This window comes from Corynebacterium freneyi, assembly GCF_030408835.1.
GTDB lineage: Bacteria > Actinomycetota > Actinomycetes > Mycobacteriales > Mycobacteriaceae > Corynebacterium > Corynebacterium freneyi.
On record NZ_CP047357.1, the window covers coordinates 2,351,425 to 2,409,095 of the forward strand.

Below are 57,671 nucleotides of genomic sequence, written 5' to 3' on the forward strand. Positions count from 1 at the left end.
CGCGGAGTTCCCGACGATGGACTCGGTCGAGGCGAGGCGCCAACTGCAGGAACTGGTCAGATTCGGACTCGCCAAGACGCGGGGAGAGCGGGGCTCGACCGTATACGTCCGGCCCGACGCACCGGATCCGGCGCCATCGGGCATGCCACGGTACCCCGGAGGGCCCTCCGCCCAACGGACCCGGATTTCCTCGGAAGCCAAGAGGGAGTTGATCGTCTCGGCCCTGGCGAAATCACCATCGCCCCGATCCAGGGCGGAAATCCGGGACCTGACGGGACTCAGCGAAGGCCAGTTGAATCCCATGATCACCCAGTTGCAACGCGAGGGCGTGCTGGAGCCCACCGAACCACTGCAATCGCCAAATCAGCGATACAGATTGGCCGGGGAATCCGCCGCGAACGGATGAACGCCGTCAGGTCATCCGGTTGACCATCTTCGCCACCTTGCGGGCGGAGGGGACGTCGCGGATGGCCATCGGCGGCCCGAAGGGCGACACGCGCACCTGCAGGACGTTGCCTCGCCGCTCGACTCCGCGCACCGAGCGCAGGTCGACGGTGACCACGCGCGGCCGCAGCAATCCACGCCGCAGGATGATCCGCCGGTCGGTCAGGACGAACCGCTCCCCCAGCCATTCCAGGCCGGGCTTGGCGACGCGCCACGCCACGAGAATCGGCCACATGATCAGCAGGAAGTCCCGCAGGCCGGCGAGGTCGCCCGGCGCGATGCGGGGCGAGTCGATGAACCCGATGAGCAGCCAAATCACGCCGGTGATCAGCGCCAGTTCCACCAGCGGCCAGGTCAGGCGCGCGAAGGCGGGGTTGACGTCGAGAAGCACGTCCTCGTCGTCGTCCATCTCGTCCCAGGGGAAGGCCATGCCTACTTCGCGGCCTCCCCGGCGTATCCGCCTTCGGCCGCACGCAAGTGGCGGACGTCGCCCGCGGTGACGGTGCGGCGGGCGCCGGAGTCGTCGCGCACGACCAGTTCGCCGTCGTCGAGGATGTCCGCGGCGTCGCCGACCAGTTCCCCGCCGCCGGGCAGTTCCACCCGCACGCGGGTGCCCAGGGTCAGGCAGGTGGCGCGATAGTCGGCCATCATCGCCGCCCGGTCGAATCGCCATTGGCGTTCGCGGCGGTCGAGGGCGTCGAGCAGGCCGACGGCCAGTTCCGTGCGGTTGAGGTTTTCCGCTCCCGCCAGGGCGAGCGACGTGGCGTGCGGGACGGGCAGTTCGTCCTCGCGCAGGTCGACGTTGACGCCGATGCCCACGACCAGGGCCGGGGGCGCGATCGATGCGGCTTCGACGAGGATGCCGCACAGTTTGCGGCCGCCGAGCAGCACGTCGTTGGGCCATTTCAGGCCGAGTTCGGGGGGCTTTGCGACGGCGTCTCCGGGCGCAGCGGCCTGCGGAAGTTTCGCGACGTCGCGGACCATGTCCACCACCGCCAGGCCGGCGACGAGCGGAAGGAGCCCAAGGTCTTCGGTGGGCACGCCTTCGGGACGGAACAGCGCGGACAGCGCGATGGATGCGCCGGCCGGGGCGGTCCAGGAGCGGGACAGTCGGCCGCGGCCGGCGGTCTGCTCGGAGGCGACGAGCGCGACGCGGTCCGGGGCCCCTTCCGACGCCATGCGGGTGACGTCGATGTTCGTGGACCCCGTGGTCTCCACGGCGTCCACGGCGTGCCATCGGGGCAGGGCGGCGCGCAGCGCGGCGGCATCCAACGGGGATCGGGGGTCATGGCTCATGGCATCGGAGTCTAGCGGGGGATGCGGATGCCCCGCGTCCGCCCATGGGACGAGAAATCGTCGCGAATTCACGCCCGCCGTTACCGTCGCGTTACCTTGCCGTGACCTGGGCGCATTGGAACAGTGTTCGCCACCCTGCGAGTTACGGTTTTTGCAAGTGACATTTGTCACAGACAACTAACTTCACCTTTTCGCCCCCAAACGCTATCTTCCTCAAACATGACCTTCTCCTCACGTTTGCTCCACGCTGATCCGGATGCCGTCGCCACGTCCGTGGCCGAGTCCGCCGACGAGTTCGGCGACGACCGTCCGCCGCAGACCACCGCGGCGAAGAACGAGGACCTGCTGCGCCGCCGCGCCGAGGCGACCATGCCCGTCGGCCCCGCCGCGCTCCAGAAGGTCCGCGACAAGGGGCGCATGACCGCCCGCGACCGCATCGCCCACCTCCTCGACGAGGGCTCCTTCGTCGAGACCGACGCACTGGCCCGTCACCGCACCCGCGACTTCGGCATGGACGCCAAGCGCCCGGCCACCGACGGCATCGTCACCGGCTGGGGCACCGTCGACGGCCGCGAGGTGTGCGTCTTCTCGCAGGACGGCACGGTCTTCGGCGGCGCCCTCGGCGAGGTGTACGGAGAGAAGATGGTGAAGCTGCAGCAGCTCGCCATCAAGACCGGCCGCCCGATCGTCGGTCTGTACGAAGGCGCCGGCGCCCGCATCCAGGACGGCGCCGTGTCCCTGGACTACATCGCCCAGACGTTCCACTACAACGTCAAGGCCTCGGGCGTCGTCCCCCAGATCTCCGTCATCTTCGGCGCCTGCGCCGGCGGCAACGCCTACTCCCCCGCGCTCACCGACTTCGTCGTCATGGTCGAGAACTCCTCGCGCATGTTCGTCACCGGCCCCGACGTGATCACGACCGTCACCGGCGAAGAGATCACCCAGGAAGAGCTGGGCGGGGCGACCACCCACATGGAACTGGCCGGCAACACGCATTACACCGCCACCGACGACGAGGACGCCCTCGACTGGGTCCGCGACCTGCTCGACCACCTCCCGGACAACAACCGCTCCATTCCCGAGATCATCGAGGACGACTTCGACGCCGACATCACCGAAGACGACCTCGCGCTCGACTCGATCATCCCGGACAACCCGTCGCAGCCGTACGACGTCCGCGACGTCGTCGCCGCCATCGCCGACGACGGCGACTACCTGGAGATCCAGGAGGGCCGCGCCGACAACGTCGTCATCGCCTTCGGCCGCATCGAGGGCCGCGTCGTCGGCTTCGTGGCCAACCAGCCGCTGCAATTCGCCGGCTGCCTGGACATCGACGCCTCCGAAAAGGCCGCCCGTTTCGTCCGCACCTGCGACGCCTTCAACATTCCGCTGGTCCTGCTCGTCGACGTTCCGGGGTTCCTGCCCGGCTCGGACCAGGAGCACCAGGGCATCCTGCGCCGCGGGGCGAAGCTGCTCTACGCCTACGCCGAGGCCTCGGTGCCGAAGATCACGGTGACCATGCGCAAGGCCTACGGCGGCGCGTACTGCGTCATGGGCTCCAAGGGCCTGGGCGCCGACCTGAACCTCGCGTGGCCGACCGCGCAGATCGCCGTCATGGGCGCCGCCGGCGCCGTCGGTTTCCTGCACCGCCGCGAGATCAAGGCGGCCCTGGACCGCGACGGCGACGCGTCGGCGCTGATCGAAGGCTTCGAGCGGGCCTACGAAGATCACATGCTCAACCCGTACCTCGCCGCCGAACGGGGGCTCATCGACGAAGTCATTCTTCCGTCGGAGACGCGCACCCGCATCGCCCGCAACCTCCGCCTGCTGCGCGACAAGAAGGTCGCCTGGCCTGCGCGCAAGCACGGAAACATGCCGCTGTAGGCGATCTCGCCCCGCACTCGGCGGGGTGACCCCGCACCCCGGCGGCGTCGCCCCGTCCCCCCGCAAGCGAACGCCGGTTGCCCCCGTTTCCCGGCCCGAACTTTCCTGTACGTAGACTCGTGAACATGACGACTGCCGCACACACCCCCACCGGCACCGAGCCGGACAAGTCCACCACCGCCGGCAAGCTCGCGGATCTGCGAGCGCGCCTCGCCGAGACCCAGGCCCCCATGGGCCAGGCCTCCATCGACCGCGTCCACGACAAGGGCAAGCTCACGGCCCGTGAACGCATCGAGTACCTCCTCGACGACGGTTCCTTCGTCGAGATCGACGCCCTGGTCCGCCACCGTTCCAAGAACTTCGGCCTGGACGCCCGCCGTCCGGTCACCGACGGCGTGGTCACCGGGTACGGCACCATCGACGGCCGCAAGGTCTGCGTCTTCTCGCAGGACGGCGCCATCTTCGGTGGCGCGCTCGGCGAGGTCTACGGCGAGAAGATCGTCAAGATCATGGATCTGGCGATCAAGACCGGTGTTCCGATCATCGGCATCAACGAAGGCGCCGGCGCACGCATCCAGGAGGGCGTCGTCTCGCTGGGCCTGTACTCGCAGATCTTCTTCCGCAACACCCAGGCGTCGGGCGTCATCCCGCAGATCTCCCTGATCATGGGCGCCTGCGCCGGCGGCCACGTGTACTCGCCGGCCCTGACCGACTTCATCATCATGGTCGACGGCACGTCGAAGATGTTCATCACCGGCCCGGACGTCATCAAGACGGTCACCGGCGAGGAGGTCACCCAGGAGGAGCTCGGCGGCGCCGGCACCCACATGTCCACCTCGGGCACCTCGCACTACACCGCCTCCGACGACGAGGACGCCCTGTCCTTCGTCCAGGAGCTGATCGGCTACCTGCCGTCGAACAACCGCGCCGAGGCCCCGCGCATGGAGGCCGAGCCGTTCGAGGGTTCCATCGCCGACAACATCACCGAGACGGACCTCGAGCTCGACACGCTGATCCCGGATTCCCCGAACCTGCCGTACGACATCAAGGAGGTCATCACCCGCCTGGTCGACGACGGCGATTTCCTGGAGATCCAGGAGGACTACGCGCAGAACGTGGTCATCGGCTTCGGCCGCGTGGAGGGCCGTTCGGTCGGTTTCGTCGCCAACCAGCCGATCCAGTTCGCCGGCTGCCTGGACATCAAGGCGTCGGAGAAGGCCGCCCGTTTCGTCCGCACCTGCGACGCCTTCAACATTCCGATCATCATGCTGGTCGACGTGCCGGGCTTCCTGCCGGGCACGAACCAGGAGTTCGACGGCATCATCCGCCGTGGCGCGAAGCTGCTGTACGCCTACGCCGAGGCGACCGTCGGCAAGATCACGGTCATCACCCGCAAGGCGTACGGCGGCGCGTACTGCGTCATGGGTTCGAAGGACATGGGCGCGGACATCAACCTCGCCTGGCCGACCGCGCAGATCGCCGTGATGGGCGCCTCCGGTGCCGTGGGCTTCATCTACCGCAAGGAGCTGAAGCAGGCCGCCGCCGAGGGCAAGGACGTCGCGGCGGTGCAGAAGGAGTACGAGGCCGAGTACGAGGAGACCCTGGTCAACCCGTACATGGCGGCCGAGCGCGGCTTCATCGACGCGGTCATCCCGCCGTCGGAGACCCGCGGCCAGATCATCGAGGGCCTGCGTCTGCTCGACCGCAAGGTCGTCAACGTGCCCGCCAAGAAGCATGGGAACATTCCGCTGTGACCGACAACGCCACCGACACCACCGCCGCCGACAACGCCGAGGCGCAGGAGGCCCCCAAGGCCCCGTTCCTCAAGGTTCTCAAGGGCAACCCGACCGACGCGCAGGTCGCGACGCTGGCCGTGCTGTTCGCGGGCATGGCCAACGCCGCCGCCGACACCGGCCCGAAGGGTCCCCGCAATCAGTGGGGCAGCCTGGACGAGCGCCTGCAGAAACCGATGAGCTACAACCCGGGCAGCTTCCAGAACGTCCAGTTCTACTAGGGCGCCTGCGGGACGCGCCCGCTTGCTTTGCGACGACGCCGTCGCCTCCCCTTTCACCGGGAGGCGGCGGCGTCGCCGTTTCCGGCCACCGCCCGAGTCGCCGGCCCGTTCGCCCGCTACCGTGGTGTGCCATGAGCACCGTGTCCGCCGCAAACCCCCGGCCAGCCCATCGCGTGGTGTTGGCGTCCAGTTCCCCGTCCCGTCTGATGGTCCTGCGTTCGGCGGGAGTCGATCCGGTGGTGTCGCCCCCGGAGGTCGACGAAGACGCCATTCTCGAGGCTCTTGCGGCGGAGGGCGCGGAGGCGGGCACCGTCGTCAAGCGTCTGGCGGAGGCGAAGGCGGCGGCGGTGACCGGCGCGCTGGCCCGGGAGGGCGCGGACGCGGGGGTCACGGTGGTCATCGCGTGCGATTCGATGCTGTTGATGGACGGGAAACTGTCCGGCAAGCCGCACACGGTGGGCGAAACCGTCCGGCGGTGGAAGGCGCAGCGCGGGCGCGACGCGGAGCTGGTGACCGGACATTCGATCACGGCGACTCTGCCCGGCGGGGAGGTCCGCACGGCGACGGAGGCGGTGTCGACCGTGGTGCGCTTCGGCGAGCCGTCCGACGCCGACATCGTGGCCTACGCCGAGTCGGGCGAGCCGCTGGGCTGCGCCGGGGCGTTCACCCTGGAGGCGCTGGGCGGCTGGTTCATCGACGGCATCGACGGCGACCCGTCCAGCGTGCTCGGCCTGTCGCTGCCGCTGATCCGCCGCACCTTGGCCGGGTGGGGCCTGGACGTGTCGGACTTCTGGAACCGGGAACGCCGAACCCCCGGCGCATGAGCACCGGGGGCGCGAGCGAAAACCGGGCGGCGCCGGATCGGGGCGGCACCTAATCGACGACGGTGCCGAAGACTAGGCGTCGCCGAACTTCTCGACGACCCGCTTGATGGCCTCCTGGGCGACAAGCTCCTGGATGCCCATGTCCAGCTCAGACGTGAAGCCGACGCAGGAGCAGTTGATCTCGCCGAGGACGTAGGTGTCCCCGCCGTCCTCGCCGTCGGCCAGCATGAAGTCGGCGGTCCAGATCAGCGGGATGTTGTCGCCGCCGAGGTTCTCGGCGATGACCGGGCGGGCCTCGGCGAACATGTCGATGAGGTCCTGCCACTCCTCCGGCTTGTTGTAGGTGTACTTCGCGCCGGAGAACAGGGTCGCGGAGAAGGCGTCGCCGCCCTCGGCCGGCTTCTTGTGCACCACGAACACCGGGTGCGGGCCGACCAGCAGGATGCGGATCTCGCCCTCGGTGATGCGCGGCATGAAACGCATGTCCACGAGCATGCCGTTGTCGCCGATGATGTACTGGTCGCAGAAGTCCATGAACTCGCCGAGCTCGCGGGTCTCGGTGTGGTTGTCCACGGCCTCGGTGCACTTCAGCTTGGTGTCCAGCGGCAGCGGGGTGCCCGGAACGACGTTGGCGGCGACCTCTTCGTCGGCGATGCGCACGCGCCAGATGCCGGAGCCGGTGGAGCCGCGGTTCTGCTTGAGCACGCGCTCGCCGTAGGACAGGGACGTCGGGAACGTGCCGTGGAACGCCTCGACGTCGTAGTAGGCGGCGGTGTCGGAGGGGACCAGGTCGGTGTCCTTGAGCTTGACCAGCGCGTCCTTGGCGCCGTAGGCCATCATCTCGCCCGGGGTGGACATGCCGACCAGGCCGGCGACCGACAGGCTGGTCAGGAGCTCGAAGTAGCCCCTCTCGCCGCCCGGGATGTTGCCCGGGTTGACGCGGGAGATGTAGCCGTCGAAGTTCTCGGAGACGTACGTGTACAGGTCGTCCTTCCACTCCGGACGGTAGTAGACGACCTCGGCGGACCAGCCGGCTTCGCGGATGGCGTTGACGATCGGCATGGTGTCGCGGCGGTGCCCGTCGAAGTACTTGTCGGATCCGCCCTCGACCTCGAAGACGACGATGCTCTTGTGCATTTGCTCTCCTTGAATGCATGGGCCGGGATCGCCGGCGCCATATCCCCGTGCAGGTCGGGGCCCCGGAACCTGCGGGGTCGATGCACGTTCCACAGAGAATTTTAAAGCCGCCGTGAGAATTTATTAGGGTAACGTCCGTCACCTCCACCCCCATTAGTGGAGCGCCGCATTCCCGCAGGTCGGAAGCGACATTCGGGCGGGTGTGAGGTGACCAGAGGCAATGGCCGTAAGGTGGGGGTACCGGAAAGCGCCGTCCGCGCCGGCGCCGCACCCCATGAAGGAGCAAAGATGGCGGTCCCGCACGACCCGCACCCGCAGTTCCAGCAGTACGCGCACCCCGAGCGCCTGGTGTCCAGCAATTGGCTGGCCGCCCGCCTCGGGTCGCCCGGCCTGCGCGTCGTCGAGTCGGACGAGGACATGCTGCTGTATGACATCGGGCACATTCCGGGTGCCGTGCGCATCGACTGGCACTCCGACCTCAACGATCCGACGGTGCGCGATTACGTCGACGCCGAGGCGTTCGCGGAGCTGATGCGGTCCAAGGGCATTTCCCGCGATGACACCGTGGTCATCTACGGCGACAAGTCGAATTGGTGGGCCGCGTACACGCTGTGGGTGTTCGAGCTGTTCGGCCATCCGGACGTGCGGTTGCTCAACGGTGGCCGCGATGCGTGGATGACGGAGGAGCGCGACACGAGTTTCGAGGTGCCGGAGTATCCGCGCACCGATTACCCCGTCGTCGAGCGTGACGACGAGACGCTGCGCGCCTACGCCGCCGAGACCCGTGCGCTGATGGGCCGCGGCAATCTCATCGACGTGCGCACTCCCGAGGAGTACTCGGGCAATCGCACGCACATGGTCGATTATCCGCAGGAGGGCGTGCTGCGCGGCGGGCACATTCCGACTGCGGTCAACGTGCCGTGGAATCAGTCGGTGCACCCGAATTCCCGCTTCCGTTCGCGCGAGGAGCTGGAGGCCATTTACGCCGACGTCGACGCGGACGAGGACACGATCGTCTACTGCCGCATCGGCGAGCGTTCCGCCCACACCTGGTTCGTGCTGCGTTATCTGCTGGGCCGGGACAACGTGCGCAACTACGACGGTTCGTGGGTGGAGTGGGGCAACATGATCCGGATGCCGATCGCCCGCGGCACGGAACCGGGAGAGGCCCCCGAGGCGTAGGCGGCGGTTGCCGCGCGGGTCGTGTCGTTTGCTTGACGACGCCATCGGGGAGCATCCCGGCCTTCCGTTGAGGTGTCTCATTCACCCCCGGCGCGATCCCCCCGAAACCGGGCGAATACGGCATCCGGTCGCTCCGTCGGAGGCACCGCCATGGGGAGTCTCCGCCGACTCCGCAGGCGGTGTAATGGGGACTTTGCACGGGAAAACCATCCGGGCGAAATCGCCGACCAGATCGAACATAGTTCAAGTTCAGCGACGGTCCCCTTGGCGGGGTAGGCCGGAAAATGGCGAAACCGCCACCTGTGACAGAATGGCCGTATTGGGTTGGACGGTGTTAGCCCGTGCATGTCCAGGAGAGCATGCGGCGCGCAGGACCGTCGAACCTCGATGACTGTCGTACCTACGCCGGTCGGACCAACCGTCCGGTGCCCGCGAAAACAGGAGGGTTTCGTGTCCGAGCAGACCACCGAGAAGATCACGAAGGTTCTCGTCGCCAACCGTGGCGAGATCGCCGTTCGCGTCATCCGCGCCGCGAAGGACGCCGGCATTCCGTCGGTCGCCGTTTACGCCGAGCCGGACGCCGACGCTCCCTTCGTGACCATGGCCGACGAGGCGTTCGCGCTGGGCGGTCAGACGTCCGCGGAGTCCTACCTCGTCTTCGACAAGATCCTCGACGCCGCCAAGAAGTCGGGCGCCAACGCCATCCACCCGGGCTACGGCTTCCTGTCGGAAAACGGCGACTTCGCCGAGGCCGTGGAGAACGCCGGCCTGATCTGGATCGGCCCGTCGCCGGAGTCCATCCGTGCGCTGGGCGACAAGGTCACCGCCCGTCACATCGCCCTGAAGGCCGACGCGCCGATGGCCCCGGGCACCAAGGAGCCGGTCAAGGACGCCGACGAGGTCGTGGCGTTCGCCGAGGAGTACGGCCTGCCGATCGCCATCAAGGCGGCCTTCGGCGGCGGTGGCCGCGGCATGAAGGTGGCCTACGAGATGTCCGAGGTCAAGGACCTGTTCGAGTCCGCCACCCGTGAGGCCGTCGCGGCGTTCGGTCGCGGCGAGTGCTTCGTCGAGCGGTACCTGGACAAGGCCCGCCACGTGGAGTGTCAGGTCCTGGCCGACAAGCACGGCAACGTCATCGTCGCCTCCACCCGCGACTGCTCCCTGCAGCGCCGGTTCCAGAAGCTCGTCGAGGAGGCCCCGGCCCCGTTCCTGACCGAGGACCAGGACCGCCGTCTGCGCGAGTCGGCGAAGGCCATTTGCAAGGAGGCCGGCTACTACGGCGCCGGCACCGTCGAGTACCTGGTCGGCTCCGACGGCCTGATCTCCTTCCTCGAGGTCAACACCCGCCTGCAGGTCGAGCACCCCGTCACCGAGGAGGTCACCGGCCTCGACCTGGTCCGCGAGCAGTTCAACATCGCCGAGGGCCGCGAGCTGAGCCTCAAGGAGGACCCGGAGCTGCGCGGTCACGCCTTCGAGTTCCGCATCAACGGCGAGGACGCGGGCACCAACTTCATGCCGGCTCCGGGCACCATCACCAAGTACGTCGAGCCGGCCGGCCCGGGCGTCCGCATGGACACCGGCATCAAGGAGGGCGACGTCATCGGCGGTCAGTTCGACTCGATGCTGGCCAAGCTGATCGTCTGGGGCGAAAACCGCGAGGAGGCCCTGCGCCGCTCGGCCCGCGCCCTGGCCGAGTACGAGGTCGAGGGTCTGGCCACGGTGATCCCGTTCCACCGCCACATCGTCGAGAACCCGGCGTTCGTCGGCGACGGCGAGAAGTTCGACGTCTACACCAAGTGGATCGAGGAGGAGTGGGACAACCCCATCGAGCCGTACGCCGGCGACTCCGACGTCGACGAGGACGAGGCCGTGCCGTCGCAGAAGGTCGTCGTCGAGATCGACGGTCGCCGCGTCGAGGTCGCCCTGCCGGGCGATCTGGCCCTGGGCGGCGGTGCGGGCGGTGCCCGCAAGAAGGCCAAGAAGCGTCGTTCCGGTGGCGCCAAGAAGGCCGCTTCCGGTGACGCCGTGGTCGCGCCGATGCAGGGCACCGTCATCAAGGTCGAGGTCGAGGAGGGCCAGGAGGTCTCCGAGGGCGACACCGTGGTCGTGCTCGAGGCCATGAAGATGGAGAACCCGGTCAAGGCCCACAAGGACGGCACCGTCACCGGCCTGACCGCCGAGGCGGGCTCGGGCGTCGGCAAGGGCGATGTCCTGATGGAGCTGAAGTAGGCTCCTCCCCCGGTTCCCCCGAGGCGGGAACCGATTGACGGCGATCCCCGTCGCACGGTCCGGTGCGGCGGGGATCGCCGTTTTCGCGTACCGCGCCCGCCGGGCCGTTGCCGCGGCAGCCGATTCCGTCAACCGATTCCACTACCCTGGAGGGCAGTGACATCGCCTCTTTCGGGCGGTTCGATTCGCGGTGCGCCCTCCCTGAACGCACCGCCGCATGAGAGGAATGCCCCCATGGAACCCATGGAACTCAATGCCGGTCGTTTCCATCTCCGGCCGTTGCGCCAGGATGGCCGCGTCGACGACGCCCCCGCGTTGGCCCTCGCCCACGGCCGCGCGGTGTACCCGGAGTATTTCGAGGATGCGGCGGCGGATTGGGCCGCCGACCGCGTGTACCGGTGGGCGGTCGCCGAGCAGACGAACATCGATTTGCTGGCCGAAGTCGCGGTGACCCTGGTGGGCGACGACGGTGCCGAGGTGGTCATCCACGTCGCCGGTGATCCGGACCGGGTCGTGGAGGTCGACGATCCGACGCTCGCGCCGGTCACGGTCTCCGATGCCGCCGATGCGGCGAAGCAGGTCGTGGGCCGGTGGATCGAGGGGTACCTGGGGCGTAAACCCATGGCGCCGCGCCCGTTCCCCGGGCACCAGGGCCAAACGCGCCCCGTCGACGAGCGGTAGGCACCGCCCCGCCGGGTCGACGAGCGGACGAGCGGCAGGCACCCCCGCTGGGGCCACGATCGGCAGGCGCTACTCCGCCGGGGCCACCACGAGCAGGAGGTCGCCGCCCTCGACGCGCGTCGGGCCGGTGAGGGCCACTCGCTCGACGACGCCGTCGCAGGGCGCGGAGATCGCGCCCTCCATCTTCATCGCCTCGATTCCGCCGACCTGGTCGCCCTTGGACACCCGGGTGCCCGGTTCGGCGGTGACGGTGACGACACCCGCGAACGGCGCCGCGACGTGGCCCGGATTCGACTCATCCGCGCGCTCGCGCTGGGGAGTGGCCGTCTCCACGGAGCGGTCCCGGACCGTGACGGGCCGCAGCTGGCCGTTGACCGTGCACATCGCGGTGCGCAGGCCTTTCCCATCCGGGCCGGACAACGATTCCAGCCGGACGATGAGGTCCACGCCGCCATCGAGGTGGACGACGGTTTCCTCACCTTCCCGGAGCCCGTAGAAGAACTGCGTGGCGGTGAGCACCGACACGTCCCCGTAGGCGTCCCGGTGCTCCCGGAATTCCTTCGCCGGTCCGGGGAAGAGGATCCGGTCGAGTGTGCCGCGCAATTCGGCGCGGCCCTCTCCCCCGGCGCCGGCGCCCGCCGCCAGGATCCGCTCATCGCCCGGATCCACGTCGATCGCCGGCTCCGGCGGCACGGTGCGGCCGTCGAGGATGCGGCCGCGCAGTGGCTCCGGCCATCCGCCCGGCGGCACGCCGAGATCGCCGCGGAGGAACCCGAGGACGGAATCCGGCAGGTCGATGATGCCGGGGTCGTCCGCGAACTCCTCGGCTCCGACGCCCGCCGCGACGAGCTGGAGGGCCAGGTCGCCGACGACCTTCGACGACGGCGTCACTTTCGGCGGGCGGCCGAGGATCCGGTTCACGCCCGCGTAGGCGTCCTCCACTTGCTCGAACCTGTCCGCGAGGCCGAGTGCGCCGGATTGGGTGCGCAAGTTGGACAGCTGCCCGCCGGGGATCTCATGGTCGTAAACGCGGCCGGTGGGTCCGGGGATTCCGGATTCGAACGGCGCGTAGATGGCGCGCACCGCCTCCCAGTACGGCTCCATGGACTGCACGGCGGCCAGGTCGATGCCGGTGTCGCGGCCCGTGTGCGCCAGCGCCGCCACCAACGCCGCCATGGAAGGCTGGCTGGTGGTGCCCGCCAGCGGCGACGCGGCCACGTCGACGGCGTCCGCTCCGGCTTCGATGGCCGCCAGATAGGTGGCCAGCTGCCCACCGGCGGTGTCATGGGTGTGGACGTGGACCGGCAGGTCGAACTCCGAGCGCAGCGAACGCACGAGGGTGGCGGCCGCCGACGGCCGCAGCAGACCGGCCATGTCCTTGATGGCCAGCACGTGGGCGCCCGCGTCGACCGCCTTCTCCGCGAGGCGGAGATAGTAGTCCAACGTGTAGAGGTCCTCGGCCGGGTCGGACAGGTCCCCGGTGTACGCGAGCGCGACCTCGGCGACCGACGTGCCGGTGGCCCGCACCGCATCGATCGCGGGGCGCATCCGCTCGACGTCGTTGAGGGCGTCGAAGATGCGGAACACGTCGATGCCCGATTCGGCGGCTTCGGCGACGAAGGCGTCGACCACCGGGGCCGGGTACGGCGCGTAGCCGACGGTGTTGCGGCCGCGGATGAGCATCTGCAGGCACGTGTCCGGCATGGCCGCGCGGATGCGGTCGAGCCGCTCCCACGGGTCCTCGTGCAGGAAGCGCAGCGCGACGTCGTAGGTGGCGCCGCCCCACACCTCGGCCGACCAGATCCCCGGCAGCAGGCGCGCCGAATGCGCGGCGGCCCGCTCCAGACCCGACGTGCGCAGACGTGTCGCGAGCAACGATTGGTGCGCATCGCGGTAGGTGGTGTCCGTGACCGCGACGGCATCGCTCCGCCTGAGCCTGCGGGCGAACCCCTCGGGCCCCAGTTCGCGGAGCAGCCGGCGCGACCCCGGCGGCGGGGGCTGCGACAAATCTACGGCGGGGAGTTTCGTGGAGGGCCGCACGGCGTCCGGGCGCGGGCCGTTGGGCTGGTTGACGGTGACGTCTACGAGGTAGTTGAGCAGCTTCGACGCCCGGTCGGCCGACGGCCGGCCCGCGAGCAGGGCCGGGTGGTCGGCGATGAAGGAGGTGCTGACCCGCCCGCCGAGGAAATCGGGTTCCTCCAGCAGCGCCCGCAGGAAACCGAGGTTCGTGGCGACGCCGCGGATGCGGAACTCGGCGAGCGCCCGGCGCGCCCGGGCCACTGCGGCGGGCAGGTCCTTGCCGCGGCAGGTGAGCTTCACCAGCATCGAGTCGAAGTGCGGGGACACCTCTCCGCCGAGCTGCGCCGCGGAATCCAGGCGCACGCCCGCGCCGCCGGGCGACCGGTAGACGGTGATGCGGCCGGTGTCCGGGCGGAAATCGTTGGCCGGATCCTCCGTGGTGATGCGGCACTGCAGGGCGGCGCCGCGGATCCGGATCCCGTCCTGCGCGAGACCGAGGTCCGCGAGGGTCTCCCCCGCCGCGATGCGCAGCTGCGCGGCGACGAGGTCGACGTCGGTGATCTCCTCGGTGACGGTGTGCTCGACCTGGATGCGCGGGTTCATCTCGATGAACACGTGGCGCCCGGAGGCATCGACGAGGAATTCGACGGTGCCGGCCCCGCAGTAGCCTATGTCGCGCGCGAACGCGACTGCGTCCGCGCAGATGCGATCGCGCAAATCGGGGTCGAGGCCCGGGGCCGGGGCGATCTCCACGACCTTCTGGTGCCGGCGCTGCACGGAACAATCGCGCTCGTAAAGATGGATGACCTCGCCGGTGGCATCGCCGAGGATCTGCACCTCGATGTGGCGCGGCTCGATGACCGCCTCCTCCAGGTACACGGTGCCGTCGCCGAACGCCGCCAGCGCCTCGCGGGAGGCCGCGGCCACGGCGGAGGCCAGTTCATCCGGGCCGCCCACGAACCGCATGCCGCGCCCGCCGCCGCCGGCGACGGCCTTGACGAACAGCGGGAACGTCATCCCCCGCGCGGCGTCCGCGAGCCCATCGAGGTCGTCGGTGGGCTCGGACGACGCGAGCGTCGGCAAGCCCGCCGCCCGGGCCGCCGCGACGGCCGCCGCCTTGTCCCCCGTGAGATCGAGGACCTCCGGGTCCGGGCCGATGAACGTCAGCCCGGCCCCGGCGCACGCCCTGGCGAAATCGGCGTTCTCGCTGAGGAAACCGTAACCGGGGTACACGGCGTCGGCGCCCGCGCCGCGGGCCGCCTCCACGATGGCCCCGACGTCCAGGTAAGCGCGGACGGCATGGCCCTCCTCGCCGATCTGGTGCGATTCGTCGGCCTTCGCGCGGTGCACCGCATTGCGGTCCTCCCACGGATACACCGCCACCGTGCCGATGCCGATCTCCGCGGCCGCCCGAAACGCACGGACGGCGATTTCACCGCGATTGGCCACCAACATTTTTCGGATGGGGCGATGCACCGGAGGCGCGCCCGTACCCTGATTCACTGTCCACAAACTCCTTTTCGTCTGATGGTCGCCGCGCCGGCGGCTGTGGAGGGCCGACGGCGCGGGGCCGGGAACGTCGGCCCTACGCCGCCGGCGGGCTTCCGATCTCGCGCTGCTCCGGGCCGTTGTAGGCGCTCAGCGGGCGGATCAGCGAGTTGTCGCGGTACTGCTCCACGATGTGCGCCGTCCACCCGGCGACGCGGGCGATGACGAACAGCGGGGTGAAGAAGTCCACCGGGAAACCGAGCAGGTGGTAGGCCGGGCCGGCGGGGAAATCGAGGTTGGGCTTGATGCCCGTCCGCTCGTCCATGGCGTCGCGCATGTTCTCGTACATGGCCACCCACTTCGCCCCGTCGTGGCGCTCGGCCAGGGCCCGGAAGGAGGCCTCCATCGACGGCACGCGGGAATCGCCCTTCTTGTACACGCGGTGCCCGAAGCCCATGATCAGGTCCTTGTTGTCCAGTGCATCGTTGACCCACTGCGCGGCCTTGTCCGGGTCGTCGATCTCGAGCATCGTGTGCATGACGAACTCGTTGGCGCCGCCGTGGAGCGGCCCCTTCAGCGCGCCGATGGCGCCGGTGATGGCCGAGTACACGTCAGAGCGGGTCGAGGTGATCACGCGGCCGGTGAACGTCGACGCGTTGAAGGAGTGCTCGGCGTAGAGGATCAGCGACTTCTCGAAATCGCGGACGTCGTCGACGTTCGACGCCGGGGAGTCGGAGCCGTTGCCGAAGACCATCGACAGGAGGTTCTCGGCGACGGACTTCGACGGGTCGGGGGCGACGATGTCCTTGCCCTCGCGGCGGCGGATGTCCATGGCCAGGACCATCGGCAACTGGGCCAGCAGGCGGTGGCCGACCTCGGTGATGTGCTCGGCGTCCGGCGTGAAGTGATCTTGGTCCTTGGTACCCATGTAGGACACGGCGGTGCGCATGACGTCCATCGGGTGGCAGTCCCGCGGCAGCGAGTGGATGAGGGCGATCAGGCCCGGATCGAGGCTGCGGTAGGAGCGGCCCTTCTCGTTGAACTCGCGCAGCTGCTCGGCGGTGGGCAGCTCGCCGTTCCACAGGAGGTAGAAGACCTCCTCGAAACTGCAGTTGGCGACGAGATCCTGGACCGCGTAGCCGCGGTAGGTCAGGGAGTTGGTCTCGGGCATGACCTTCGAGACGGCGGTGTAGTCGGCGATGACGCCGTTGAGGCCCTTGCGGACGTCGGGGGTGTGATCAGTCATTGGAGGCTCCGTACGTGAAGAGGGTGGAATCGAAGGAATTGAAATCGGCGTAGCCGTTGAGCTCGTAGAGCCGGCTGCGGTGCTGCATCCGGTCGAGCCAGGCGGCCTGGGTGCCGTCGGCGGCGAGGTCCCGAAGGGCCTCCTCCACCGCGCCCATGGCGACGCGGAGAGTGGTCACCGGGTAGATGACGGCCTCGTACCCGATGCGCTCGAGGGTTCCGGCGTCGATGAGCTCGGACTTCCCGAACTCCGTCATGTTGGCCAGCAGGGGCACGTCGACGGCTTCGCGGAACGCCTCGAACTCGGACTCGTCGGCGAGGGCCTCGGTGAAGATGAGGTCGGCGCCCGCGTCGGCGTAGGCGCGCGCCCGGTCGATCGCGGAGTCGAGGCCCTCCACTCCGCGGGCGTCGGTGCGGGCGCAGATGACGAAGTCCGGGTCCCTGCGCGCGGCCGCGGCCGCCCCGATGCGCCGCACCATCTCGGCGGCCGGAACAACGTCCTTTCCGTCGAGATGGCCGCAGCGCTTCGGGTTGACCTGGTCCTCCAGGTGGAGGCCTGCGATGCCGGCATCCTCCATCTCGACGACCGCGCGCGCCGCGGACATGGGCTCGCCGAACCCGGTGTCGGCGTCGATGAGCACCGGCAGCCCGGTGACCCGGGCGACCTGGCGGCCGCGGTGGGCCACCTCGGTCAGCGTGGTCAGCCCGATGTCCGGCAGCGCCATGTCGGCGGCGACGACCGCCCCGGAAACGTAGACGCCCTCGAAGCCGATGTCCTCGATGAGGCGCGCCGTCAGCGGGTTCATCGCCCCGACGAAACGCTGGATGCGCCCGGAGGCCAGCCCGTCGCGGAACGCCCGGCGGCGATCTGCCGGGCACGCCGCGGGACTGAACGGCGAACCGGCGCCGGAGGCTGCGGCAGAAGTTGCGTCGGCGGCCATCAGAAGATGCCCCCGGGAATCTGCGGGGCGCGGGCGAGCACGTCGTCGGAAAGCACGAAGCCGAGCCGGCCGAGCTCGCCCGGTGCCAGGTCGGCCGCGTTGCGGGCAGCCTCCAGGAAGCGGTCCTGCTCCGCGTCGTCGACGATGCCCTCGGCGAGGACGCGGAACTTGTTCTCGTACTGCTCGCGGGCGAAGGGGCGGTCGCCGAGCGGATGGGCGTCGGCGATGGCCAGCTCGTCGGCGATGACCGTGCCGTCCTTCAGCGTGACCTCCGCGCGGCAGCCGAAGGCCTTCTCGTTCGGATCCTGCGAGTGGTAGCGGCGGGTCCACTCGGGATCCTCGACGGTGGAGATCTTGTTCCACAGCTCGATGGTCGACGGGCGGGCGGCGCGCTCCGGGGCGTAGCTGTCCTCGTGGTGCCAGCCGCCGTCCTCCAGCGCGACGGCGAAGATGTACATGACCGAGTGGTCGAGGGTCTCGCGCGAGGCCTTCGGGTCGAACTTCTGCGGGTCGTTCGAGCCGGTGCCAATGACCACGTGGGTGTGGTGTGACGTGTGGAGCACGATGGACTCCACCTGCGACAGATCGCCGATCCGGTCGCGCATGCGCCGGGCGAGGTCGATGGGCGCCTGCGACTGGTACTCCGCGGAATGCTCCTTGGTGTAGGTGTCCAGGATGGCCCGCTTCTCCTCGCCCGCGGCGGGCAGCGGCACCGTGTACTCCTTCTCCGGGCCGCCGAGCAGCCAGGCGATGACGCCGTCCTCGCCCTCCCAGATCGGGGACGGGGCGCCCTCGCCGCGCATCGCGCGGTCCACGGCCTCGACGGCCATCTTGCCCGCGAAGGCCGGGGCGAATGCCTTCCAGGAGCTGATCTCGCCCTTCCGCGACTGGCGCGTCGCGGTGGTCGTGTGCAGCGCCTGGCCGACGGCCTGGTAGATCGTTTCGGCGTCGAGGCCCAGCAGGGTGCCGATGCCGGCGGCGGCCGACGGGCCGAGGTGGGCGACGTGGTCGATCTTGTGCTCGTGGAGGCAGATGCCGCGCACCAGGTTGACCTGGATCTCGTAGCCGGTGGCGATGCCGCGGATCAGGTCGGCGCCGCCGAGGCCCTTGTGCTGGGCGACGGCGAGGATCGACGGGATGTTGTCGCCCGGGTGCGAGTACTCGGCGGCCAGGAAGGTGTCGTGGAAGTCGAGTTCGCGCACGGCGACTCCGTTCGCCCAGGCCGCCCACTCGGGCGAGACCGTGTCGCCGACCCCGAAGACGGTCGCGCCAGGCTCCGCCGGGTGGGCCAGGGCCTGCGCGCGGGCGGTGGACACCGGGCGGCGCAGGACCGACGCCGCGGCGACGGCCGCGTTGTCGATGATGCGGTTGACGATCATCTCTTCGACGTCGCCGGGGACCGCCACCGGATCCACCGCGACCTCGGCGATCTTCCACGCGAGGTGTTCGCCGCGCGGGAACTCCTCGGCGGAACGGCGGGTGCGGACGATGTGGTTCTCCATGGTGCTGGTGATGCTCCTAGGTCTGGTCGATCCCCCACCCATCCGGGGAGATCTGCGTCACAACCGAACCTAAGCAGTGACTTTCGACACCGATAGAGTTTCCCATGGCGTATTTTTGTTTCCACAGGAGAGCGAAATTGCGAAACTTGCGTAATTGCCTGGTGAGAAGGCATTTCGGCATCGCGCGGTGCCGGGGAAGGAGGATACATGTCACGGGTTTTCGCGGGTGCGCGCATCCGCGCAATGCGAAAGGAGCGCGGGCTGACGCAGGTCGAGATGGCACGGAAGCTCGGCTTTTCGACGAGCTACCTCAATCAGCTGGAGAACGATCACCGGCCGCTGACGGTGACGACGCTGATGCGCCTGACGTCCGTGTTCGACGTGCCGGCCGAGTATTTCTCCGGCGAACGCGCCTCCCGCACCGCCACCGCCCTGCAGCAGTCGCTGTCCGACGCCCTGGGGCGCACGCCGGCGCTCGGGGAGCTGTCGGACTTCGCCACGCGGTTCCCCGATCTCGCGCAGGACATGCTGACCATGTCCCGGCTCGCGTCGGCGCGGTCGGCGGCACCGGAACCGGGCGGCCCGCCGGCGGCGCAGGAGCCCTCCGCTCCCCCGCATGAGCTGGTCAGGGACTTCTTCCACGCCAACGCCAACTACTTCGACGCCGTCGACCGGGAAGCCGAGGCGCTGTCCGAGCGCCTGCCCATGCCCCGCGGCGAACGGGCCGACGCGCTCCGGCGCATCCTCGAATCCGAGCACGGCATCACGGTCACCAGAACGCCCGTCGCCTACGACTCGGGCGACGGGCACCTGCTGCCGCGCCGCGTGTACGACGCCACCGCCCGGAACCTGCGCCTGCGGGGCGATCTGACCCGCACCCAGGCGACGTTCGAGATGGCCATGCAGCTGGCGTTCCTGCGCCACGGGGAGCTGCTGCGCGGGCAGCTGGACCCGGGCGCGCTGCCGACCGCCGACTCCATGGAGCTGGCCACCTTCGGGCTGGCCCAGTACTTCGCGGCGGCGGTCGTCCTGCCGTACGCCCCCTTCATCCGGGAGGCCGAGAAACTCGCGTACGACATCGACCAGCTCAAGATCCGGTTCGGCGCCGGCTTCGAAACCATCGCCCAGCGCCTGTCCACGCTGCAGCGACCCGGGATGTCGGGGGTGCCGCTGTTTTTGCTGCGGTCCGACCGCGCCGGCAACATATCCAAGCGCCAGTCGGCCACCGCGTTCCACTTTTCGCGCCACGGCGGGTCGTGCCCGCTGTGGGTCCTGCACCGCGCGTTCGATCAGCGGCAGACGATCGTGCGGCAGGTGTCGAGCATGCCCGACGGCCGCGCCTACCTGTGGATAGCCCGCACCGTCGCGCACCCGCGCGGGGGTTTCGGCGTCGACCCCACCGAGTACTCCATCGGCCTGGGCTGCGATCTCGACGACGCCCACCGGCTGGTGTATTCGCGGGGCCTGGAGCTCAATCCGGACCGGGCGGTGCCCATCGGCCCCGGCTGCGCGACGTGCCCGCGGACGGCCTGCATGCAGCGGGCTTTCCCGCCGGCGGGCACGGCGGTGCTCATCGACGAGAACGTCTCGCCGTCCGTCCCGTACGGGCACGCCGAGCCCGGCACGGGGATTGGCACCTGATGCGCGGCGCCCGGCCCGTAGACTCATGGGCGTGAGAATCCCCGGGCAGTTCAAAACCGAGTTCGACGCGCAGGCCCGCGCGCTGTTCCAGCCGGGCGGCGGAGCCGTCGTCGCGGCAATCGACCAGGGCACGACGTCGACGCGGTGCATCCTGTTCGACAGGGAGGGTCGGTGCCGCGGCACCAGCCAAATGGAGCACCGGCAGATCATGCCGCGGCCGGGGTGGGTCGAGCATGATCCGGAGGAGATCTGGCGCAACACCCGCCGCGTCATCGCGGACGTCATGGCGGACGAGGAGTGGACGGCCGCCGACGTCGCCGCCGTCGGCATCACCAACCAGCGCGAGACCACCATCGTGTGGGACCGGCACACCGGCCGCGCCATCTACAACGCCATCGTCTGGCAGGACACCCGCACCGAGGAAATGTGCAGGAAGCTTCGCGACGAGGTCGGCGAGGAGAGGGTCCGCCGCATCACCGGTCTTCCGGTCTCGACGTATTTCTCCGGGCCGAAGATCGCCTGGATCCTGGACAACGTGGAGGGCGCCCGCCGGCGGGCGGAGGCCGGCGACCTGCTGTTCGGCACCGTCGACACGTGGCTGACGTGGAACCTCACCCGCCGCGAGGGCCGGGCGCTGCACGTCACCGACGTCACGAACGCGTCGCGGACGATGCTCATGAACCTGGAGACCCTCGAGTGGGACCAGGGCCTGTGCGAGGCCATGGGCATCCCCATGGAGATGCTGCCGGCCATCGCGAGCTCGTCGCAGTACCTGGGCAAGGTGCGGTGGAACGGGCCGCTGCACGGCGCGGCCATCGGCGGCATCCTCGGCGACCAGCAGGCCGCCACGTTCGGCCAGGCCTGCCTGGAACCCGGCGAGGCGAAGAACACGTACGGCACGGGCAATTTCCTGCTGCTCAACACCGGCACGGTCGCGCAGCGCTCCGACCACGGGTTGATCACGACGGTCGCCTACCGCATCGGCGACGACCTGCCCGTCTACGCGCTCGAAGGGTCGATCGCCGTGACCGGTTCGCTCATCCAGTGGCTCCGGGACAATCTCGGCCTCATCCCCGATGCGCCGGCCGTCGAAAAGCTCGCGGAAACCGTCGACGACAACGGCGGCTGCTACATCGTGCCCGCCTTTTCCGGGCTGCTGGCGCCGCATTGGCGGCCGGACGCGCGCGGCGTCATCGCGGGGTTGACGCGGTACATCAACAAGGGCCACATCGCCCGCGCCGCCCTCGAGGCCACCGCGTACCAGACCCGCGAGGTCGTGGAGGCCATGAACCGAGACTCCGGCGTCAGCCTGACCACCCTGCGCGTCGACGGCGGCATGGTGCCCAACAACCTGCTCATGCAGTTCCAGGCGGACATCCTCGGAGTGCCCGTGACGCGGCCGGTGATCACCGAAACCACGGCTCTCGGCGCCGCCTACGCCGCCGGCCTGACCGTGGGTTTCTGGGAATCGACCGACGAGATCCGGGCGATGTGGCGCGAGGACCGGACCTTCGTGCCCGACATGGAAGCCGACCGCCGCGACGCCCTTTACTCCGAGTGGGGCAAAGCCGTCGAACGCACCCTGGACTGGGTGGAGGACTGACGTCCGGGCCCCTACTCCCCCGCGTCGGTCGTGCCCGCCGGACGCAGCAAGTAGATGTCCATGATCCAACCGTGCTCGGCGCGCAGCTCGGCCTTCAGCGTCGCCAGTTCCCCGCCGATCTCCCCGACCCGGCCGCGGCGCAGCACCTCCATCGGGGTGCCCAGGTAGGCGCCCCACAGGATCTCCTCGTCGGCGTCGGCATGCTCCAGCCACGCCGCGGCCCCGTCGAGCATGACCACCGCGTCGGTGCCCGCCGGCCGCTCGCCCAGGCGGCGCCCCGTGGTCACCAAAACCGGGCGCCCGATGCGATTCAGCGTCGTCGCGTGCGCCGCCGTCAGCGCCTGCACTGCGGTGATGCCGGGGATCACGCGGACCTCGAGCTCCGCCCCCAGCCCCCGGATGCGATCGAGGATCCGCAACGTCGAGTCGTACAACGACGGGTCGCCCCACACCAGGAACGCACCGCGCCGCGCACCGCCCTCGGACGGCGCCAACGACCGCGTCATGGCGTCGTAAAGCAACTCGGCCCGCGCCCGATGCCAATCGCGCACCACGCCCGCATAATCCGCCGGCGCCCGATCCCGCGGCGGATCCGACACGACCACCAACTCCACGTGCGGAGCATGGGCGTCGAGGATGACGCGGCGCGCATCGAGCAGATCCGCCTTCGCCTCTCCCTTGTCCAACGCGAACACCACGTCGACGTTCTGCAGCGCCTCGATGGCCTCCACCGTCACGTGCGCGGGACTGCCCGCACCGATGCCGATGACGTCGATGCCCAGCACCGCCGGGGCGTCGTTGGCGTCGGTGACCGTGGGCTTTTGCACTTCCTGGACCTCGCTGCATCGGACTTTCCCGACGCGGACCATCGGCCGGGCTGGCCCCATCGTAGACCGGGCGCACCGTGGGGTAATGTTGTGGCGTCGCGACGCGGCACGCGCCTCAGCGCCCCGCACGTCGCCGACTCGCCCCAGTAGCTCAGTGGATAGAGCACGGCTCTCCTAAAGCCGGTGTCGCAGGTTCGATTCCTGCCTGGGGCACCACGAAACAACCCCCGGCCTTCGGCAATAGGTCGGGGACTGCCGCGTTGAAGGGGTCGAAACCCGCCTAAGCCCACAAAAACCCCGCGAGTTGATTCCCACCCCGCCGCCGACCGCGACGACCGGGCCCGCCTCCCGGCCCGCCACCCGAACGGGGGCCGCAACCACCCGAACACACCCCTTGCGGACGCCGTTCCGGCAGGTCACGGGGCATCGATCACCGTTAGCCCGGGGTGGGGCGAATCTCGCCGGGCGCAGGTGCCCCGACCATGGTTAGGGTCGAAGGTGGACATGGTGCATTCGGTCATCGGGTGCGCCCGGAAGAACCGACGCCCCCCCCCCTGAAGGCCGGCCCGGTCGCACGAGGGTTTTCGGGACTTCCGCCGACAGTGGAAGCATCCACGGAAAGGACCCCGCAATGCCCGCCTCCAGGAAGCCCGCGTTCACCGACGTCGACGGCGTGAAGGTTTTCGCCCGTCTCACCGACATCGACGGCCACCTCCGCCTGCGCCTCGTCGACGAAAACGAGAAGCAGATTCTCCTGCTCAATTTCTACGACGCCAAGCAGCTCGGCGCGGCGGTGGACATGTTCCTCGGCCAGCGTTACGGCGCGAACTTCTCCGAGCTCGACGGCAACATCTCCCTCGAGGACCGCAAGGAGCTCTTCCACGAGGAACTCGAGGAACTCGAGGAGAAGCTGAAGAAGGAAGCCGAGGAGGAGAAGGCCCGTCGCGCCCGCGGCGAGCTCTAAGCTTCCCGCCGACCCCTTACCTCCGGCACGCCCTAGCACGCCGCACGCGCGCACGTGAGCGTCTCCGGCCCTGCTTTACGACGCCGACCCGCCCCACCGAGGGGCGTGGTCGGCGTTTTCATTCCGGTTGACAACGGCCCCCACAACGGCCCCCACAACGGCCCAGCGATTGCGATTGCCATACCTTTTTTGCATAGGCTACCCTCAGCCTGACTTGAGGATGACAATCGGAGGATCCGTGACCGTTCCCGCACCCCACCGCGCGTGCTCCCCGGCAACCGATGCCCGCCCCACCGCCGGGCGACGCCATCTCCGGTTGCCGCTCGCCGCGATCGCCGTCGGCGCCGTCGTCATGATCGGCGGCGGCCCGCTCCCGACCCCGACCGCCGGAGCCACCCCCGGGCCGCCGGCGTCCCTCGCGTCTCCGCTGCTTTCGCCACCTTCGCTGCCCGGCGGCTTCCCGGCGCTGCCCTTCCCCGGAGGCGCCGCCGACCGCGATGCCTCCGACGGCCCCCGCTTCACCCTCTCCGCACGAGACGGGCTCGACGACGATTCCGTCCTCACCATCACCGGCGCCGGCTACGCGCCCGGCGAGAACATCTACGTCACGCAGACCATCGAGAAGCCCGCGTCCGGGTACCCGCAGACCTACGGCGAAGCCGTCAAGGTCAGCGTCGACGACGCCGGCGCATTCACCACCGAACTGCCGGTCGACGTCACCTTCGGCGACGTGGATTGCCGCACCACCCAGTGCTACGTCGCCACGTTCACCGCATTCCCCAAACTCGCCGATCGCAGCCAGGACGTGTGGGAGCCCATCCACTTCGACGGCGCCGCCACACCCGCCGCCCCCGCCGAGTCCGGCCCGGCCGGCTCCCCCGCCGCACCGACGCGTCCCGGCGCACCGGCCGCCACGGCACCGTCGCCAAGCACCGGAGGCGCCCCCGCCGCGACGGCCTCCGCACACGGGCCGAGCGTCACCCTGTCGACCAACCAGATCGCCGCAACCGGAGTCACCTCCATCACCGTCACCGGCACGGGCTTTGCGACGACCGGCCCCGGCATCTACGTCGGCGTCGCCGAAAAGGCCAAGTTCTCGCACACCGACGCCTCCGCCTTCGGGGCCGTGAACTACGTCAAGACCGCCGAAATGGGCGCGGACGGTTCCTTCACGACCATCGTCGACGTGGAGCCCGTGTTCGCCGCCGGCAACTGCATCGACAACGCCTGCGCCATGTTCACCTTCGCCGCCCACGGCTCCTCCGACCGCAGCCAGGACACCGTCACCGACCTCGTCGTCGGCGGCACCGCGGAGGAGAAGGCCGCGGCATCGGCGGCCGCCCCCGCAACCACGGGAACCGGCGGGAAGGCCGGGTCGAAGCCCGTCGGCTCGAAGTCGACGCCCGGCACCGGTTCGGGCCAGCCCCCTGGTCTCGGCACCGGCACCGGGGCCGACGAGGCCGCCGACGACGCCGCGACCACGACCGAAGCCACGCTGGCCGCGTCCGGTTCCCCCATGGCCACTTTGTCCGCCGGGCTGATCGGCGCCGTCACCGGGGCCGCGCTGTTCGGCGCCGGGATGCTGCTGGGTCGCCGGACCCGCCGCACGGATTCGGACGGGTAGTTCACGGCAGTTGGACGGCGCCCGACGCTGCCCCGATTCGCCGGCGATCACGTCGAAATCGCCGGACACGGCCCCGGCCATGTAGGCTCACCCCGTACTCGCACCAACGACGATTCGACGAAGACGGGAGGAACGGGCATGAAACGCACCATCATCGCCGCCGCGGTCTGCGGCATGACGTTGTCGGCGGTCGCCTGCGCCCCGTCTGAGAACGCGGACGACATCGACTCCTCGGCGGTGTCGTCCGTCGCCGATTCGTCCTCGCGTCCGTCGCACACCGGTGAGGCGGGCTCGTCGACGTCGGCAACGTCGCAGACTCCCTCCGAATCGACGTCCGCCGAGCCCACCGACTCCCCGGCCTCCCCGACGGCTCCCACCGACCAGGGTGCGGCCACCGGAGACGACGCACGACCCGCGACCCCCACCGCCACGCGCAGCGCCGACGGCAGGGCCCGCATCGGCGACCCCTGTCCGGGACTGGAGGGCACCCTGCGGCCGGCGGTCAACGGCGAGAACCTCATCTGCACCGGGGAACCGATCCCGCGCTGGACCGTCATCCTCGACGAACCCTCCCCCACCGACACCGCGCCCGCCCCCGGCGACGGCACGACCGAGCCCGGCGATCCGTCGCAGGGCGACGACACCACCCCGGACCCCGGCGCTGACGGCGACGGCGACGGCGACAACGACGATCATCGCGGCCCGGGCGGCACCTCGTCGCAGCGGACCACCCCGGAGCCCGACCGCCCGACGCGGTAGCGCCTACCTGCGCTTCTTGCGGTTGTAGAACGGCGTCGGTACGACGGTGGCGGTGCGCTCCTCGCCCTCGACGTCGAGCTTCAGCTCGGTGCCCTTGGTGGACAGCCAACGGTCGACGTACGCGAACGCGATGGGGTACCCGAACGTCGGAGACACCTTGGACGAGGTGACCACGCCGGCCTCGTTGCCGTCGGCGTCGCGAAGCACCGTACCGCGCTCGGGGGCCACCTTGCCCTCGATCTGCAGGCCGGCCAGGAGCTGCTTCGGCTCGGGCTGGTTGAACAGCGCGTTGCGGCCGATGAAGTTGCCCTTCGTCGGCCCCATGACGGACTTCAGGCCGGCCTCGAGCGGAGTGCGCTCGCGGGTGAGTTCGCGGCCGTACAGCGGCATGCCGGCCTCGAGGCGCAGGATGTCGCGGCACAGCAGGCCACACGGGCGCACGCCCAGGTCGGAGCCGTCATCGGCGGGATCCGCGGGGTCCGACACGGCGCCGCCGGCGGCCAGCAGCGCATCCCACACCTCGGCGCCGCGGTCGGCCGGCGGGAACACCTCGAAGCCGTCTTCGCCGGTGTAGCCGGTGCGGGCGACGATCATCTCGACGCCGGCGACCTCCAGCGAGGTGCAGGAGTAGTAGCGCAGCGCGTCGAGCGTGCCGTGCGAGTCGGCGGGCACGACGCGGCGCAGCAGCTTCGCCGCCTTCGGGCCCTGGACGGCGATGAGGGCGATCTCGGCGCTGCGGTCGACGACCTCGACGTCGTAGCCGCCGATGCGCTCGCGCAGCGTGCCGTAGACCTCGCGCATGTTGCCGGCGTTTTGGACCAGCATGAACTCGTCGACGCCGAGACGGTAGACGATGAGGTCGTCGATGATGCCGCCGTCTTCCTGGACGATCATCGTGTACTTGGCCTTGCCCAGGGCGATGGGCTTGATGGCGGAGATGAGGGTGTGCGCCAGGAAACGGGCGGCGTCGGGGCCGGAAACGCGGATCTCGCCCATCAGGGACAGGTCGAACAGGCCGACCGCCTCGCGCACCGCCTTGTGCTCCTCGAGTTCGCTCGAGTACCGGAACGGCAGCTCGTATCCGCCGACGTCGCGAATCTCCGCTCCCAGCGCCACGTGCCGGTCGTGCAGCGGGCTGCGGATCGGCGACGCCTCCGGATTCGGGTTCGCGGTCGAGTCGGTCATGGGTGCCTCCTGCTTTCGTCACGGGCCCGACGGCCCCGGGCCTGGTTGGCAACCACTCTATCCGCGCCCCGGGGTTTCCGCCTGCGGCAGGTCAGCGGCTTGCTTTGCGACGCCCACCGGGTTGTCGGGACCCGCCGAGCGCTCCGGAAAATGCCGAAACCCCGCCCCGGACACCGGATTTCTCCGGGGTCGAGGCTGGGTTTCATGGGCGTGAGGCTCGGGCGCCACCGTGGGGGCGCCCCACCCGGGGCGGTCGATGATCACCGCGCCCGGGATGCTGCGGGGGTCGCTCCTAGTGGTCGACGGCGGCTTCGGTGCCGACGCCGGTGAGGGAGCGGACCTCCATCTCGGCCTGGAGGTCATCCAGGTTGTCCGGCTTGCCGACGAAGGTGCCGACGATGCCGGCGAGGAAGCCGAGCGGGATGGAGACCAGGCCCGGGTTCTGCAGCGGGAAGAAGGACCAGTCGGCGCCCGGGACCATGGAGGTCTCGAGGCCGGAGACGGCCGGGGAGAAGAAGATCAGCAGCAGGGCGGAGCCCACGCCGACGTACATCGACGCGACCGCACCGGTGGTGTTGAACTTCTTCCAGAACAGCGACAGCAGGATGGTCGGCAGGTTCGCCGAGGCGGCGACGGCGAAGGCCAGCGCGACCAGGAAGGCGACGTTCTGCGACATGGCCAGGATGCCCAGGATGATGGACGCGATGCCCAGCACGACGACCGTGATGCGGGACACGCGGACCTGCTGCTCCTCGGTCGCGGTGCCCTTCTTGATGACGGCCTGGTAGAGGTCCTGGCCGACGGACGCCGAAGCGGTGATGGCCAGGCCGGCGACGACCGCGAGGACGGTGGCGAAGGCGACGGCGGAGATCAGTGCCATGAAGATGGAACCGCCGAGACGCAACGCCAGCAGCGGGGCCGCGGCATTCGCGCCACCCGGGGCGGCGAGGATGGCGTCGGGGCCGACCAGGGCGGCGGCGCCGAAGCCCAGGATGAGGGTCATCAGGTAGAAGGAACCGATGAGCACGATGGCCCAGGTCACGGACTTGCGGGCCTCACGGGCGGTGGGCACCGTGTAGAAGCGCATGAGCACGTGCGGCAGACCCGCGGTACCGAGCACCAGGGCCAGACCCAGGGAGATGAAGTCGAGCTTGGAGGTCTCGGTGGCGCCGTACTTCATGCCCGGCTCGAGGAGCTGGGAGCCCTTCGTTCCGGCCTCGGCCGCGGTTGCCGAGGCGTCGTGGGTGGCCACGGCCTGCTCCAGCAGGCCGACGAAGCCGGACTTGGCGGAGACGAAGACCAGGACGGTCATGATGGCGACGCCGCCGACGAGCAACACGGCCTTGATCATCTGGACGTAGGTGGTGCCCTTCATGCCGCCGATGAGGACGTAGGCGATCATGACGATGCCGACGACGGCGACGACGATGGACTGCTCGAGCTCGCCCTCCAGATTCAGCAGCACGGCGACGAGGGAGCCGGCGCCGGCCATCTGTGCGATGAGGTAGAACAGCGTGACCGCCAGGGTGGTGCAGGCGGCGGCGGTGCGCACCGGCTGCTGCTTGAGGCGGAACGCCAGCACGTCGGCCATGGTGAACTTGCCGACGTTGCGCAGCGGCTCGGCGACGAGCAGCAGCGCGACCAGCCAGGCCACGAAGAAACCGATGGAGTACAGGAATCCGTCGTAGCCGCTCAGCGCGATGGCGCCGACGATGCCGAGGAACGAGGCCGCCGACAGGTAGTCACCGGCGATGGCCAGGCCGTTCTGGGTGCCGGAGAACTGGGCGCCGCCGGTGTAGAAGTCGGAGGCGTCCTTCTTGTTGCCGCCCTTGGAGACGCGGGTGACGACCACCATCGTGATCACGATGAACGCGACGAAGACGATGATGTTGAGAATCGGGTTGCTCTTGCCGAGATCCGACTCCTGGGCGAGGAGATTCAGGGTGTTCATGTCTTACTTGGCCTCCTTGTTGCCGGAGCCGAGCTTCGCGGCGACGGCGCCGGACTCCATCTCGTCGCGGATGGCGGCCTGCATCGGCTCGAGCTTCTTGTTGGCGAAGGAGATGTACCACCACGTGATGAAGAACGTGGTGACGAACTGCAGCACGCCGAGCAGAATGCCGAGGTTGCCGAAGACCGGCATCTCGGTGCCGAACAGGTCGGGCATGTAGGTCGCCAGGAGAACGTAGGCGATGTACCAGACGAGACCGGCGACGGTCAGCGGAATGGTGAAGGAACGGAAGGTCGTGCGGAGTTCCTGGAACTCCTCGGTGCCCTGCACGTGGCGGTACTCCGCCGCGGTGGGCTTGTGCCGATCTACCGGCTGTGGGGTTGCGGACACTGGTGTGCCTTTCCGGGTCATCTTGTACGGACAATCACGGTTCACGGGGACCATTGGCCGGCCGCCCGCGGGTAACACCTCACTCGGCGTGATGCGTTGTGCGGCGCATCACACAGAAATATGTGTGCACCTGAAGTTACCTGCAACACCCCGGCCTGCGAAACGGATCACACTCACAGGGTGCCTTAAGGAAGTTCACGCCACCCCCAAAGGTTGTCCCCACCTGGAAGAACGTCACCTAACGCAGTTACCCCCGCGGCAACCCAGATTGAGTTAACGACAATTAACTGTTTGGGTTCGGAGACGATCTTCCCGCGTCCGATTGAACTGCCACACCGCTTCCACGAGCACCGCCCCCACCATGCCGGTCAGCACGGCGGCGACGCCCATCCCCGTCGGCACCGGGTGCAGATGCAGGATCGACGCGATCGGCCGGACCAGGAAAATGACGGCGTACGCCCCGGCCGCGGTGGCCAGCAGGGCGATCTTCCACGGCTCGTAGGGCCGCGCCACCACCGCCAGCACCCACAACGCGCTGATGATGAGGACGACGAGCGTCGCCGTCGACGCCGCCCCCTCGACCTCCGGCGCCGCGTCGGCACCCGGATAGGCCCACAGCCAGAACCCGAACGTCAGCATGCCGACGATGAGCCCCGAGGGCAGGGCCAGCCGAAACACCCGTGACGCGAACCCCGGCTTCGCCCGCTCGTGGTTCGGCGCCAACGACAGCACGAAGGCGGGGATGCCGATGGTGAACCAGCCCGTGATGGTCACGTGGATCGGTTCGAAGGGGTAGGCGTAGCCGATGATCCCCACCGCCAGCGCCAGGAACACGGAGTAGATGGTCTTGGTCAGGAAGAGATTGGCCACGCGCTCGATGTTGCCGATCACCCGGCGCCCCTCGGCGACCACGTGCGGCATGACGGCGAAGCGGTTGTCCAGCAGCACCAGCTGCGACACCGACCTCGTCGCGGGGGCGCCGGCGCCCATGGCCACGCCGATGTTGGCCTCCTTCAGCGCCAGGATGTCGTTGACTCCGTCGCCGGTCATGGCCACGACGTGCCCGTGCGATTGCAGCGCCCGCACCATCGCGCGTTTCTGGTCGGCGGTGACGCGGCCGAAGACGTGTCCCTCCTCCACCGCGTCGGCGAAGGCCTCCCGTTGCGCCCCTCCCCCGGCGGGGTCGGGCAGGTCGCGGGCGTCGACGGGCCGGTCGCCGCCGGGCAGATCCAACGCACGGGCCACCGCCCCGACGGACGCCGCGTTGTCGCCCGAAATGACCTTCACCGTCACGTTTTCGGCCTCGAAGTACTCGAGCGTTTCGCGGGCGTCGGGCCGCAGGGTCTGGTCGAGCACCACCAGGGCGACCGGTTCCAGCATTCCCGGGTGCTCGTCGACGTGCTCGTCGGGTCCTACCGTGACGTCCGACACGGTGGCCGCGACGTCCGGATTCGCCCGGGCCAACAGCAGAACCCGCAGCCCCTCGGCCATGAGCCCCGCCGCCCGCCCCAGCGCTGCAGACTCCTCGGCGGCGAGGATGTCCGGGGCGCCGAGCACCCACGTCCCCTCCCCCTCGAACGTCGCGCCGGCCCATTTCCGCGCCGACGTGAACGGAACCTTGTCGGCCACCTGCCACCCCGGATCGCCGACGCCGAGGCCCGCGAGATGCTCGTTGACGGCCAGGGTCGTCGCGTTCGGCCTCTCCTCCAACCCGCCCAGCGCCGCCAAAATCGGGCGGACGGCGGCTTCATCGACGTCGTCAAGCTGCACGACCTCGCGCACGTGCATCCTGTTCTCCGTCAGCGTGCCGGTCTTGTCCACGCACACGACGTTGACCCGCGCCAGCCCCTCGATCGCCGGCAACTCGTTGGTGAGCACCCGGCGGCGGCCCAGCCGGACGATGCCGATGGCGAACGCGATGGACGTCATGAGCACCAGGCCCTCGGGGACCATCGGCACCAACGACGCCACCATCGCCAACAGCGCCTCCCGCAACGGCTGCCCCGACCGGAACAACTGCGTCCAGATCACCAGCACACCCGTGGGGACGAGGATCCACGTGATCACCCGGAGAATCTTGTTGATGCCCCGCAGCAACTCCGAATCCGTCAGCGTGAACTTGCTCGCCTCCGCCGCCAACTGCGCGGCGTACGCGTTCGCGCCGACCTTCGTCGCCTGCTGCGTGCCGCCGCCGGACACGACGTGCGACCCGGAATACAACGGATCGCCGACGTTTTTGTGCACCGGATTCGACTCGCCCGTCAGCGGCGACTCGTCGACGTCCAGGCCGTCGACCGACCGGGCCACGCCGTCGACGACGATCTGATCGCCCGCGCCGAGCTCCACCAGATCGTCGACGACGATCTCCTCGCGGTCCAGCTCCCGGGTCCCGGCGCCATCGCGGATGACCATCGGCCGGGCGCGACCGACGATGGACAACTTGTCCAGCGTCCGCTTCGCCCGCAGCTCCTGGACCACCCCGACGATGGAGTTTGCGATGATGAGCAGGCCGAAGGCGCCGTTGACCCACGATCCCGTCCACAGCACGATCGCCAGCAGCACAGCCAGGATCGCGTTGATCCGCGTGAACACGTTCGCGCGGATGATGTCCGTGACCGTGCGCCCCGACGTCGGCGGCAGGTGGTTGACCAACCCCGCGCGGACGCGCTGGTCGACCTGCTCGCGCGTCAGACCGCCGGGGCCCGTGACGAACGCGGTGTCGATGCCCTCTCCGCCGTCCCCGCGCATCCTCCGGGACCGCTACTTTCCGCGGAAGACCGGGTCGCGCTTCTCCGCGCGCGCCCGGCCCGCCTCGGCGGCGTCCTCCGACGCCCACACCGCCTCATACAGCTCGCGCTGGTCCGGCTTCGGCGGCAGGTTCGTCTCGTCGTCGTTGAGCACCATCTTGTGGTAAGCGAGGCTCATCGGCGCGAACGACGCGATGCGCTCGGCGACCTCCCGGGTGACGGTGGAATCGCCCAGGTAGGACGCCAGGCCGCAGGACTTCGCCTCGGCCTGGTCGATCTGCTCGGCGGCCAGCAGGATGGTGCGGGCGCGGGCGCCGCCGACCAGCACGCGGGTGCGGCGGACCGTCCACGCGTCGACGGCGATGCCGAGCTTGACCGGCGGGATCATGAACCAGCCTCGTTCGCCCACCACGCGCAGGTCCGCGGCCATGGACAGCTGCATGCCGGCGCCGACCGCCGCGCCCTGCACGTCGGCGATGATGATGCGCGGGCATTCCTGCAACGCGTGGAGCATGCGGGCAAGCTGAACGTGGAAGTTGCCGTCGCTGTGCTGGCCGCCGAGATCGGCGCCGGCGCAGAACGCGCGGCCCTCGCCGCGAATGACGATGACCCGGCACTCCTCGCGCTCCGGCGCGGCCTCCACCGCGTCGGCGATGTCGGAGCACACGCCGACGTTGAGGGAATTGCGCTTGTGATCGCGGTCGATGGTGATGACGGTGATCGGGCCGTCGTGCTCGACGCGGATCTCGGAGTTCTCGGGGGCCACGCTGGACTCAGACATGTTTCCGAATCTACCGGGGTGCGGCCGTCACCGTTTACTCATCGCCGAAGAAACGGGGGTCGCCGCCGATGCGGGAGTCCGGGTCGGCCAGGCCCGCGATGGCGGCCATGTGCTCGTCGGACAGTTCGAAGTCGAGCACGCCGAGGTTTTCGGCCATGCGCCCCTCGTCGGCGGATTTCGGGATCGCCACCAGACCCCGCTGCAGGTGCCACCGCAGCGTCACCTGGGCGGGGGTGCGGCCGAGCTCGGCCGCGACGTCGGCGATGGGCCCGGACGCGAACTGCTTGGCCCGGCCGAGCGGGGCCCAGCTTTGCGTGACGACGCCCCGCCGACGGTCGTCGTCGACCTGCTCATCCTGGGGCAGGCCGGGGTGCAGTTCGATCTGGTTGACGGCCGGGGCTTCGGGCAGCTCGTCGAGCACGTCGGAGTAGAAATTGGCGACGCCGGCGGATCGCGTCAGCCCTTCGTCGCGAAGCACCATGATTTCGCCGTAGCTCTCCGCGAACAGCCCCTGCTTCGGGCAGGGCCAGTGGACGAGCAGCAGGTCGACGTAATCGAGACCGAGCCTGCGCAGCGAGTCACCGGCCGAACGGCGGGTGTCGGCGGCGCGGTGGGCGTCGTTCCACACCTTGGTGGTCACGAACAGGTCCCCGCGGGCGACGTCGCCGGCCGCGATGGCGTCGGCGATGCCCTGGCCGACGCCGACTTCGTTGCCGTACAGCGAGGCGGTGTCGATGTGCCGGTAGCCGATCGAGATGGCGTGCCGGACGCAGCGGCGGGCGGTGGCGTCGTCCATGCGCCACGTGCCCAGGCCGATCTGCGGGATGGAGTTGCCGTCGTTGAGGGACAACGACGGAATGGTTCCGGTGGAGGGGGTGCCGTTGATTTCTTCGTTGGCCATGTCCCCTTTTGTACTCGGGTTCGGGCGTGCGCGTCCCCGACGGCTACTCGGCGCCGGCGGCCTTCGGCTTCACGCGGTCGTGGAGCTCCGGGTACCAGAAGCGGTCGGGGTCGGCGAGCTCCCAGTCGTCGGCCCACGCGTGGAAGCGGGTGCCCGACAGCAGCTCCCCGGGCTCGAGCCAGTTGTACAGCTCGGCGTAGGTTTCGGCGTACTCGTCGGAGGTGCGGCGGAAGAGCATCGACGGCGACAGCTGGTCGAAGCTTTCCAGGCCCATCGACGCGAGCATGCCCACGGCCTCCTGGACGGTGGCGTCGTGGAAGTTGCGCACGCGGTTGGCCTTGTCTTCGACGTCGACGGCCTTCCAGCGTCGCGGGTCCTGGGTGGCCACGCCGACGGGGCATTCGTTGGTGTGGCACAGCTGGGACTGGATGCAGCCGGTGGCCATCATCATGCCGCGGGCCGAGGCCATGAAGTCGGCGCCCTGGCACATGCGCTTGATGATGTCGAAGCCGGTGACGATCTTGCCGGTCGCGCCGATCTTGACGCGGTCGCGCAGGCCGGCGCCGACGAGCGCGTTGTGCACGAGGACCAGGCCGTCGGTCAGCGGCATGCCGACGCGGTCGGAGTACTCCAGGGGCGCGGCGCCCGTGCCGCCCTCGGCGCCGTCGACGATGATGAAGTCCGGCGTGATGTCCTCGGCCACCATGGCCTTGCACACGGCGAGGAATTCGATGCGGGAACCGGCGCAGATCTTGAAGCCGACGGGCTTGCCGCCGTTGAGTTCGCGCATGGTGCCCATGAAGCGGACCAGTTCGCGCGGGGTGGAGTACACGCGGTGGAACGGCGGGCTGACGACGCCCTGGCCGACGCGCACGCCTCGGGTTTCGGCGATGATCTCGTCGACCTTGTCGCCGGGCAGCATGCCGCCGAGGCCGGGCTTCGCACCCTGGCTGACCTTGAGGTAGGTGGCCTTGACCTGGGGCAGCGCGGCGCGTTCGCGGAACTTCTCGGGGTCGAAGTCGCCGTCTTCGGTGCGGCAGCCGAAGTAGCCGGAGCCGATTTCCCAGAACAGGTCGGCGCCGTACTTCAGGTGGTACGGGGAGATGGAGCCCTCGCCGGTGTCGTGGATGAATCCGCCCATCGCCGCGCCCTTGTTCATGGCGAGCACCGCGTTGGGCGACAGCGCGCCGAAGCTCATGGCGGCGACGTTGAAGATGGACACGTCGTACGGCTGGGTGGTGTCCTTCCCGCCGAGCGTCACGCGCGGGTTGGCGTTGACGGTGCGCGACGGAGCCATGGAGTGGGGGATGTATTCGTAGCCGGGGGCGGTGATCTCCCGTTCGGTGCCGAACGACTTCTTCGCCCCGATTCCCTTCGCCCGCTGGTAGATGACGGAGCGGGTGTCGCGGTCGAACGGGGTGCCGTCGAAGTTGCGCTCGATGAAGTACTGCTGGGTCTCCGGTCGGATGGACTCGAGCAGGTACCGGGCGTGGCCGAGGATCGGGTAGATCCGCAGCAGGGTGTGCTTCTTCTGGATGAGCACGTCGTAGACCGCGACGAGGTCCAGGAACACGACCACCGCCAGCAGCACCGCCCACCAGGGGCTGACGAAGACCGTGAGTGCCAGCGCGATGACGTTGGCGACGAACAGGATGCCGAGAATCGTTGGCCGTGTGATCACGTTTTCCAGGGTACGTGCATTCCGCTGACCTGGAAATACGGGGTTGGCGTCGGAAAAATTTTGTTGGACCTATTGACAAAACGTTGGGTTTTCCCAACACTTGGTCACATGAGTCCGGTGAAACGTGGTCCACAGCGACCGATATTCAATCGATTGGCGGTTCTCCGCGCGGAACGCGGGCTCAGTCGCGCGCAGTTGGCGGAGGCCGTGGAGGTCAACCCCCAGACCATCGGGGCGCTCGAGCGCGGGGACCACTACCCCAGCCTCGATCTGGCGTTCCGGTTGTGCGAGGTGTTCGGCCTTCCGGTCGAGGCGGTGTTCTCCCGCGAGGAGTTCACCCCGATGTCCGCCGCCCTGTACGCGGCGCAGCCCCAGAACCGACCCCAATTCCCGACCCGGGACACCACCCCGGAGGAGCAGCGATGAACATTCGGAATTCCGACGTGCACGACCGCACTTTCCTCGATCGGTGGCAGGCCCGGCGCGAACGGGTCTTCCTCGAACGCCGCGAGATGATGTCCGGGTGGTTTCCCCGGCTGCGCAATCGCGCGAGCCGGCGCCGCCTGGTCGTCGCTTACCTCGCCATGGTGTTCGCGTTGCTCGTCGCGGGCATCCTGTTCGCGGCGACGTTGCTTGGCGACGGCTCGTCGGATTGGTGGGGGCTGCCGTGGATCGTTTTCACCGTGCTGCTCGTGGGCACGTGGACGACGTTGGTCATCGTGACCGACAACCTGGACGGTGCACCGGCGACGGTGCTCGACGAGTACGAGCGTAGTCGCGTGGAGGGGTTGCGCAGCCTGGCCTACCAGTGTTTTCTGTGGTTCGGCCTGGTGTTCAGCATCTCGCTTGCCTTTTTCGGCACGTGGCTGATGCGGGCCCGTCCCGAGTGGGCGGCCGACGTCCCCTACCTGCTGGGCCTGGGTTTCCTCATCCCGCTCCTGGTGATCCTCTCCCTGCCCACCGCGGTCATCGCGTGGACGATGCCGGATGAGTGATCGCGGCCCCCGAAACAGACGATCCGAAACAGGCACTCCGAAACAGACAACCCGAAAGAACCAGACCACCCGAAAGGAAGGCGACCATGACCGGCACACCGCTGATCATCGATGACCTCCGCAAGTCCTACGGGGATCTCCGGGTCCTCGACGGCATGAGCTTCACCGTCCACCCCGGAGAGATCTACGGGTTCGTCGGCGCCAACGGCGCCGGCAAGACCACGACCATGCGCATCGCCCTGGGCGTGCTGTCCACGGACGGCGGCGAGGTCCGCCTCGGCGACGCTCCCCTCGACGACACGTCCCGCCGCACCATCGGTTACATGCCGGAGGAGCGCGGCCTGTACCCGAAGGAGAAGGTGCTCGATCAGCTGATCTACTTCGCCCGGCTCCACGGACTGGACGGTCCGACCGCGAAGGACCGCGCCGAGTCTCTCCTGGAGACGCTCGATCTCTCCGAGCGCGCCGGCGACAAGGTCGACACCCTGTCCCTGGGCAATCAGCAGCGCGTGCAGCTTGCCGCGGCGCTGGTCCACGATCCGGAGGTGCTGGTCCTCGACGAGCCGTTCTCCGGCCTCGATCCGATCGCCGTCGGCGTGATGTCGCGGGTGCTGCGGGAGCGCGCCGACCGCGGCATCCCCGTGGTCTTCTCCTCCCACCAGCTGGATCTGGTGGAGCGGTTGTGCGATCGCGTCGGCATCATCCGCGACGGCCGCATGCTCGCCGAGGGCACCGTCGCCGAGCTGCGGGCGAAGGGCCCCTCCCTCATCGGAGTCGACGTCCCCTCCGCCCCGGCGAACTGGGCCGACGACGTTCCCGGCGTCGCGTCCACCACCGTCGCCGGCGGTGGCCGCACCGTCGTCACGCTTGCCGACGGCGCCCCCGACGACGTCGACCAGCAGCTCCTCGATCTCGCCCGTTCCCACGGCCCGGTGCATTCCTTCGGGCCCGTCAACATTCCCCTGACCGAGCTGTACCAGGAGGTCGTCCAGTCATGAGCACCCGAAACACCCCCCGTGACGGTTACCGCGCCTCGACGGCCATCGGTCTCGTCGCAAAGCGCGAGCTCCGCGAGAACCTGGTGAAGAAAGGGTCGGTGGTCACGCTCATCCTGGGCATCGTCCTCGCCGTCGGCGGCGTTCTGCTCGCCGCGTACCTGACCCGCGACGACGGAGAGGCCGCGGAACCGACGGTCATCGCCGTCGTCGGAGAGGCCCCGTTCGCCGACGCGCTGGCCGACGCCCCGGAGGGCACCACCCCGACTCCCGTCGAGACGCGGGCCGCGGCATCGGAGGACGAGGCCAGGGCCCTGCTCGACGACGACGCCGTCGACGCCGCCCTGCTGCCCGCCGGCGACGACGAGTGGACGCTTCTGCAGGACGGCGCCCCCGACATGCTGGCCTCGACCCTGAATTCCGCACTGGCCCAGCAGCTGCAGGCCGAGGCCATCGCCGAGCAGGGCGGCGACCCCGCCGCCGTGGCGCAGGCCGCCGCCCGAGGGTCGGTGACGCCGCAGACCGTGCAGGACGTGGACTTCGCCGCGCTGCTCGTCGTCGGCGCCGGCGTCATGGTGATGATCACCGGAATCATGATGTTCGGCGGCTCCGTGGCCAGCTCGGTCATCGAGGAGAAGTCCTCCCGCGTCGTCGAGATCATGCTGGCGACCATCCGCCCGCTGCACCTGCTGGCGGGCAAGATCATCGGCGCGGGCCTGGCCGGCGCGATCATGCTGGCCGCGATCGTCGCGGCGGCGTCGGTGACCATCGTGGCCACCGGTTTGGCCGACGACTTCGACATCCCGTGGGGTGCGGTGGCCACCCTGCTTCCGTTCTTCCTCCTCGGATACATCCTCTTCGCCGCCATGTACGCCGCGGCAGGTTCGCTGGTCAGCCGCATGGAGGATTTCAGCGCCGCGCAGATGCCGGTGATGATCCTGGCCTTCGTGGCCATCTACGTCCCGGCGTTCGGCTGGTCCCAGCTGGATTCGACGTTCATGCAGGTCGCGTCGTGGATCCCGCCGGCCTCCGTGACCACGGCGCCGCTGCAGTACGCGATGGGCAACTTCTCCGGCCTGCAGCTGCTCGGCACCGGCGCGATCCTCGCCGCCAGCTGCCTGCTCATGCTGTTCCTCGCGGCGAAGATCTACCCGCGCACCGTGCTGCACACCGGTTCCCGCGTCACCTGGATGCAGGCCCTGAAGGGCTGATTGGCCCGCTCCCCCTGCTCCCCCCGCTCCCTCGCTCCCGGAGACGGGAGATCACCCCCTCCCCGAGACACGGCAGGCCAACCCCGCCCTACCCCGGGGCGGGGGGCAGTCAGCCCCTCCGACCGTTCTCGGCGAATCGCCGGACCTGGTCGGCGGTGCCGTAGGACGCCTGCGCCCCCTCGCCGCCCGCCGCAAACGCCGCCACCGCGGCCGCGAGTCGGGCGGCGTCGTTGACGGATGCCCCGGACGCCAGCCCCGCCATGAGGGCGCCCATGTAGGAATCGCCGCAGCCGGTGGTGTCGACGACGTCGACGGGCACCGCGTCGATGCGGGTGGCCGTCACCGCGTCGGACTCCCCGGCTTCCCCGGATTCCACGACCACCGATCCCGCACCGCCGAGGGTGACCACGGCGGTGCGGATGCCGTGCTTGGCGGCCAGCGCGGTCGCGGCGTCGGACCAATCGCCGGATTCGGCGCCCTCGGCCGCCGCCGCATCACCGACCAGGGCGGCCAGCTCGTGCTCGTTGACGATGAGCACGTCGACCAGCTCCAGCAGCTCCTCCGGCACCTCTCGCACGGGCGACAGGTTGAACACCACGGTCACGCCCGCCTCGTGGGCGATGCGCGCAGCCTCGACCACCGCGTCATCCCCGACCTCCAGGCACAGGCCCAGCACCTCGGCGTCCCGAATGGCGTCGGCGTGCCCGGCGACGAGATCCGCGTCGACGGTGCCGTTCGCCCCCGGGGAGATGACGATGCAATTTTCCGCGTCATCGTCGACGAGGATCATCGCGGTGCCGGTGGCCTCCCCCGACTCCGACAGGTGCGCGACGTCCACCCCGGCATCGACGAGCGCATCGCGCAGCATCACGCCATTGGGGTCGTCGCCGACCGCCCCGATGAACGACGCACCCACGCCGAGGCGAGCCACCGTCGCCGCCTGGTTCGCCGACTTTCCTCCCGGCAACACCACCAACGGACCTCCGGCGATGGTCTCCCCCGGCTTGGGCAACGCGGCCACCCGAACCGTCAGGTCGGCATTGGCGGAGCCCACCACCGCCACGGCGCCCGGCGCGGACGACAGGCCGTCGACAAGCGCCGCCACCTCAGCCACGGGCCGCCACCGACCCGATCCGCGACATGAACTCCGACAGGAACCGCTCGACGTCCACGCCCACCGCGACCTTGACGTTCTTCTCCGGATCGTTGAGCCGGACCTCGTCGCCGATGGTGCGGCCGCGGGTCTCGCCGTCGACGTCGACCTTCATGTTGTGCTCGATGACCGTCACCAACGACGGATCGACCGCGACGCCCACCGCCAGCGGATCATGCAGGCCGCAACCGCCCAGGTGCGGCGCCGTCGTGTCGTAGGCCTTGATGTAATAGTCCGTCATGTCCGCCAGCACGCGACCCGCCTCGGTGCCCAGCTCACGCCACTGCTTCGTCTCCTCGTAGGTCAGCAGCGTCTGCAGCGTGACGTCGAGGCCGATCATGGTGACGTCGGCGCCGGAACGGAAAAGCTTGTCCGCCGCCTCCGGGTCCTGGTTGATGTTTGCCTCCGCCCACGGACGGACGTTGCCCGGCACGGTCAGGGCGCCGCCCATGATGACGATCCGCGCGTTGGCCGCGAACTCCGGGTCGCGGTCGATGGCGGCGGCCAGGTTCGTCATCGGGCCCGTGGCGACGATGACCAGATCATCGCCGTGCTCCCGGACCGAATCGACGAGGAAATCCACCGCGCCGCGCTCGTCGACCGAGCGCTGCGACGCCGGCAGATCGACCTCGCCGATGCCGTTGCGGCCGTGGATGAACGCCGAAATCTCCAGGACCTCGAAACCGTCCTTCGTCGACGCGTGCGGCTCGCCGTGGAAAACCGGCACATCCTGACGGCCGAACAGGTCCAGCAGCGACAGGTCGTTGGCCACGCCGTCCTTCATCAGGACGTTGCCGTACGTGCCGGTCACGCCGATGAGCTCCAGCTCCGGCGAACCGAGCGCGTACGCCAGCGCCAGCGCGTCGTCGATGCCAGTGTCGAGGTCCAGAATGGTCTTCATCGCCGGGTGATTCTCCGTTTCGGCGCCCGTCGCCTGCCGCTGCCCGATCGCCGGGCGCCTTCGACGCGCGATCGTGGCCGGTTTTCCCGGTTGCCCGGTACTCGCCCATTATCCAGGTTTCGTGCGGCGGGCGGGCGGAGAGGCGGCGCTCCGGGGCGGTCGAGATCACACCGGCAGAGATCACCCGAGGACATGGGGCCCGCCCGGCGCGGGAAGGATTTCTTTGCCATAACCTGGGGGCATGTCACGCACGAGCGCACGCGAACTCATCGATTCCGTCATTGACCGGGGCACGTACCGCAGCTGGGACACCCCGCCGGACTACGGCGACATCGACGCCGACTACGCCGCGACGCTGGAGCGGGCGCGCGAGAAGTCGGGGGTCGACGAGGCGGTGCTCACCGGCGAGGGCGAGGTCGGCGGCCGCCGCGTGGCGGTGATCTGCTCGGAGTTTTCTTTCCTTGCCGGTTCCATAGGCGCGGCGACGGCGCGCCGCATCATCCTCGGCATCGAGCGCGCCACCGCCGAGGGGCTGCCGCTGCTGCTGTCCCCCACGTCCGGCGGCACGCGCATGCAGGAGGGCACGCCGGCGTTCGCGATGATGGTGTCCATCACCACCGCCGTCGCCCGCCACAAGGACGCGCACCTGCCGTTCCTCGTGTACCTGCGCAACCCCACCACCGGCGGAGTCATGGCGTCGTGGGGTTCCTCGGGGCACTTCACCTTCGCCGAGCCGGGGGCGCTGCTCGGCTTCCTCGGCCCGCGCGTCGTCGAGCTGACCACCGGCACCGGCATCCCGGAGGGCGTGCAGACCGCCGAGAACCTGTTCGAGCGCGGCATCATCGACGGCGTCATTTCGCCGGAGGAGCTGCGCGGTTCGGTGCGCCGCACCATCGACGTTCTCATGCCCGACGTCGAGACCTCGGAACCCGCCCCGGCGCCGAACGCGGTGCCCGACGGCCGCAGCGCCTGGGAGTCGATTCTGCGCACCCGCATGGAGTCGCGCCCGGGCGGCGGCGACATCCTCGCCGCCCTCGAGGACCGCTCCGTCCCGCTGTCCGGCACCGGCGACGGCGAAAGCGACCGCGCGGTGCGCGCCGTGCTGGCCCGCATCGCCGGTCGCCCGGTCGTGCTCGTGGTCCAGGACCGCCACCAGCAGCCTCCGTTGGGCCCCGATCCGATGGGTCCGGGGTCGCTGCGCTTCGCCCAGCGGGCGATCCGCTTGGCCGAGAGCCTGCGGATCCCGCTGGTCACCGTCATCGACACCGCCGGCGCCGAGCTGACCAAGGACGCCGAGGAAAACGCGATGGCCGGAGAAATCGCCCGGACCCTCACCGCGCTGCTCGACGTTCGCGTGCCCACCGTGTCCATGATCCTCGGCCAGGGCTGCGGCGGCGGGGCGTTGGCCATGCTGCCCGCCGACCGTGCGCTGGCCATGCACGACGCGTGGTTGTCGCCGCTGCCGCCCGAGGGCGCGTCGGCGATCATCCACCGCGACACCGAGCACGCCCCCGAAATGATGGAGGCGCAGCGCGTCGGGGCCGAGGCGCTGCTGGCGGCCGGGGTCGTCGACGAAGTCATCGCCGAGCCGGAGAACCGGGAGGACCTGGTCGACCGCGTCCTCGGCGCCATCGCCCACGCGCTGTGGACGCTGGAGACCGCACCGGAGCGCGTCGGCCGCGAGCAGCGGTTCGCCCATTACCGGGAGTTCGCGCTCGGAAGCTGACCGGGCATGCGAAAGGGGCGCGGCCGGCGGGTGTTCCGCCGGCCGCGCCCCTTTGTCACCCACGTCGAGCACCTCTTGGCGCGCCGCACGTTGCACACATTGCCCGGTGCCCTCCGCGCGTCGCCTGGTGTGCTCGGTGCCGTGCGACTTACTTGACGTCGAGCAGGTCGATGACGAAGACGAGGGTCTTGCCCGACAGGAAGTGGCCGGCGCCGGCGGGGCCGTAGGCCTTCTCCGGCGGGCAGATGAGCTCGCGGCGGCCGCCGACCTTCATGCCGGGGATGCCCTCCTGCCAACCGGCGATGAGGCCGTTGAGCGGGAACTCGATGGACTGGCCGCGGTTCCACGACGAGTCGAACTCGTCGCCGGTCTCGTATTCGACGCCCACGTAGTGGACCTCGACGCGGGCGCCGGGGGTCGCCTCGGCACCGTCGCCGACGGTGATGTCGTTGATGACCAATTCGGTGGGGGCCGGGCCGGACTTGGCGCCGAGTTCGGGCTTCGTCATGGTGAGTCTCCTCGTATCGGCGACCGGGCGCGCACATCATGCCCGCCGTGGCCGCTTCGGTTCGGTTTCTTCGTGTGAAGTCTAATGCAACCCGCGACGCCGGGTGGGCGCTCGGACGGGAGTCGTCGTGCGGAAAACGACGGACACCCCGTCCCGCCGAGAGGCGGCACGGGGTGTCGGCGTTCGTCGAGCGAAGGCTCTTAGCGCTTGTCGCGGGGCACGAAGTCGCGCTCGTTCTCGCCGATGTAGATCTGGCGGGGACGGTTGATCTTCGAGGCCGGATCGGTGACCTGCTCGTTGAAGTGGGCGATCCAGCCCGGCAGGCGGCCGATGGCGAACAGCACGGTGAAGAAGTCCGTGGGGAAGCCCATGGCGCGGTAGATCAGGCCGGTGTAGAAGTCGACGTTCGGGTAGAGCTTGCGCTGGACGAAGTAGTCGTCGGCGAGCGCGATCTCCTCGAGCTTCATGGCCAGATCCAGCAGCTCGTCGCCGCCGAGGTGCTCCAGCACGTCGTGGGCGGTCTTCTTGGCGATGGCCGCGCGCGGGTCGTAGGACTTGTACACGCGGTGGCCGAAGCCCATGAGGCGGACGCCCGGCTCCTTGTTCTTGACGCGGTTCATGAAGTCGGTCGCGTCGCCGCCGTGGTTGTTCTTGATGTCCTCGAGCATCTCCAGGACGGCCTGGTTGGCGCCGCCGTGCAGCGGGCCGGACAGGGCGTTGATGCCCGCGGCGATGGAGACGAACATGTTGGCGCCGGAGGAGGCGACCATGCGCACGGTCGAGGTGGAGCAGTTCTGCTCGTGGTCGGCGTGCAGGATGAGCAGCTTGTCCAGGGCGTCGACCAGAACCGGGTCGACCTCGTACTTGGCGGACGGGAAGCCGAACATCATGCGCATGAAGTTCTCGCGCGCGTTCAGGGAGTTGTCCGGGTAGAGGTACGGCTGACCCTTCGAGGCGCGGTAGGCGTAGGCGGCGAGCATCGGGACCTTGGCCATGAGGCGGGAGGTCGCCAGGGCGCGCAGCTCCGGGTCGGACGGGTCGAGCTCGTCCTGGTAGTAGGACGAGAGGATGTTGACCGAGGAGGCCAGGGTGGCCATCGGGTGGGCGCCGCGCGGGAAGATGGAGAAGGCGCGCTTGAAGTCCTCGTCCAGCAGGGTGTGGTGGCGGATGTCGTGGTTGAACTTCTCCAGCTCCTCCGGGGTGGGGAGCTCGCCGTTAATCAACATGTAGGAGACCTCGTTGAACGTGGCCTGCTCGGCCAGCTGCTCAATCGGGTAACCGCGGTGGCGGAGAATGCCGTTGCCGCCGTCGATGTAGGTGATCGCGGACTTGGTCGAACCCGTGGCGGTGTAGCCGGGGTCGAAGGTGGTCAGACCGGTCTCGGCCAGGAGCTTGCCGATGGCGATACCGTCGTTGCCCTCGGTGGCGTTGACGATGTCCATCTCGAACTCGCCGCCGGGGTAGTGGAGCACGGCCTTGTTGTTCTCAGTAGCCACAACTTCCCTTTCGCTGAAAATGTGTCGTTCAGGCAATCCGGCGTTGTCTCGCCGGCCACGGCCCACACTATCCGCACATCCGGAAGATCACGCGGATGGTGCCCGGCGCGGATCGGACGAGGAACGTCTTCGCCCGCTTCACACCGGGGTCCGGCCGAGCCATACTCAACCGCCAGCAGTGGACTGCGGCACACTCTAGCAAAGAATGTGAGGGCGGCAACACCCTTACCCCCGCAGTTTTCCCTGCACGGCGGCGCGGCGGCCAGCTTAACGACTTCCCCGCAAAGTGGCAACACCACGTTTAAGCAGGTCACGACATATGCAAGCCCACCACGGCAACCGCCGCACCCGACCATTCAGATACTTTCGCGCACCACCCGCCAAACACCTCCCCCTCCGAAAGCAAATCCACCCCCAACCACGCCGGAGCAGCCGAAACGGCCATCTCGACATTCCGTTACATTGCACACGCTACACTTTGCAATCTTCACATTTTGTTAACTTTGCGAATAGCAATTCGCCACACCTGAAGGCCCCCTCCGGCCCCTCACCCGGACCGGGGGATTCGGGCACGATCCCCCGCCCGTGACCCGCCCGCACCCGGGGCGTTAGAGTCTAGGTGGTCCATAACCCACCGAAAGGTTGCGCCCAAATGAGCGATCAGTTCCCCTCCCTGCCCGCCGAGTTCCTCCCCGGCGACGGCCGCTTCGGCTGCGGCCCGTCCAAGGTCCGCCCGTCCCAGATCCAGACCGTCGTCGACGGCGCCACGAACATCATGGGCACGTCGCACCGCCAGCCGGCCGTGAAGAACGTCGTCGGCGAGGTCCGCGAGGGCCTGTCCGAGCTCTTCTCGCTGCCCGACGGCTACGAGATCATCCTGTCCCTGGGTGGCGCGACCGCCTTCTGGGACGCCGCCACCTTCGGGCTCATCGAGAAGAAGTCGGCGCACCTGTCCTTCGGCGAGTTCTCGTCGAAGTTCGCCAAGGCCGCCAAGCTGGCGCCGTGGCTCGACGCCCCGCAGGTCATCGAGGGCGAGCCGGGCACCGCGCCGAAGCCGGTCGCGGGCGAGGAGGGCGTCGACCTCATCGCCTGGGCGCACAACGAGACTTCGACCGGCGCGATGGTGCCCGTCGTCCGTCCGGAGGGCTCCGAGGGCCAGCTGGTCGCCATCGACGCGACCTCCGGCGCCGGCGGCCTGCCGGTCGACATCTCCCAGGCCGACGCCTACTACTTCTCCCCGCAGAAGTGCTTCGCGTCGGACGGTGGCCTGTGGCTGGCCGCGATGTCCCCGGCCGCCCTGGAGCGCATCGCCAAGATCAACGCCTCCGACCGCTTCATCCCGGAGTTCCTCAACCTGCAGACCGCGGTGGACAACTCCCTGAAGAACCAGACCTACAACACCCCGGCCGTGGGCACGCTGCTCATGCTGGCCGATCAGGTCAAGTGGATGAACGCCAACGGCGGCCTCGACGGCATGGTCGCCCGCACCACCGAGTCCTCGTCGCACCTGTACCGGTGGGCCGAGGGCCGCTCGGAGACCTCCCCGTACGTGGCGGACGAGGCCGCTCGCTCGCTGGTCGTCGGCACCATCGACTTCGCGGATGACGTCGACGCGGCGAAGGTCGCCAAGATCCTGCGCGCCAACGGCATCCTGGACACGGAGCCGTACCGCAAGCTGGGCCGCAACCAGCTGCGCATCGGCATGTTCCCGGCCATCGACCCGGAGGACATCAAGAAGCTGACCGGCGCGATCGACTGGATCCTCGACAACGGCCACGCTTCGGCCTAGCCGCAAGCCCCGCCCCGATTCGGGCGAACCCCCGCACACGCCGCTTCATCGTCATGGCGGCCGAGCGGGGGTTTCGTCGTTTAGCATGGGGGAAAGTACACGGCGGTCATTCCCAGGAGGTTGTCGAATGCGGGAATTGAAGCCCATCGCGGACGCCGGCGAGCCGGGGACCATCGTCCTCGTCGCCGCGGATTCCGGCGAGGGGGACGCGGAGCGGTACGTTCTGCCGGTCACCGATGAGCTGCGCGAGTTGGTCGCCGCCGTGTCCTCCCCCGCCGATGGTTCGCGTGACGACGCCGACGTCGATGCCGCAGCGGCCGAGTCCGACCGTGGCGCCGGGGATGGCGACGAGGCCGGGGAGACCGGGTACAAGCCGGAGACCGCCGCATCGTCCGAGCCTTCCGCGACCTCTGACGGATCCCCTGGACCGTCCGCACCGACGGAACCGGCGGAGCCGTCGGAGCCGAAGATGGTGCTGCGTCCCCGGGAGATCCAGGATCGCGTTCGCGCGGGTGCCTCGGTCGACGAGCTCGTCGAGTTGACGGGCATGCCGGCCCGCCGGATCGAGCCCTTCGCCCATCCGGTGCTCGCGGAGCGGGCGCGCATCGCGGAGTTGGGCAAGCAGTCGCGTCCGCGCCGTGCGGATGGCCCCGCCCAGCTGACGTTGTGGGAGATTCTGGCCACCGCCTTCGCCGCCCGGGGCCTCGACCTGGGCACGTCGGAGTGGGATGCGTGGCGCGACCCCGCCGGGCAGTGGATCATCGGCGTGACCTGGTCGGCCGGCCATTCGACGACCACCGCGGAGTGGGCGTTCCACGCCGAGGGTGCGTCGGCGTCGACCGTCGCCCGCAACACCATCGCCGCGGAGCTCGTCGACCCCGACTTCGCCCGTCCCCGCCGCAACCTGTCGTCTGTGGAGGACGCGGCCCCCGGTCTGCGTCCCGCGCCGCCGGTGGACGAAGCGCCGCTTCCCGGCGGCCGCGGATCGTCGGAAAGCGCCGGGCCCGAGTCGGGTGCCGCGGCTGATGGACGGGACGACCACGACGACCACGATGACGACGAGTTCCTGCGCCATCCGGAAGACGGCCCCGCGCCGAAGCGCCGGCGCAAGACCGTCATGCCCTCCTGGGAGGACGTGCTGCTCGGGGTGCGACCCACGGACCGCAAGTGACGGGCGGGGCGATGAACTCGACCCAGGGGCGGCGCGCGGGCGTCGCCACGATCTGGTTCGTCACGGCCGCCGAGCCGTTGGCCGTCCTGACCGCCGAACCCGACCATGACCGGGGGTTCGGCCGCAAGTACCTGGCGCTGCTCGATCCGCGGCTGACGGTGACGCCCATCGGCGATTTCCCGTTGAACAGGTCGGCGCCCGCCGGTGCCGGCGAGTTCTACATCGGCGGATTCGACGGATTGGCCGTGGTGCAGACCGTCCTCGACGACGTCTCGCGGCTGTCCGACCTGCCCGGGCGCTACCTGCGGGGAATCGCCGCCACCGACGTGTACGCCTTTGCCTCCGACCCGGACACCGGCTTCGGGGCCTTCGCCCACTGGCGGGCCGGTGAACTCAAGCGCGCGTTCTCCGCGACGCGGTTCACCATCATCGAGGACATCGGGGTTCCCGACGTCTTCGAAGGCGACTTCTGGGCCGGCCGCCGCAAGCCCGAAGCCTCCGACGAGCAGCCCGCCGGCGGCCCGCGCCGGGGCGTGGCCATGCCCTTCGTCCCCGCCGAATTGGCCGACGCGGCGGCCGAGGCGTGGCTGGGCTTCGACCCCGCCGACCCCGGCCCCGACATCCCCGTCAGCGCCTTCGCCATCGACGGCCGCCGCGCCTCGGCGCAGGAACCCGTCACCGCCCGGCGCGCCCGGGCGACGCGCGACATCCCCCACCCCGCCGCAGGGGAAATCGACTACGACGACTACGAGGACCACTCGCCCCGGGCCTCCGAGGACCCCGCCGAGGGCCTCCGCAAATTCGGCCGTGCCGCCGCCGACGGCGCCCGTTCACTCGGCGAGGGCATCCGCGGGCTGGGCAAGAAGGCCTGGGCGACGATTCAGAAGCGCAACCGTTCGTAGAAGCCGATCGCGGCCGCGGTGGCCACGTTGAGGCTGTCGGTGCCGTCGGCCATCGGGATGCGGGCGCGGACGTCCGCCGCGCGCATCGCGTGCTCCGTCAGCCCCGGGCCCTCCGCGCCGACGAGGATCGCCACCTTCTCGTGCGCCATCGCCTCCCACAGGTCGACCGCCCCCTCCCCCGGAGTCATCGCGACGATTCGGAAACCACGCTCTCGCAAACCCTCCAACGACCGCTGCCACGTGGTCGTCGTGCCCGGCAGATGCGCGAACGGCAGGCGCAGAACATGGCCCATCGACACCCGCACCGCGCGCCGGTACAGCGGATCCGCGCAGGCCGCCCCGAAGAGCACGCCGTCGACGCCCATGCCCGCGGCATTGCGGAACATGGCGCCGATGTTCTCGTGATCGCCCACGCCCTCGAGGATGAGCAACGTGCGCGCCCCGTCGACGACCTCCGCCACCGACGGCTCCGGGGCCCGGTCGGCCACCCCGAGCAACCCCCGGTGCATGTCGAAACCCACCGCCCCGGCGAGCACCGGACGGTCCACCTCGAACCACGGCACCGACAGCGCCGCCTCCCGTGCCGCCGGGTCGCCGGACGACAGGTCGTCGTCAAGCGCATCCAAACGGCGCGGCGTGCCCACGATGCAGCGCAACGGAAACCTCGACCCCGCCAAACGGGGGACGATCAACGCCCCCTCCGCGATGACCAGCCCCTTGCCGCCCGGCAAATCGGGGCGGGAATCCGAACGGTTCAGATCGCGGACGTCGTCGAGACGGGGATCCGCCGGATCATCGACCCGGATGCGACGCGGCGACACCCCTACACGCCCAGCATCGCCGACACCGGCTCGATGCCGAAGTACACCAGGAACAGCGCGGCGACGACGTAGAGCAGCGGATGGACCTCGCGGGCGCGGCCCGAGAACAACGCCAGCAGAACGTAGGTGATGAAGCCGACGCCGATGCCGTTGGCGATGGAGTACGTGAACGGCATGATCACGATGGTCATGAACGCCGGCAACGCGATGTCGAAACGGGTGAAGTCGATCTCGGTGATCTGCGCCATCATCATCGCGCCGACGATGACCAGCACCGGGGCCGCAGCCTCGACCGGGACGATCTCGTACAACGGCGTGAAGAACATCGCCAGCAGGAACAGCAGGCCCGTGACCACGTTGGCCAGGCCCGTGCGGGCGCCGTCGCCGATGCCCGCGGCGGAGTCGACGTAGACGGTGTTCGACGACGACGAGGTCGCGCCGCCCACCACCGCACCGAGGCCCTCGACGACCAGGGCGCGCTTCATGTCCGGCAAAACGCCGTCCTCGCCGGCCAGGCCCGCCTGCTTGCCCAGGCCCGTCATCGTGCCCATCGCGTCGAAGAAATTCGCCAACACCAGGGTGAACACCAGCATCGTCGCGCCGATGACGCCGACGCGCACGAACGCGCCGAACATGTCGAACTGGCCCAGCAGCGACATGTCCGGCAGCCCGCCGATGCCGTCCGGGGCGCCCGGCACGGCCAGGCTCCAGCCGTTCGGGTTCGGCTCGCCGTCGACGAACGACGGACCCGACTTGGTCAGCGCCTCGACGATGAGCGCGATGATCGTGTTGATCACGATGCCGATGAACAGGCCGCCCGGCACCTTCCGCACCACCAGGACGCCGCAGATGATGATGCCCAGCACGAACACCGCCGTCGGCCACGACGTGATGTGGCCGCCGATGCCCAGCTGCACCGGCACGGTCGTGCCCGCGGCGTCGGGGATGCGGCGGACCAGGCCACCGTCGACGAAGCCGATGATGGAGATGAACAGGCCGATGCCGACGGCCATCGCCGCCTTCAGCGACGGCGGGATCGCCTCGAACACCGCCGAGCGGAACCCGGACACCGCCAGCGCCACGATGATGATGCCGTCGATGACCACCAGGCCCATCGCCTCGGGCCAGGTCAGGCCCTCATTGGCGACGAAGGTGACCGCCACCAGGGTATTGATGCCCAGACCCGCGGCGATGCCGAACGGGTACTTGGCGAACGCGCCGAACAGGATGGTCATCACGCCCGCCGCGAACGCGGTCATGGCGGCGACCTGCGGCACCGACAGGACGGTGCCCTCGACATCCTCGATGCCGCCGAGGATCAGCGGGTTGAGGAGGATGATGTACGCCATCGCGAAGAACGTGACGACGCCGCCACGGACCTCGGTGACGATGGTCGAGCCGCGCTCGGTGATGCTGAAGTAGCGATCGAGTGCGGATGCGGGCTCCACCTTGGATTCGGCCATGCGCTTGCGCTCCAGTCTGAAAAAGTCTGAAAGCCGGCCGACGCGGTTGGGCGCGGCGACCGGGGATCGTTAATGCGCTTCTCAGAATCGCACCCCCGGCCCCCGCCGGGCAACACGGGCGGCGGGTCAGTCGTCGCCGCGCCGGTTGCCGCGAAGATCCGCCCGTTCCACGATCTCCTGGTCGTCGTAGGCGCGGCCCTCGGGGGCGCCCGCGCCGGTGACCTCGGGGGTGGCCGAGTGCGCGCCGCAGCCGTGGTCGACGTTGACCACGTCGGCGTCGAAGGTCCATTCGTTGGCGCACGCCCCGAAATCGGCGCCGAGGGGTCCCTCCAGGGGGATGAAGAAGGCGCAGGTGCCGCAGTGGCGCAGCGCCTCGTCGGCGAATTCGCCGTGCGGGCCGGTGTCGCCGTCGAGCCAGCGTTTGGCGGTCTGCCGCAGGCCCTCCTCCGACAGTTCGCGGTCTTCGGGGTCGGCCGTCGTCAGGCGGGGGTCGTCGGCTGCGGCGGGCAGCAGGTCCCGCGGGCCGAGGTCGCCGGGGCGCAGCCGGTCCTCGTACGGCACCCACTCGGGGGCGCACAGGGCGCTGTCGCCGGGGACGAGGGCGACTTCGCTGACGGTGATGTGGTCGGTGCCCGGCGCGCACGCGAGCACCACGTGCCATTCCCATCCGCGGTAGCCGGGCAGGTCGGCGGCGAAGCGGTGCACCACCACCCCCGGGTGGGTGACGGTGACCCCGACGTGGTCGCCCGCGGGTCCTTCGTCCATGTCGTCGATTGCGGCGCGGGCGATGTCGACGGCCCGCTCGCCGAACAGGGGTCCGCGGGAGCGGCGGCGATTGCGGGAACGGCGGCGTCGATTGTCTGTCACGGTGGCCATTCTAGGATGAGGTGCATGAAGCTCAGCGCGAAGGCCGTTTCGGCCGGGATCTTGTCGACCGTCCTGCTCGTGGCGGGCTGTTCCTCCGATTCGCTTGACGACGACGCGCCGGCGACGTCTGCGGCCGGGTCGTCGGGTGCGGCGGAATCGGCGGCCGGCGGGGGCTACGGCGCGAACGGGGCGGATGCCATCGCCGCGATTCCCCGTTTGAACATCGAGGTCGTCGCCGAGCATCCCTTCGACGACGGGGCCTTCACGCAGGGGCTGGAGATCGACGACGACGGGTCGTTGCTGATCGGCACCGGGCAGTACGGAGAGTCGGCGATCTGGCGGGTGCGCGACTGGCGCGCCGGGTCCCCGGCGGAGGATCGCCGCGACCTGCCCCGGGAGTTCTTCGGCGAGGGCATCACCCGCTCCGGCGACCGCGTGTGGCAGTTGACGTGGAAGAAGGGCGTCGCCTTCGCCCGCGATGCGGTGACGTTGGAGGAAACCGGCCGCGTCGAGTACTCCGGCGAGGGATGGGGCCTGTGCGATCAGGGCGATCGGCTGGTGATGTCCGACGGTTCGCACACCCTGACCTTCCGCGACCCGGAGACCTTCGAGGAGACCGGGAGCGTCGACGTCGTCGTCGGCGACGTCCTCGTCGACCAGCTCAACGAGCTCGAATGCGTCGACGGCCCGGATGGCCCGGAGGTGTGGGCGAACCGGTGGATGACCAACGACATCGTCCGCATCGACCCGGACACCGGCGAGGTCACCGGTTTCGCCGACGCCACCACGCTCGTCGAGTCGCTGTCGCCGGAGGCCCGCGACCGCGCGGACGTGTTCAACGGCATCGCGAATGTCCCGGGCACCGACCATTTCCTGGTGACCGGAAAGTACTGGCCCACCTTGTTCGAGGTCCGGTTCACGCCGGCCGAATGATCGCCGTTAGACTGACCTGCGGTTCGGGCGTCCGACGACGCCCGGCGACGACGAGCGGAGGAGCGTGCCCGTGGCGACCCTGGCGAACAAGAAGACGTGGCGGATCATCGGCGTGATCGTCGCCGTCGCGCTGATCATCACGGGCCTGGTCCTGGTCCTCGACCGCGCCAACGACGGCACCGTGGAGGATCCGGCGGCGCTGACCATGACGGTGCGCCTCGGCGACGAGGAGATCGAGGTTCTCCCCTACCGCATCTGCAACATGTTCGAAGAGGGCGAGGGCGCCTGCACCACCGACGACGACGCCACCGCGCACGTGTCCATCGAACCGGAGGAGGTCGCGGAGATCGAGGTCGCCGACGAGGTGGCCTCCGTGACGTGGGCGGTGCAGCGCTTCTACGTCGACGAGGCCGTGAACTCGGCGGACCGGAAGGAGCCGGGCGAGGCGAAGACGGAATCCGTCGCGGGTTCGGCCTCGGTCAACGGCGAGCGCGTCCCGCTGGGCGTCATCGAGGTCTCCACGACCGTCATCGGCCACGACGACGCCGGCGAAGAGGTGCCGTACGGCATCACCTGGTCCGTGGCCAACGACGCCGACGGCGAGTAACCGCCCCGCGCGCCTCTCTTACCCCGTCACCGCGGCTGCATCGGCCCCGCAGCCGGGCCTGTCCTCCGGCCGCACCCGCGCCGGGGATCAGTGATCGAGTTCGCGTGCGACGGCGCGCAGCACCTCGGCCATCTGGTGGCCGTCCTTGCGGTCCGGGTATCGGCCGGCGCGCAGGTCACGCTGAACGGTGGATTCCAGCATCGAGATCATGTCGGAGATCATGCCGTTGAGGTCCGCCGGCGAGTGCCGCTTGGCCTGGCGGCGTCCCCCGCTTCCCCGGCCGACGCGGGGAGCCTCCTCCAGGACCGTGATGTGCAGCGCCTGGGGCCCCGGGCGTCCGTCGGCGTAGTCGTATTCGATGCGCTGGCCCTTGAACAGCTCGTCGACTCCCTCGGGCAGCACGGCACGACCGACGTAGACGTCCTCCCCGCCGGGGTTGGACACGAAGCCGAAGCCGCGATCCTTGTCGTACCACTTGACCTTGCCGATGGGCACCGGGGCCACCTTTCTCTCGTCGCCGTTCGTCTCGTTGCCGTTTCTCTCGTTGCCGTCGGCGAAAAACGGCGGTCATCGTTCGTCGGCGTTCGTCGGCGGGCAGGAGCGCCCGTCCGCGATGAAACAACCGATTATAGCCGACGCCACTCAAACGCCCGAAGATCACGGCACCATAACGTGACCTTGGTCACATTTTTAGACATTCACACCCGCCCCACGCCCACCATTACGCCACCTGAACAGCGGCAACGTCGTAAAGCAGCCGTTCTTCGGCAAAACCTCCGACGACACCCGCCGCCCCGACTAACGTGACTATTCCGTTACCAACGGCTACCGTACGCACACGACGCACCACGGCCCCTCCGCCGCCCCTCGCCCAACCCCGTCCGGGACGGCACCACGGAGACCCGCGGCAAGCGAAAACTTCATGGACGACATCCTGATCGAGACGGGGTCGGGGAAACCACCGGCACCAACCGGACGGGACGAACATCCACCGCGATGTTCCGACTCCCTGGGGTGAAGCCGGACGAACCACGTCCGCCGGGCATCCCTTCCGCCCGAACCCGACAGCTAACCCCGACGGCGAATCACCGAAATCAACGAGAGGGAAACCACCGACATGGCCCGTCACGCCATCAAGAACCGCAACTTCGTCTCCACCTCCGCCAAGGTCGCCCTGACCGGTGCCATCCTCGGCGCTGGCGCCGCGATGGCCGCCCCGACCGCCACCGCCGCCCCGGACTCCGACTGGGATCGCCTGGCGCAGTGCGAGTCCGGCGGCAACTGGCACATCAACACCGGCAACGGCTACTACGGTGGCCTGCAGTTCGCGGCGGGCACCTGGAACGGCTTCGGCGGCGGCGAGTTCGCCCCGACCGCCGACAAGGCTTCCCGCATCGAGCAGATCTACGTCGCCGAGAAGGTCCTCGCCGCGCAGGGCTGGGGCGCCTGGCCGGCCTGCTCCGCCAAGCTGGGCCTGTCCTCCGGCCCGACCGACCGCCCGCACCCGAGCTCCGGCGCCCGCGCCAACTACGCCGGCAACCAGGGCGCCCAGGACCGCCAGGCCGCGCCCGAGTCCCCGTCGCTCGACGCCGACACCATCCGGTCCATCATCGGCGACCTGCAGGGCGCCCGCTCCATCGCGGACCTGAACTCCATCCTGGACAAGGCCCGCGGCATCGCGTCCTCCCAGGGCGTCGCCCTGCCGACCGAGATCACCGACGCGTACAACGACATCCTCGGCGGCCTGCCCCGCAACATCCCCGCCCTGGTCTAAGGTCCCGGGCCGAGCCAGGCGACGACCGTCGCCACCGCGGCACCGCCGCACGAAAAACCGCCTCCCGGCTCAGCCGGAGGCGGTTTTTTCATGGGCGCTGCCGGAGGCGGTTTCCTCATGGGCGGTTGGTCGACCCTGCATGTCGACACCGTCCGTCGTCTCCCCCTTGCCCCGGCGCCCGCGGGCACGACGAATGCCCGATGGTCCCGGTTCATCCCGTGGACCATCGGGCGCGGGCCGCGGCGGGTGCGGCCGTCGTCGCTACTTGTTCTTGTTGATGACGGTGGTGGGGTGGACGTAATTCAGGGTCTCCACCGGAACCGGGAAAGTGGTCTCGCCGTAGGGGGAATCGGCGCCGGCGTAGCGGCCCACGAACTCGGTGACGGCGTGCTCGCCCGGGGCGAGGTCCTGCGGCCAGCCCGGATCAACGTACTGGTTCTTCTTCTGAACGTTAGCCATGCTCATCATCATCTCAGAAACGGCGACGCCAGTCACCTTTCCCGGGGCTAATGTGGGAGCCGAGATGACCCACGCCACCCCCTTTCCCCCGTTTCGCCGTTGGCTCGCGGCCCGTTCCGACGGGTTCCTCGCCGAGCTGCTGCGCCGGCGCCCCGATGCGCTGTCTCCCCCGCCGCGTTCCTCCGATGCGCTGGCGGGCCGTTTGCAGCTGCGTTCGTCGGTGCAGCGCGCGCTGGCCGACGTCGACGCGCTCGGACTCGGGCTCCTCGAAGCCGCCGTCGATCTCGGCGGAGACGTCGAACCGGTGGCCGCGGCGGCGGTCATCGACGAGCTTAGGGACGGTCTGGCCGCGGTCGGCGTGCCGGCGCGGCAGCGGCCGACGATCGCCCACGCCCGCGAGGCGCTCGACGAGTTGCGGCAATCGGCGCTCATCCACGGCGACGGGCCCGGCGGGTCGGGGGCGTTTTCGGGCAAGTCGACGCGCAAGTCCTCCGGCGAGTGGGAGGATCACCTGCTCGTCGCCGACGAGGTCGTCGCGGCGTTGCCGGCCAGCTGGCGGCTCATCCCCCGGCCCGGAGAGCCAACGACGGCGGAGATGCGCGCGGCGCTGTCTGCCACCGACGAACGCCAGCGCAAGCTGTTGGACACGCTCGCCGACGCCGGTGGCCTGGGCACCACCCGGGACGCCGCGGAAGACGCCGACCCGTCGCTGCCGGTGCCGCGTCTCATCGCGGCGGGCCTGCTCGAGCGCATGGACGATTCCACCGTGCGGTTGCCCGGCCGGGTCCGGGCCCTGATGCGCGGGTCCGTACTCCCGGATGGTCCGCCCGCCCTGCGTCCCGGTCCCGCCGAGTCCGTGGAGCTGCGCGACGCCGACGGTGTTGCCGCGGGGGCGGCGCTGGAGCTGCTGCGTTCGGTGCGGGCACTGCTGGAGCTGCTCGGCGATCGCGCGGCGCCGACGTTGAAGGACGGCACCATCGGGGTGCGCGAGCACCGGCGGCTCGTCGAGGCGCTGGGCGTCGGCGACCTGGAGTTGGCGCGCATCGTCGCCATGGCGTCGGCGGCGGGGCTCATCCACGTGGGCACGCCGCGGCCCCTGCCCGAGGATGATTCGGGCGGCGATTACCTCGCGCCGACGGCCGTCGCCGATTCCTTCCTGGAGGAGACCGCGGCCCGGCGGTGGGCGCGTCTGATCACCGGGTGGCTCGCCTCGGAGGAGGCGCCGTGGCTGATCGGTGCGGAGGGTCCGACGGGCAAGCCGCTGGCGCTGTTGTCCCCCGATGCCCGGCGCGCCGGGTCCCCGGAGCTGCGCATGCGGGTGCTGCGGCTGCTGTGCGACGGCACCGAGCCCGGTTTCGGCATTCCGGACGTCCGCGCCCGTTTCCTGGCGCGGGCCCCGATCGCGTCCTCGCACTGCCCGGATGAGGTGCTCGAACAGATCCTCGCCGAATTCGCGGTGCTGGGTCTGGCGGTGCCGGCCGGCGGCGGCGCCGGGTCGGCCATCGGGGCGGGGGCGTCGAGCGCGGGTCGCGCCGCGGCGGGTGATCTCGGAGAGCTTCACGACGACGGCGATCTGGCCGACGCCCTGGCCTCGTCGCTGCCGGCGCCGGCGACGCGGTTCATCGTGCAGGCCGACCTGACGATCCTCGTGCCGGGGCCCGCGGAAGGGGCGTTTTTGGAAACGCTCGAATCGTTCACGGATCTCGAATCCTCCGGGGTGGCCAGCGTCCACCGCATGTCGGAGGAGTCGGTGCGCCGCGCCCTGGACACTGGGACGTCGGCGGCGGATCTGCACGCGTTCCTGTCCGACAGCAGTCTCGGCGAGGTGCCGCAGTCGGTGACGTACCTCATCGACGACGTTGCCCGTCGGCATGGCCGGTTGCGCGGGGGTCCCGCCGCGGCGTACCTGCGTTGCGAGGATCCGGCGCTGCTCGCGCGGGTTCTCGCCGATCCCGTGGCC

Annotated in this window: 49 protein-coding genes, 1 tRNA gene and 1 riboswitch (2 of these 51 only partly in view); of the genes, 26 read left to right on the forward strand and 24 right to left on the reverse strand. The window is 69.6% G+C overall.

All coding sequences use genetic code 11. The features are described from left to right. On the forward strand, positions 1-406 hold the 3' end of the coding sequence (locus tag CFREN_RS10540) for an RNA/DNA-binding domain-containing protein (protein ID WP_070521760.1). The gene continues 1,358 nt to the left of window position 1, outside the view; only the last 406 of its 1,764 coding nucleotides appear in the window; its start codon lies beyond the left edge, outside the window; it ends in the stop codon at positions 404-406. A gap of 6 nt (positions 407-412) precedes the next feature. On the opposite strand, the gene CFREN_RS10545 is transcribed toward CFREN_RS10540, so the two are convergent. After that, positions 413-874, reverse strand: a complete 462-nt coding sequence (locus CFREN_RS10545) for a PH domain-containing protein (protein WP_209652057.1) — start codon at positions 872-874, stop codon at positions 413-415. Between the two features lie 2 nt (positions 875-876). Then, positions 877-1,740, reverse strand: a complete 864-nt coding sequence (locus CFREN_RS10550; RefSeq protein WP_209652054.1) for a biotin--[acetyl-CoA-carboxylase] ligase — start codon at positions 1,738-1,740, stop codon at positions 877-879. Between the two features lie 219 nt (positions 1,741-1,959). Between CFREN_RS10550 and CFREN_RS10555 the strand changes: the two genes are divergently transcribed. The 4 genes from CFREN_RS10555 (at position 1,960) to CFREN_RS10570 (ending at position 6,462) form a co-directional block, all read left to right on the forward strand. Next, positions 1,960-3,624 carry an acyl-CoA carboxylase subunit beta gene (locus CFREN_RS10555; RefSeq protein ID WP_083291463.1) on the forward strand — a complete coding sequence of 555 codons (1,665 nt, stop codon included), beginning with the start codon at positions 1,960-1,962 and terminating at the stop codon, positions 3,622-3,624. Positions 3,625-3,749: 125 nt separating this feature from the next. Further along, positions 3,750-5,378: an acyl-CoA carboxylase subunit beta gene (locus CFREN_RS10560; protein ID WP_070521824.1), complete on the forward strand. Its 1,629-nt coding sequence runs from the start codon at positions 3,750-3,752 to the stop codon at positions 5,376-5,378. After that, the gene (locus CFREN_RS10565) at positions 5,375-5,638 is read left to right on the forward strand and encodes an acyl-CoA carboxylase subunit epsilon (RefSeq protein WP_070521768.1); all 264 of its coding nucleotides are present in this window, start codon (positions 5,375-5,377) and stop codon (positions 5,636-5,638) included. The genes CFREN_RS10560 and CFREN_RS10565 overlap by 4 nt, the downstream gene beginning before the upstream one ends. A gap of 131 nt (positions 5,639-5,769) precedes the next feature. Next, a complete protein-coding gene (locus CFREN_RS10570) occupies positions 5,770-6,462 on the forward strand; it encodes a Maf family protein (RefSeq protein ID WP_209652052.1) in 693 nt (230 codons plus the stop codon). 72 nt (positions 6,463-6,534) lie between these two features. Here the strand turns inward: CFREN_RS10570 and CFREN_RS10575 are convergent, their stop codons facing one another. Beyond that, positions 6,535-7,599 carry a Cj0069 family protein gene (locus CFREN_RS10575; protein WP_070521774.1) on the reverse strand — a complete coding sequence of 355 codons (1,065 nt, stop codon included), beginning with the start codon at positions 7,597-7,599 and terminating at the stop codon, positions 6,535-6,537. Positions 7,600-7,887: 288 nt separating this feature from the next. Between CFREN_RS10575 and CFREN_RS10580 the strand changes: the two genes are divergently transcribed. The 3 genes from CFREN_RS10580 (at position 7,888) to CFREN_RS10590 (ending at position 11,691) form a co-directional block, all read left to right on the forward strand. Next, positions 7,888-8,781 carry a sulfurtransferase gene (locus CFREN_RS10580; RefSeq protein ID WP_209652050.1) on the forward strand — a complete coding sequence of 298 codons (894 nt, stop codon included), beginning with the start codon at positions 7,888-7,890 and terminating at the stop codon, positions 8,779-8,781. Positions 8,782-9,231: 450 nt separating this feature from the next. After that, positions 9,232-11,010, forward strand: a complete 1,779-nt coding sequence (locus CFREN_RS10585; RefSeq protein ID WP_070521780.1) for an acetyl/propionyl/methylcrotonyl-CoA carboxylase subunit alpha — start codon at positions 9,232-9,234, stop codon at positions 11,008-11,010. Between the two features lie 234 nt (positions 11,011-11,244). Continuing rightward, positions 11,245-11,691: a hypothetical protein gene (locus CFREN_RS10590; RefSeq protein ID WP_209652048.1), complete on the forward strand. Its 447-nt coding sequence runs from the start codon at positions 11,245-11,247 to the stop codon at positions 11,689-11,691. A 69-nt stretch (positions 11,692-11,760) separates the two neighbouring features. Here the strand turns inward: CFREN_RS10590 and CFREN_RS10595 are convergent, their stop codons facing one another. From CFREN_RS10595 to prpD, 4 genes are all read right to left on the reverse strand, one after another. Next, complete coding sequence (locus tag CFREN_RS10595) at positions 11,761-15,165, reverse strand: pyruvate carboxylase (protein ID WP_209654533.1); 3,405 nt, start codon at positions 15,163-15,165, stop codon at positions 11,761-11,763. A gap of 130 nt (positions 15,166-15,295) precedes the next feature. After that, positions 15,296-16,444 carry a bifunctional 2-methylcitrate synthase/citrate synthase gene (locus tag CFREN_RS10600; protein WP_209652046.1) on the reverse strand — a complete coding sequence of 383 codons (1,149 nt, stop codon included), beginning with the start codon at positions 16,442-16,444 and terminating at the stop codon, positions 15,296-15,298. Next, the gene (gene prpB, locus CFREN_RS10605) at positions 16,437-17,384 is read right to left on the reverse strand and encodes a methylisocitrate lyase (protein ID WP_209652044.1); all 948 of its coding nucleotides are present in this window, start codon (positions 17,382-17,384) and stop codon (positions 16,437-16,439) included. The genes CFREN_RS10600 and prpB overlap by 8 nt, the downstream gene beginning before the upstream one ends. After that, positions 17,384-18,886: a 2-methylcitrate dehydratase PrpD gene (gene prpD / locus CFREN_RS10610; RefSeq protein WP_209652042.1), complete on the reverse strand. Its 1,503-nt coding sequence runs from the start codon at positions 18,884-18,886 to the stop codon at positions 17,384-17,386. The genes prpB and prpD overlap by 1 nt, the downstream gene beginning before the upstream one ends. A gap of 207 nt (positions 18,887-19,093) precedes the next feature. Here prpD and CFREN_RS10615 point away from each other — a divergent pair, with 207 nt between their 5' ends. Then, the gene (locus CFREN_RS10615; RefSeq protein WP_209652040.1) at positions 19,094-20,527 is read left to right on the forward strand and encodes a short-chain fatty acyl-CoA regulator family protein; all 1,434 of its coding nucleotides are present in this window, start codon (positions 19,094-19,096) and stop codon (positions 20,525-20,527) included. Between the two features lie 82 nt (positions 20,528-20,609). Continuing rightward, positions 20,610-22,130 carry a glycerol kinase GlpK gene (gene glpK, locus CFREN_RS10620; protein ID WP_244979647.1) on the forward strand — a complete coding sequence of 507 codons (1,521 nt, stop codon included), beginning with the start codon at positions 20,610-20,612 and terminating at the stop codon, positions 22,128-22,130. An 11-nt stretch (positions 22,131-22,141) separates the two neighbouring features. Here the strand turns inward: glpK and cobF are convergent, their stop codons facing one another. After that, positions 22,142-22,957, reverse strand: coding sequence for a precorrin-6A synthase (deacetylating) (cobF, locus tag CFREN_RS10625; protein ID WP_425321479.1), 816 nt, complete (start codon positions 22,955-22,957; stop codon positions 22,142-22,144). 140 nt (positions 22,958-23,097) lie between these two features. Here cobF and CFREN_RS10630 point away from each other — a divergent pair. From CFREN_RS10630 to CFREN_RS10645, 4 genes are all read left to right on the forward strand, one after another. Then, positions 23,098-23,173 (forward strand) — tRNA-Arg (locus CFREN_RS10630). A 415-nt stretch (positions 23,174-23,588) separates the two neighbouring features. Further along, positions 23,589-23,921, forward strand: a complete 333-nt coding sequence (locus tag CFREN_RS10635; protein ID WP_070522675.1) for a hypothetical protein — start codon at positions 23,589-23,591, stop codon at positions 23,919-23,921. A gap of 238 nt (positions 23,922-24,159) precedes the next feature. Next, positions 24,160-25,545, forward strand: a complete 1,386-nt coding sequence (locus tag CFREN_RS10640) for a neocarzinostatin apoprotein domain-containing protein (protein WP_209652035.1) — start codon at positions 24,160-24,162, stop codon at positions 25,543-25,545. A 138-nt stretch (positions 25,546-25,683) separates the two neighbouring features. Continuing rightward, positions 25,684-26,304: a hypothetical protein gene (locus CFREN_RS10645; RefSeq protein ID WP_209652033.1), complete on the forward strand. Its 621-nt coding sequence runs from the start codon at positions 25,684-25,686 to the stop codon at positions 26,302-26,304. A 3-nt stretch (positions 26,305-26,307) separates the two neighbouring features. Here the strand turns inward: CFREN_RS10645 and gcvT are convergent, their stop codons facing one another. From gcvT to CFREN_RS10680, 7 genes are all read right to left on the reverse strand, one after another. After that, the gene (gcvT, locus tag CFREN_RS10650) at positions 26,308-27,489 is read right to left on the reverse strand and encodes a glycine cleavage system aminomethyltransferase GcvT (protein WP_070522668.1); all 1,182 of its coding nucleotides are present in this window, start codon (positions 27,487-27,489) and stop codon (positions 26,308-26,310) included. Between the two features lie 292 nt (positions 27,490-27,781). Beyond that, a complete protein-coding gene (locus tag CFREN_RS10655; protein WP_209652031.1) occupies positions 27,782-29,440 on the reverse strand; it encodes a monocarboxylic acid transporter in 1,659 nt (552 codons plus the stop codon). A gap of 3 nt (positions 29,441-29,443) precedes the next feature. Beyond that, positions 29,444-29,851, reverse strand: a complete 408-nt coding sequence (locus tag CFREN_RS10660; protein WP_209654529.1) for a DUF485 domain-containing protein — start codon at positions 29,849-29,851, stop codon at positions 29,444-29,446. Positions 29,852-30,103: 252 nt separating this feature from the next. Continuing rightward, entirely contained in the window at positions 30,104-32,578 is a 2,475-nt protein-coding gene (locus tag CFREN_RS10665) for an HAD-IC family P-type ATPase (protein WP_209652029.1), read from the reverse strand. A gap of 12 nt (positions 32,579-32,590) precedes the next feature. Continuing rightward, entirely contained in the window at positions 32,591-33,358 is a 768-nt protein-coding gene (locus CFREN_RS10670; protein WP_209652027.1) for an enoyl-CoA hydratase, read from the reverse strand. 34 nt (positions 33,359-33,392) lie between these two features. Further along, positions 33,393-34,259 (reverse strand): aldo/keto reductase, encoded by an 867-nt coding sequence (locus CFREN_RS10675; RefSeq protein WP_209652025.1) that lies wholly within the window; start codon positions 34,257-34,259, stop codon positions 33,393-33,395. 43 nt (positions 34,260-34,302) lie between these two features. Continuing rightward, entirely contained in the window at positions 34,303-35,940 is a 1,638-nt protein-coding gene (locus CFREN_RS10680; protein ID WP_209652023.1) for an FMN-binding glutamate synthase family protein, read from the reverse strand. 108 nt (positions 35,941-36,048) lie between these two features. Here CFREN_RS10680 and CFREN_RS10685 point away from each other — a divergent pair, with 108 nt between their 5' ends. The 4 genes from CFREN_RS10685 to CFREN_RS10700 all read left to right on the forward strand — a co-directional run bounded on the left by CFREN_RS10685 (position 36,049) and on the right by CFREN_RS10700 (position 39,141). Next, entirely contained in the window at positions 36,049-36,366 is a 318-nt protein-coding gene (locus CFREN_RS10685) for a helix-turn-helix transcriptional regulator (RefSeq protein ID WP_070522649.1), read from the forward strand. Next, the gene (locus tag CFREN_RS10690; RefSeq protein WP_070522647.1) at positions 36,363-36,935 is read left to right on the forward strand and encodes a hypothetical protein; all 573 of its coding nucleotides are present in this window, start codon (positions 36,363-36,365) and stop codon (positions 36,933-36,935) included. Before CFREN_RS10685 ends, CFREN_RS10690 begins: the two co-directional genes overlap by 4 nt. 86 nt (positions 36,936-37,021) lie before the next feature. Beyond that, the gene (locus CFREN_RS10695; RefSeq protein ID WP_209652021.1) at positions 37,022-37,933 is read left to right on the forward strand and encodes an ABC transporter ATP-binding protein; all 912 of its coding nucleotides are present in this window, start codon (positions 37,022-37,024) and stop codon (positions 37,931-37,933) included. Continuing rightward, positions 37,930-39,141, forward strand: a complete 1,212-nt coding sequence (locus CFREN_RS10700) for an ABC transporter permease (RefSeq protein ID WP_070522641.1) — start codon at positions 37,930-37,932, stop codon at positions 39,139-39,141. Before CFREN_RS10695 ends, CFREN_RS10700 begins: the two co-directional genes overlap by 4 nt. A 109-nt stretch (positions 39,142-39,250) precedes the next feature. Here CFREN_RS10700 and CFREN_RS10705 read toward each other — a convergent pair whose 3' ends face one another. Then, on the reverse strand, positions 39,251-40,255 hold the full coding sequence (locus CFREN_RS10705) for a ribokinase (RefSeq protein ID WP_224370417.1): 1,005 nt from the start codon (positions 40,253-40,255) through the stop codon (positions 39,251-39,253). Continuing rightward, on the reverse strand, positions 40,248-41,195 hold the full coding sequence (locus CFREN_RS10710) for a nucleoside hydrolase (protein WP_070522633.1): 948 nt from the start codon (positions 41,193-41,195) through the stop codon (positions 40,248-40,250). The genes CFREN_RS10705 and CFREN_RS10710 overlap by 8 nt, the downstream gene beginning before the upstream one ends. A 241-nt stretch (positions 41,196-41,436) precedes the next feature. Between CFREN_RS10710 and CFREN_RS10715 the strand changes: the two genes are divergently transcribed. Further along, entirely contained in the window at positions 41,437-42,921 is a 1,485-nt protein-coding gene (locus CFREN_RS10715; protein ID WP_070522630.1) for a carboxyl transferase domain-containing protein, read from the forward strand. A gap of 148 nt (positions 42,922-43,069) precedes the next feature. Here CFREN_RS10715 and CFREN_RS10720 read toward each other — a convergent pair whose 3' ends face one another. Both CFREN_RS10720 and CFREN_RS10725 read right to left on the reverse strand, forming a co-directional pair. After that, complete coding sequence (locus CFREN_RS10720) at positions 43,070-43,429, reverse strand: FKBP-type peptidyl-prolyl cis-trans isomerase (protein WP_035120389.1); 360 nt, start codon at positions 43,427-43,429, stop codon at positions 43,070-43,072. 200 nt (positions 43,430-43,629) lie between these two features. Further along, positions 43,630-44,925: a citrate synthase gene (locus tag CFREN_RS10725; protein ID WP_083291577.1), complete on the reverse strand. Its 1,296-nt coding sequence runs from the start codon at positions 44,923-44,925 to the stop codon at positions 43,630-43,632. A gap of 652 nt (positions 44,926-45,577) precedes the next feature. Here CFREN_RS10725 and serC point away from each other — a divergent pair. From serC to CFREN_RS10740, 3 genes are all read left to right on the forward strand, one after another. Continuing rightward, complete coding sequence (serC, locus tag CFREN_RS10730) at positions 45,578-46,714, forward strand: phosphoserine transaminase (RefSeq protein ID WP_209652019.1); 1,137 nt, start codon at positions 45,578-45,580, stop codon at positions 46,712-46,714. Positions 46,715-46,841: 127 nt separating this feature from the next. Beyond that, complete coding sequence (sepH, locus tag CFREN_RS10735) at positions 46,842-47,885, forward strand: septation protein SepH (RefSeq protein WP_209652017.1); 1,044 nt, start codon at positions 46,842-46,844, stop codon at positions 47,883-47,885. Between the two features lie 11 nt (positions 47,886-47,896). Then, positions 47,897-48,787 (forward strand): DUF6928 family protein, encoded by an 891-nt coding sequence (locus CFREN_RS10740; protein ID WP_209652015.1) that lies wholly within the window; start codon positions 47,897-47,899, stop codon positions 48,785-48,787. On the opposite strand, the gene CFREN_RS10745 is transcribed toward CFREN_RS10740, so the two are convergent. The 3 genes from CFREN_RS10745 to CFREN_RS10755 form a co-directional block, all read right to left on the reverse strand. Continuing rightward, positions 48,766-49,608 carry a TrmH family RNA methyltransferase gene (locus CFREN_RS10745; RefSeq protein WP_209652013.1) on the reverse strand — a complete coding sequence of 281 codons (843 nt, stop codon included), beginning with the start codon at positions 49,606-49,608 and terminating at the stop codon, positions 48,766-48,768. The two genes, CFREN_RS10740 and CFREN_RS10745, sit on opposite strands and share 22 nt — an antisense overlap. 2 nt (positions 49,609-49,610) lie before the next feature. Then, positions 49,611-51,071 (reverse strand): NCS2 family permease, encoded by a 1,461-nt coding sequence (locus CFREN_RS10750; protein WP_209652011.1) that lies wholly within the window; start codon positions 51,069-51,071, stop codon positions 49,611-49,613. A gap of 126 nt (positions 51,072-51,197) precedes the next feature. Next, a complete protein-coding gene (locus CFREN_RS10755) occupies positions 51,198-51,947 on the reverse strand; it encodes a DUF3027 domain-containing protein (RefSeq protein ID WP_070522619.1) in 750 nt (249 codons plus the stop codon). A 15-nt stretch (positions 51,948-51,962) separates the two neighbouring features. Here CFREN_RS10755 and CFREN_RS10760 point away from each other — a divergent pair, with 15 nt between their 5' ends. Next, positions 51,963-52,871, forward strand: a complete 909-nt coding sequence (locus tag CFREN_RS10760; protein ID WP_244979479.1) for a glutaminyl-peptide cyclotransferase — start codon at positions 51,963-51,965, stop codon at positions 52,869-52,871. A 70-nt stretch (positions 52,872-52,941) separates the two neighbouring features. Then, a complete protein-coding gene (locus CFREN_RS10765; protein ID WP_209652007.1) occupies positions 52,942-53,478 on the forward strand; it encodes a DUF2771 family protein in 537 nt (178 codons plus the stop codon). Between the two features lie 87 nt (positions 53,479-53,565). Here CFREN_RS10765 and CFREN_RS10770 read toward each other — a convergent pair whose 3' ends face one another. Continuing rightward, positions 53,566-53,973, reverse strand: a complete 408-nt coding sequence (locus CFREN_RS10770) for a cold-shock protein (protein ID WP_209652006.1) — start codon at positions 53,971-53,973, stop codon at positions 53,566-53,568. Between the two features lie 419 nt (positions 53,974-54,392). Continuing rightward, a riboswitch (cyclic di-AMP (ydaO/yuaA leader) is annotated at positions 54,393-54,576 on the forward strand. A 19-nt stretch (positions 54,577-54,595) separates the two neighbouring features. Here CFREN_RS10770 and CFREN_RS10775 point away from each other — a divergent pair. After that, a complete protein-coding gene (locus CFREN_RS10775; protein ID WP_070522610.1) occupies positions 54,596-55,252 on the forward strand; it encodes a transglycosylase family protein in 657 nt (218 codons plus the stop codon). Between the two features lie 261 nt (positions 55,253-55,513). Here CFREN_RS10775 and CFREN_RS10780 read toward each other — a convergent pair whose 3' ends face one another. Then, positions 55,514-55,711: a hypothetical protein gene (locus CFREN_RS10780; protein WP_070522680.1), complete on the reverse strand. Its 198-nt coding sequence runs from the start codon at positions 55,709-55,711 to the stop codon at positions 55,514-55,516. Between the two features lie 64 nt (positions 55,712-55,775). Here CFREN_RS10780 and CFREN_RS10785 point away from each other — a divergent pair, with 64 nt between their 5' ends. Next, a protein-coding gene (locus CFREN_RS10785; protein ID WP_209652004.1) for a helicase-associated domain-containing protein crosses the window boundary here: on the forward strand, positions 55,776-57,671 show its 5' portion. The gene runs 510 nt beyond the window's last position; 1,896 of the gene's 2,406 nt are visible here — the first part of the coding sequence; it begins with the start codon at positions 55,776-55,778; its stop codon lies off the right edge, out of view.

Coding starts and splice junctions, on each gene's coding strand:
- CFREN_RS10695 (WP_209652021.1), top strand. CDS start 37,022: ATGACCGGCACACCGCTGATCATCGATGACCTCCGCAAGTCCTACGGG.
- serC (WP_209652019.1), top strand. CDS start 45,578: ATGAGCGATCAGTTCCCCTCCCTGCCCGCCGAGTTCCTCCCCGGCGAC.
- CFREN_RS10560 (WP_070521824.1), top strand. CDS start 3,750: ATGACGACTGCCGCACACACCCCCACCGGCACCGAGCCGGACAAGTCC.
- CFREN_RS10715 (WP_070522630.1), top strand. CDS start 41,437: ATGTCACGCACGAGCGCACGCGAACTCATCGATTCCGTCATTGACCGG.
- CFREN_RS10555 (WP_083291463.1), top strand. CDS start 1,960: ATGACCTTCTCCTCACGTTTGCTCCACGCTGATCCGGATGCCGTCGCC.
- prpB (WP_209652044.1), bottom strand. CDS start 17,384: ATGGCCGCCGACGCAACTTCTGCCGCAGCCTCCGGCGCCGGTTCGCCG.
- sepH (WP_209652017.1), top strand. CDS start 46,842: ATGCGGGAATTGAAGCCCATCGCGGACGCCGGCGAGCCGGGGACCATC.
- CFREN_RS10690 (WP_070522647.1), top strand. CDS start 36,363: ATGAACATTCGGAATTCCGACGTGCACGACCGCACTTTCCTCGATCGG.
- CFREN_RS10775 (WP_070522610.1), top strand. CDS start 54,596: ATGGCCCGTCACGCCATCAAGAACCGCAACTTCGTCTCCACCTCCGCC.
- CFREN_RS10755 (WP_070522619.1), bottom strand. CDS start 51,947: ATGGCCACCGTGACAGACAATCGACGCCGCCGTTCCCGCAATCGCCGC.
- CFREN_RS10720 (WP_035120389.1), bottom strand. CDS start 43,429: ATGACGAAGCCCGAACTCGGCGCCAAGTCCGGCCCGGCCCCCACCGAA.
- CFREN_RS10750 (WP_209652011.1), bottom strand. CDS start 51,071: ATGGCCGAATCCAAGGTGGAGCCCGCATCCGCACTCGATCGCTACTTC.
- CFREN_RS10615 (WP_209652040.1), top strand. CDS start 19,094: ATGTCACGGGTTTTCGCGGGTGCGCGCATCCGCGCAATGCGAAAGGAG.
- CFREN_RS10575 (WP_070521774.1), bottom strand. CDS start 7,599: ATGCACAAGAGCATCGTCGTCTTCGAGGTCGAGGGCGGATCCGACAAG.
- CFREN_RS10550 (WP_209652054.1), bottom strand. CDS start 1,740: ATGAGCCATGACCCCCGATCCCCGTTGGATGCCGCCGCGCTGCGCGCC.
- CFREN_RS10665 (WP_209652029.1), bottom strand. CDS start 32,578: ATGCGCGGGGACGGCGGAGAGGGCATCGACACCGCGTTCGTCACGGGC.
- CFREN_RS10700 (WP_070522641.1), top strand. CDS start 37,930: ATGAGCACCCGAAACACCCCCCGTGACGGTTACCGCGCCTCGACGGCC.
- CFREN_RS10595 (WP_209654533.1), bottom strand. CDS start 15,165: ATGTTGGTGGCCAATCGCGGTGAAATCGCCGTCCGTGCGTTTCGGGCG.
- CFREN_RS10545 (WP_209652057.1), bottom strand. CDS start 874: ATGGCCTTCCCCTGGGACGAGATGGACGACGACGAGGACGTGCTTCTC.
- CFREN_RS10670 (WP_209652027.1), bottom strand. CDS start 33,358: ATGTCTGAGTCCAGCGTGGCCCCCGAGAACTCCGAGATCCGCGTCGAG.
- CFREN_RS10780 (WP_070522680.1), bottom strand. CDS start 55,711: ATGGCTAACGTTCAGAAGAAGAACCAGTACGTTGATCCGGGCTGGCCG.
- CFREN_RS10645 (WP_209652033.1), top strand. CDS start 25,684: ATGAAACGCACCATCATCGCCGCCGCGGTCTGCGGCATGACGTTGTCG.
- CFREN_RS10660 (WP_209654529.1), bottom strand. CDS start 29,851: ATGACCCGGAAAGGCACACCAGTGTCCGCAACCCCACAGCCGGTAGAT.
- CFREN_RS10590 (WP_209652048.1), top strand. CDS start 11,245: ATGGAACCCATGGAACTCAATGCCGGTCGTTTCCATCTCCGGCCGTTG.
- prpD (WP_209652042.1), bottom strand. CDS start 18,886: ATGGAGAACCACATCGTCCGCACCCGCCGTTCCGCCGAGGAGTTCCCG.
- CFREN_RS10675 (WP_209652025.1), bottom strand. CDS start 34,259: ATGGCCAACGAAGAAATCAACGGCACCCCCTCCACCGGAACCATTCCG.
- CFREN_RS10635 (WP_070522675.1), top strand. CDS start 23,589: ATGCCCGCCTCCAGGAAGCCCGCGTTCACCGACGTCGACGGCGTGAAG.
- CFREN_RS10580 (WP_209652050.1), top strand. CDS start 7,888: ATGGCGGTCCCGCACGACCCGCACCCGCAGTTCCAGCAGTACGCGCAC.
- gcvT (WP_070522668.1), bottom strand. CDS start 27,489: ATGACCGACTCGACCGCGAACCCGAATCCGGAGGCGTCGCCGATCCGC.
- CFREN_RS10710 (WP_070522633.1), bottom strand. CDS start 41,195: ATGAAGACCATTCTGGACCTCGACACTGGCATCGACGACGCGCTGGCG.
- CFREN_RS10740 (WP_209652015.1), top strand. CDS start 47,897: ATGAACTCGACCCAGGGGCGGCGCGCGGGCGTCGCCACGATCTGGTTC.
- CFREN_RS10685 (WP_070522649.1), top strand. CDS start 36,049: ATGAGTCCGGTGAAACGTGGTCCACAGCGACCGATATTCAATCGATTG.
- CFREN_RS10655 (WP_209652031.1), bottom strand. CDS start 29,440: ATGAACACCCTGAATCTCCTCGCCCAGGAGTCGGATCTCGGCAAGAGC.
- CFREN_RS10760 (WP_244979479.1), top strand. CDS start 51,963: ATGAAGCTCAGCGCGAAGGCCGTTTCGGCCGGGATCTTGTCGACCGTC.
- CFREN_RS10600 (WP_209652046.1), bottom strand. CDS start 16,444: ATGACTGATCACACCCCCGACGTCCGCAAGGGCCTCAACGGCGTCATC.
- CFREN_RS10570 (WP_209652052.1), top strand. CDS start 5,770: ATGAGCACCGTGTCCGCCGCAAACCCCCGGCCAGCCCATCGCGTGGTG.